The sequence below is a fragment of the Sphingobacterium sp. ML3W genome (genome assembly GCF_029542085.1).
Classification (GTDB): Bacteria; Bacteroidota; Bacteroidia; order Sphingobacteriales; family Sphingobacteriaceae; genus Sphingobacterium.
Map to the genome: position 1 here is coordinate 4,208,941 of NZ_CP107036.1, position 57,671 is coordinate 4,266,611.

General features: G+C 39.9%; 50 protein-coding genes and 1 riboswitch (2 of these 51 only partly in view). Of the genes, 26 read left to right on the top strand and 24 right to left on the bottom strand.

Annotation, left to right across the window (positions count from 1 at the left end):
• The 7 genes from OGI71_RS17870 to OGI71_RS17900 form a co-directional block, all read right to left on the bottom strand.
• Positions 1-370: the start of a serine hydrolase gene (locus OGI71_RS17870; RefSeq protein WP_282250740.1), read on the bottom strand. Its footprint begins 797 nt before the window's first position; the window shows 370 of its 1,167 coding nt (coding positions 1-370); the start codon lies at positions 368-370; the stop codon falls past the left edge of the window.
• A gap of 290 nt (positions 371-660) precedes the next feature.
• Entirely contained in the window at positions 661-2,292 is a 1,632-nt protein-coding gene (locus OGI71_RS17875; protein WP_282250741.1) for a pyruvate dehydrogenase complex dihydrolipoamide acetyltransferase, read from the bottom strand.
• A 29-nt stretch (positions 2,293-2,321) separates the two neighbouring features.
• On the bottom strand, positions 2,322-3,317 hold the full coding sequence (gene pdhA / locus OGI71_RS17880; RefSeq protein WP_259186816.1) for a pyruvate dehydrogenase (acetyl-transferring) E1 component subunit alpha: 996 nt from the start codon (positions 3,315-3,317) through the stop codon (positions 2,322-2,324).
• Between the two features lie 243 nt (positions 3,318-3,560).
• Entirely contained in the window at positions 3,561-4,943 is a 1,383-nt protein-coding gene (hisS, locus tag OGI71_RS17885; RefSeq protein WP_282250744.1) for a histidine--tRNA ligase, read from the bottom strand.
• A 55-nt stretch (positions 4,944-4,998) separates the two neighbouring features.
• Complete coding sequence (rnc, locus tag OGI71_RS17890) at positions 4,999-5,739, bottom strand: ribonuclease III (RefSeq protein WP_282250746.1); 741 nt, start codon at positions 5,737-5,739, stop codon at positions 4,999-5,001.
• Between the two features lie 84 nt (positions 5,740-5,823).
• Positions 5,824-7,077: a beta-ketoacyl-ACP synthase II gene (fabF, locus tag OGI71_RS17895; protein WP_120261763.1), complete on the bottom strand. Its 1,254-nt coding sequence runs from the start codon at positions 7,075-7,077 to the stop codon at positions 5,824-5,826.
• 27 nt (positions 7,078-7,104) lie between these two features.
• On the bottom strand, positions 7,105-7,341 hold the full coding sequence (locus tag OGI71_RS17900) for an acyl carrier protein (RefSeq protein WP_028070665.1): 237 nt from the start codon (positions 7,339-7,341) through the stop codon (positions 7,105-7,107).
• A 287-nt stretch (positions 7,342-7,628) separates the two neighbouring features.
• Here OGI71_RS17900 and OGI71_RS17905 point away from each other — a divergent pair, with 287 nt between their 5' ends.
• Positions 7,629-8,123 carry an IPExxxVDY family protein gene (locus OGI71_RS17905; RefSeq protein WP_282250756.1) on the top strand — a complete coding sequence of 165 codons (495 nt, stop codon included), beginning with the start codon at positions 7,629-7,631 and terminating at the stop codon, positions 8,121-8,123.
• A gap of 134 nt (positions 8,124-8,257) precedes the next feature.
• Positions 8,258-9,685 carry a pyruvate kinase gene (gene pyk / locus OGI71_RS17910; RefSeq protein ID WP_120261765.1) on the top strand — a complete coding sequence of 476 codons (1,428 nt, stop codon included), beginning with the start codon at positions 8,258-8,260 and terminating at the stop codon, positions 9,683-9,685.
• Positions 9,686-9,740: 55 nt separating this feature from the next.
• On the opposite strand, the gene OGI71_RS17915 is transcribed toward pyk, so the two are convergent.
• Positions 9,741-10,064 carry a hypothetical protein gene (locus OGI71_RS17915; protein ID WP_282250759.1) on the bottom strand — a complete coding sequence of 108 codons (324 nt, stop codon included), beginning with the start codon at positions 10,062-10,064 and terminating at the stop codon, positions 9,741-9,743.
• Between the two features lie 217 nt (positions 10,065-10,281).
• On the opposite strand from OGI71_RS17915, the gene OGI71_RS17920 reads away from it, so the two are divergent.
• The 3 genes from OGI71_RS17920 to metE all read left to right on the top strand — a co-directional run bounded on the left by OGI71_RS17920 (position 10,282) and on the right by metE (position 15,500).
• Entirely contained in the window at positions 10,282-12,111 is a 1,830-nt protein-coding gene (locus OGI71_RS17920) for an ATP-binding protein (RefSeq protein WP_282250761.1), read from the top strand.
• A 54-nt stretch (positions 12,112-12,165) separates the two neighbouring features.
• Positions 12,166-12,855 (top strand): response regulator transcription factor, encoded by a 690-nt coding sequence (locus tag OGI71_RS17925; RefSeq protein ID WP_120261768.1) that lies wholly within the window; start codon positions 12,166-12,168, stop codon positions 12,853-12,855.
• Between the two features lie 152 nt (positions 12,856-13,007).
• A riboswitch (SAM riboswitch) is annotated at positions 13,008-13,111 on the top strand.
• Between the two features lie 76 nt (positions 13,112-13,187).
• Positions 13,188-15,500 (top strand): 5-methyltetrahydropteroyltriglutamate--homocysteine S-methyltransferase, encoded by a 2,313-nt coding sequence (gene metE, locus OGI71_RS17930; RefSeq protein WP_335994494.1) that lies wholly within the window; start codon positions 13,188-13,190, stop codon positions 15,498-15,500.
• 91 nt (positions 15,501-15,591) lie between these two features.
• Here the strand turns inward: metE and OGI71_RS17935 are convergent, their stop codons facing one another.
• Positions 15,592-16,098 (bottom strand): hypothetical protein, encoded by a 507-nt coding sequence (locus OGI71_RS17935; protein WP_282250764.1) that lies wholly within the window; start codon positions 16,096-16,098, stop codon positions 15,592-15,594.
• 419 nt (positions 16,099-16,517) lie between these two features.
• Here OGI71_RS17935 and OGI71_RS17940 point away from each other — a divergent pair, with 419 nt between their 5' ends.
• The gene (locus tag OGI71_RS17940) at positions 16,518-17,099 is read left to right on the top strand and encodes a helix-turn-helix transcriptional regulator (protein ID WP_282250767.1); all 582 of its coding nucleotides are present in this window, start codon (positions 16,518-16,520) and stop codon (positions 17,097-17,099) included.
• Between the two features lie 155 nt (positions 17,100-17,254).
• Here OGI71_RS17940 and OGI71_RS17945 read toward each other — a convergent pair whose 3' ends face one another.
• Complete coding sequence (locus OGI71_RS17945) at positions 17,255-17,617, bottom strand: hypothetical protein (RefSeq protein ID WP_282250768.1); 363 nt, start codon at positions 17,615-17,617, stop codon at positions 17,255-17,257.
• Between the two features lie 185 nt (positions 17,618-17,802).
• Between OGI71_RS17945 and ssb the strand changes: the two genes are divergently transcribed.
• Positions 17,803-18,198, top strand: a complete 396-nt coding sequence (ssb, locus tag OGI71_RS17950; RefSeq protein ID WP_282250770.1) for a single-stranded DNA-binding protein — start codon at positions 17,803-17,805, stop codon at positions 18,196-18,198.
• Between the two features lie 64 nt (positions 18,199-18,262).
• Here ssb and OGI71_RS17955 read toward each other — a convergent pair whose 3' ends face one another.
• From OGI71_RS17955 to OGI71_RS17965, 3 genes are all read right to left on the bottom strand, one after another.
• Positions 18,263-18,670 (bottom strand): hypothetical protein, encoded by a 408-nt coding sequence (locus OGI71_RS17955; RefSeq protein WP_282250771.1) that lies wholly within the window; start codon positions 18,668-18,670, stop codon positions 18,263-18,265.
• Positions 18,671-18,862: 192 nt separating this feature from the next.
• On the bottom strand, positions 18,863-19,315 hold the full coding sequence (locus OGI71_RS17960; protein WP_282250773.1) for a hypothetical protein: 453 nt from the start codon (positions 19,313-19,315) through the stop codon (positions 18,863-18,865).
• 76 nt (positions 19,316-19,391) lie between these two features.
• Positions 19,392-20,051 (bottom strand): helix-turn-helix transcriptional regulator, encoded by a 660-nt coding sequence (locus OGI71_RS17965; RefSeq protein ID WP_282250775.1) that lies wholly within the window; start codon positions 20,049-20,051, stop codon positions 19,392-19,394.
• Positions 20,052-20,142: 91 nt separating this feature from the next.
• Between OGI71_RS17965 and OGI71_RS17970 the strand changes: the two genes are divergently transcribed.
• The 7 genes from OGI71_RS17970 to OGI71_RS18000 all read left to right on the top strand — a co-directional run bounded on the left by OGI71_RS17970 (position 20,143) and on the right by OGI71_RS18000 (position 30,756).
• Positions 20,143-20,532 (top strand): YbjN domain-containing protein, encoded by a 390-nt coding sequence (locus tag OGI71_RS17970; RefSeq protein ID WP_282250776.1) that lies wholly within the window; start codon positions 20,143-20,145, stop codon positions 20,530-20,532.
• A gap of 4 nt (positions 20,533-20,536) precedes the next feature.
• Positions 20,537-21,244: a PspA/IM30 family protein gene (locus OGI71_RS17975; protein ID WP_282250778.1), complete on the top strand. Its 708-nt coding sequence runs from the start codon at positions 20,537-20,539 to the stop codon at positions 21,242-21,244.
• Positions 21,231-21,425, top strand: a complete 195-nt coding sequence (locus OGI71_RS17980) for a DUF4177 domain-containing protein (protein ID WP_257094693.1) — start codon at positions 21,231-21,233, stop codon at positions 21,423-21,425. The genes OGI71_RS17975 and OGI71_RS17980 overlap by 14 nt, the downstream gene beginning before the upstream one ends.
• Before the next feature lie 9 nt (positions 21,426-21,434).
• Positions 21,435-22,157: an OB-fold-containig protein gene (locus OGI71_RS17985; protein ID WP_282250786.1), complete on the top strand. Its 723-nt coding sequence runs from the start codon at positions 21,435-21,437 to the stop codon at positions 22,155-22,157.
• A 102-nt stretch (positions 22,158-22,259) separates the two neighbouring features.
• Entirely contained in the window at positions 22,260-24,374 is a 2,115-nt protein-coding gene (locus OGI71_RS17990; protein WP_282250787.1) for a flotillin family protein, read from the top strand.
• 80 nt (positions 24,375-24,454) lie between these two features.
• On the top strand, positions 24,455-25,891 hold the full coding sequence (locus OGI71_RS17995; RefSeq protein ID WP_282250788.1) for a serine hydrolase domain-containing protein: 1,437 nt from the start codon (positions 24,455-24,457) through the stop codon (positions 25,889-25,891).
• A 20-nt stretch (positions 25,892-25,911) separates the two neighbouring features.
• Positions 25,912-30,756: a DNA repair ATPase gene (locus OGI71_RS18000; RefSeq protein WP_282250790.1), complete on the top strand. Its 4,845-nt coding sequence runs from the start codon at positions 25,912-25,914 to the stop codon at positions 30,754-30,756.
• Positions 30,757-30,866: 110 nt separating this feature from the next.
• Here OGI71_RS18000 and OGI71_RS18005 read toward each other — a convergent pair whose 3' ends face one another.
• The 11 genes from OGI71_RS18005 to OGI71_RS18055 form a co-directional block, all read right to left on the bottom strand.
• A complete protein-coding gene (locus OGI71_RS18005) occupies positions 30,867-32,567 on the bottom strand; it encodes a bifunctional alpha/beta hydrolase/class I SAM-dependent methyltransferase (protein WP_282250792.1) in 1,701 nt (566 codons plus the stop codon).
• A 97-nt stretch (positions 32,568-32,664) separates the two neighbouring features.
• On the bottom strand, positions 32,665-34,050 hold the full coding sequence (locus OGI71_RS18010) for a phosphatase PAP2 family protein (protein ID WP_282250794.1): 1,386 nt from the start codon (positions 34,048-34,050) through the stop codon (positions 32,665-32,667).
• Positions 34,032-34,787: an SDR family NAD(P)-dependent oxidoreductase gene (locus OGI71_RS18015; protein WP_282250795.1), complete on the bottom strand. Its 756-nt coding sequence runs from the start codon at positions 34,785-34,787 to the stop codon at positions 34,032-34,034. Before OGI71_RS18015 ends, OGI71_RS18010 begins: the two co-directional genes overlap by 19 nt.
• 26 nt (positions 34,788-34,813) lie before the next feature.
• Entirely contained in the window at positions 34,814-35,032 is a 219-nt protein-coding gene (locus tag OGI71_RS18020) for a hypothetical protein (RefSeq protein WP_282250796.1), read from the bottom strand.
• A gap of 3 nt (positions 35,033-35,035) precedes the next feature.
• Entirely contained in the window at positions 35,036-36,067 is a 1,032-nt protein-coding gene (locus OGI71_RS18025; RefSeq protein ID WP_282250797.1) for a patatin-like phospholipase family protein, read from the bottom strand.
• 182 nt (positions 36,068-36,249) lie between these two features.
• Positions 36,250-37,095 (bottom strand): phosphatidate cytidylyltransferase, encoded by an 846-nt coding sequence (locus tag OGI71_RS18030; RefSeq protein WP_282250798.1) that lies wholly within the window; start codon positions 37,093-37,095, stop codon positions 36,250-36,252.
• Complete coding sequence (locus OGI71_RS18035) at positions 37,088-37,693, bottom strand: CDP-alcohol phosphatidyltransferase family protein (RefSeq protein ID WP_282250799.1); 606 nt, start codon at positions 37,691-37,693, stop codon at positions 37,088-37,090. Before OGI71_RS18035 ends, OGI71_RS18030 begins: the two co-directional genes overlap by 8 nt.
• Before the next feature lie 162 nt (positions 37,694-37,855).
• Entirely contained in the window at positions 37,856-39,331 is a 1,476-nt protein-coding gene (locus OGI71_RS18040; protein ID WP_282250800.1) for a TPM domain-containing protein, read from the bottom strand.
• 179 nt (positions 39,332-39,510) lie between these two features.
• Complete coding sequence (locus tag OGI71_RS18045; RefSeq protein ID WP_282250801.1) at positions 39,511-40,833, bottom strand: gluconate:H+ symporter; 1,323 nt, start codon at positions 40,831-40,833, stop codon at positions 39,511-39,513.
• Between the two features lie 16 nt (positions 40,834-40,849).
• Positions 40,850-42,349 carry a gluconokinase gene (locus OGI71_RS18050; protein WP_282250802.1) on the bottom strand — a complete coding sequence of 500 codons (1,500 nt, stop codon included), beginning with the start codon at positions 42,347-42,349 and terminating at the stop codon, positions 40,850-40,852.
• Positions 42,350-42,763: 414 nt separating this feature from the next.
• On the bottom strand, positions 42,764-44,395 hold the full coding sequence (locus OGI71_RS18055; protein ID WP_282250804.1) for an ABC-F family ATP-binding cassette domain-containing protein: 1,632 nt from the start codon (positions 44,393-44,395) through the stop codon (positions 42,764-42,766).
• Between the two features lie 84 nt (positions 44,396-44,479).
• On the opposite strand from OGI71_RS18055, the gene trmD reads away from it, so the two are divergent.
• The 12 genes from trmD to OGI71_RS18115 form a co-directional block, all read left to right on the top strand.
• Positions 44,480-45,157 (top strand): tRNA (guanosine(37)-N1)-methyltransferase TrmD, encoded by a 678-nt coding sequence (trmD, locus tag OGI71_RS18060; protein ID WP_120261795.1) that lies wholly within the window; start codon positions 44,480-44,482, stop codon positions 45,155-45,157.
• Positions 45,158-45,413: 256 nt separating this feature from the next.
• The gene (locus OGI71_RS18065; protein ID WP_120261796.1) at positions 45,414-46,817 is read left to right on the top strand and encodes an anthranilate synthase component I family protein; all 1,404 of its coding nucleotides are present in this window, start codon (positions 45,414-45,416) and stop codon (positions 46,815-46,817) included.
• The gene (locus OGI71_RS18070; RefSeq protein ID WP_120261797.1) at positions 46,814-47,107 is read left to right on the top strand and encodes a chorismate mutase; all 294 of its coding nucleotides are present in this window, start codon (positions 46,814-46,816) and stop codon (positions 47,105-47,107) included. Before OGI71_RS18065 ends, OGI71_RS18070 begins: the two co-directional genes overlap by 4 nt.
• The gene (locus tag OGI71_RS18075; protein WP_282250808.1) at positions 47,094-47,666 is read left to right on the top strand and encodes an aminodeoxychorismate/anthranilate synthase component II; all 573 of its coding nucleotides are present in this window, start codon (positions 47,094-47,096) and stop codon (positions 47,664-47,666) included. Before OGI71_RS18070 ends, OGI71_RS18075 begins: the two co-directional genes overlap by 14 nt.
• Positions 47,667-47,681: 15 nt before the next feature.
• Complete coding sequence (gene trpC / locus OGI71_RS18080) at positions 47,682-48,464, top strand: indole-3-glycerol phosphate synthase TrpC (RefSeq protein WP_282250810.1); 783 nt, start codon at positions 47,682-47,684, stop codon at positions 48,462-48,464.
• 34 nt (positions 48,465-48,498) lie between these two features.
• The gene (locus tag OGI71_RS18085) at positions 48,499-49,044 is read left to right on the top strand and encodes an RNA polymerase sigma-70 factor (protein WP_282250812.1); all 546 of its coding nucleotides are present in this window, start codon (positions 48,499-48,501) and stop codon (positions 49,042-49,044) included.
• A 49-nt stretch (positions 49,045-49,093) separates the two neighbouring features.
• Positions 49,094-49,732, top strand: a complete 639-nt coding sequence (locus tag OGI71_RS18090) for a hypothetical protein (protein WP_282250814.1) — start codon at positions 49,094-49,096, stop codon at positions 49,730-49,732.
• Positions 49,733-49,877: 145 nt separating this feature from the next.
• Positions 49,878-50,978, top strand: coding sequence for a DUF4374 domain-containing protein (locus tag OGI71_RS18095; RefSeq protein ID WP_282250816.1), 1,101 nt, complete (start codon positions 49,878-49,880; stop codon positions 50,976-50,978).
• Positions 50,979-51,080: 102 nt separating this feature from the next.
• On the top strand, positions 51,081-53,471 hold the full coding sequence (locus OGI71_RS18100) for a TonB-dependent receptor (RefSeq protein WP_282250818.1): 2,391 nt from the start codon (positions 51,081-51,083) through the stop codon (positions 53,469-53,471).
• A 25-nt stretch (positions 53,472-53,496) separates the two neighbouring features.
• Complete coding sequence (locus tag OGI71_RS18105; protein WP_282250820.1) at positions 53,497-54,753, top strand: DUF4374 domain-containing protein; 1,257 nt, start codon at positions 53,497-53,499, stop codon at positions 54,751-54,753.
• Between the two features lie 67 nt (positions 54,754-54,820).
• Positions 54,821-55,954 carry a PepSY-associated TM helix domain-containing protein gene (locus OGI71_RS18110; RefSeq protein ID WP_282250822.1) on the top strand — a complete coding sequence of 378 codons (1,134 nt, stop codon included), beginning with the start codon at positions 54,821-54,823 and terminating at the stop codon, positions 55,952-55,954.
• A 10-nt stretch (positions 55,955-55,964) separates the two neighbouring features.
• Positions 55,965-57,671, top strand: the 5' portion of a protein-coding gene (locus tag OGI71_RS18115; protein ID WP_282250823.1) for an outer membrane beta-barrel family protein. The gene runs 735 nt beyond the window's last position; the window shows 1,707 of its 2,442 coding nt (coding positions 1-1,707); the start codon lies at positions 55,965-55,967; its stop codon lies off the right edge, out of view.

Sequence of the window (57,671 nt, forward strand, 5' to 3'; positions counted from 1 at the left end):
CATTGATCGTCTGATCCAGACGTAATTTTCCCGCTTCGACCAACTTCAATATACCTACAGCCGTTATTGGTTTGGTGACTGAAGCCAGTTCAAATTTATCATCAATTGCCAAGCTATCGCGCTTCAGGTAATTGGCCCAGCCAAAAGTATTTTGATATAGAATTTTTCCATCCTTAGCCACTAGCACGTTTCCATTGAATGCAGCCTTTGAATGTAAGTTTTTCATAAAGGCGTCAATCTTTGGATCTGCATCCTGGGGATTGTAAATAAGTCTTGTACTATCTATTTTTGCTTGTGCTATCGCCGCCTCTTTTTGTTTTTTCTCTTTTGAACTACAAGCGATTGTAGATACGAACAAAAGAGCTGCCATTCCCTTTAAAAAAAATAATTTCACGTAATGCTTCTCCTGGATTTTCTATATTGTGTTATGTTTGCCTATTTCACTAAGCCAATTCTGTACCTCATTTTTTACACGATACTTATATCACAATCATTCTATTCCTACTCTGATTAATGTGTATTCTTTTTGATTTTCAATAAAGAATCGCGTATAAAGATAATAATGCTAAAATGAAGATTTTAGTATAAAAAAACGAATTTTTAGAACAAAAAAAGCCACTTTAGTAATAAAGTGGCTAATATTTTATTGGCTTGCGGAATCTATGCTAGTAATCTAACTGGATTTTCTACCAATGCTTTTAAAGTCTGTAAAAATGCAGCACCTGTTGCGCCATCTACCACACGGTGGTCACAGCCCAAAGTTACTTTCATTACGTTACCAGGAACTACAGCACCATTTTTCACAACAGGAACAGCTTGGATAGCTCCTACTGAAAGAATAGCTCCATCAGGAGAGTTAATGATAGATGTAAATTCATCTATTCCAAACATTCCCAGGTTAGAAACTGTGAAAGTAGATCCTTCCCAATCTGCTGGTTGTAATTTTTTAGCTTTCGCTTTTTGAGCAAAATCTTTCACCTCAGCAGAGATGTGAGATAATGATTTACCATCCGCAAAACGTACTACAGGAACTAACAAACCATCTTCAACAGCCATAGCCACACCAATGTTGGTATGTTCGTTGAAACGGATTTTATCTCCTTGCCAAGACGAATTCACTGCTGGGTGTTTTTTCAACGCGACAGCAACGGCTTTCACCACGATATCATTGAATGATACTTTTACTGGAGCGATCTCATTGATTTGCGCACGAGCAACCATTGCATTATCCATATCGATAGAAACTGTCAAGTAAAAATGCGGTGCTGTAAACAATGACTCTGCCAAACGACGCGCGATTGTCTTACGCATTTGGTTGACAGGTTTCTCTGTATAACGTTCTTCACCAACATACGTAGGTAAAGTAATTGCTTTTGTCTCTGTAGCAGGAGCCGCTGTAGCTGCTGTTGCAGCAGGTTTCGCCGCAGCAGGAACAAAAGATTCAACATCTTTTTTCACGATACGACCACCATCTGCTGATCCTTTGATATCGCTCAAGTTGATACCTTTGTCTTTTGCAATCTTACGTGCTAATGGAGAAGCCTTTACACGAGCATCATCATTTGTAGCTGATGCTACTGGAGCCGCAGTTGCAGTAGGAGCTGAATCAGCCTTAGGTGCTTCTGCAGTTTCCGCTTTTGCAGGAGCAGATTTTTGATTCAATAAAGGTGTAATATCAGTTCCCGCAGGACCAACAATAGCAATAATATCATTTACTTTTGCTGCTTCTCCGGCTTCAAGACCAACGTACAACAATGTACCATCAGCATAAGCCGTAACTTCCATTGTAGCTTTATCTGTTTCTACATCAGCGATAGCGTCATCAGATTTGATCGTGTCACCAACTTTGAAATTCCATTGTGCAATAACACCTTCTTTCATGGTATCACTCAACAATGGCATTGTGATCACAGTACATCCCAATTCTTCAGCTGTAACTGTGCTAGCCGAAGATTCTGGACCAGAAACTTCTTCGGTTTTTTTTTCTTCAGTTTTTTCTGGCGCATTCTCAGCTGCCGGAGCATCACCGCTCAACAAAGCTTGGAAATCTTCACCGGGTTCACCCAAAACAGCAATAACAGCATCAATAGCTACTGCTTCACCTTCTTTAGGGCCAATATATAAAAGAGTACCTTCTTGGTAAGACTCAAAGTCCATTGTAGCTTTATCTGTTTCAATTTCAGCTACCAGATCACCAGAATTTACTTTATCACCAACATTTTTGTGCCATTTTGCGATGACCCCTTCGGTCATTGTGTCGCTCATTTTGGGCATTCTTACTACTTCAGCCATTCTGTATTATATTATCAAGTTAAAGAGTATTAATCTAAAATAAATGGATAGTCTTGTTGTACATAAACATCTTTGTACAATTCATCTGCAGTTGGATAAGGAGAATCCTCCGCAAATTTCACCGACTCATCAACTACTTTTTTCACATCAGCCTCAACCTCAGCAAACCAAGCATCATCTGCATATTTGTTTTCCAAAATAGCATGTTTCGTAGCCAATAATGGATCGCGATCTTTATACGCTTCCAATTCCTCTTTCGTACGATATTTAGCCGGGTCAGACATTGAGTGTCCTTTATAACGGTAAGTACGGATTTCTAAGAATGTAGGACCTTCGCCAGCACGAGCGCGTTGAACAGCTTCGTCCATTGCGTTGTGTACAGCAACAACATCCATTCCGTCTACAGGAGCAGAAGGCATATCAAAACCTAATCCCATTTTGTAAATGTCCTGCATGTTAGTTGTACGTTGTACAGAAGTACCCATCGCATAACCGTTGTTTTCACACACGAAGATAACTGGGAGTTTCCACAACATCGCCATGTTTAGTGTTTCGTTGAATGCACCTTGACGTACAGCTCCATCGCCCATATAACAGATATTTACATTATCTGTACCAAGATATTTCTCAGCAAATGCGATACCAGCACCTAAAGGAATCTGACCACCGACAATACCATGGCCACCCATGAATTTATGTTCTTTAGAAAAGAAGTGCATTGAGCCTCCTTTACCTTTTGAACAACCAGTGATCTTTCCATATAATTCAGCCATACAAGCATTTGCAGAAACGCCTTTAGCCAAAGCGTGGGCGTGATCACGATAAGCAGTGATTAAAGAATCCTCAGGTTTGATAACCGACATCGTTCCAGCGACTACTGCCTCTTGTCCTATGTACAAGTGACAGAAACCACGAATCTTTTGCTGTCCGTAAAGTTGACCTGCTTTTTCTTCAAACTTACGCATAAGTAACATAGACTTATACCACTCCAAATATGTCTCTTTTGTTATAGGTGTTGAACTCATTTCAAAGTTTTGATTTTCTTACAATTCTAGACTACAAATCTAATAATTTTGGATGAATTTCCTTGGTCAAAAATCAATTTTATTTATACTTTAAGACACTTCTAAGACATTTGATTTAAAGTATATAGCATTTTTCAGCAAATAAATGAACGGCACAATCAAATAAATCAAAAACTTATGAAAATAAAAAAGCCAAACGACTTAATAATCATTTGGCTTTATCTATTTTATATAAATTGTTTGTTAGCGCAGTTTTTGGATAAGTTCACTTTCGGTAACCTTCACCTGCTCCCCACTTTCCATGTCCTTGAGTGATAATTGACCGGATGAAACCTCTTCATCTCCAACTAATAACACATAAGGGATTCCTTTTCCATCGGCATACCCCATCTGCTTTTTCAACTTCACTGGAGCGGCATATAGTTCTACAGCAATATCTTCTTTACGAAGTTTATTGAGCAAACCTAGTGTATAGGTTTCAAGTTGTTTATCAAAATTGATAATCAATAGCTTGGTAGAATCCGCTTTATTTGCTGGGAATAAATTTAGTTCTTCCAATACATCGTATATACGATCAGCACCGAATGAGACGCCCACTCCTGTCAGATCCTTTAATCCGAACATTCCTGTAAGGTCGTCATAGCGGCCACCACCACCAATACTTCCCATAGCTACTTCATTTGTCTTTACCTCGAAAATACAGCCTGTATAATAATTGAGACCTCGCGCCAACGTAATATCCAGATCGATAATACGAGTCAATAGTTCCGTATCAACACTCAATTTGCTTATATAATCAAAGACCTCCTCTATTTCAGCAATACCTGTCAAACCAATTGAAGAGTCGGCCAAGATAGATTTTAACGACGCAAGTTTCTCCCCATTTGAACCTTCCAATAAGATGATCGGTTTCAACAGATTCAGATCAGCTTCGCTAAAACCTCTTTCCAACAGCTCTTTATTGACCCCATCCAATCCAATTTTATCCAGCTTATCAATGGCGACAGTCATATCGACAATAAGTTCTGGCTTTCCGATAATTTCGGCGATACCAGAAAGTATCTTCCGGTTGTTGATTTTAATATTAAAATCTTTCAATCCAAAACGTTCGAAAGCCTCTTGATAAATCAGAATAAATTCAGCTTCATTCAATAAACTAGTTGACCCCACCACATCGACATCACATTGGTAAAATTCGCGGTAACGGCCTCTTTGCGGTTTATCAGCCCGCCAAACCGGTTGTACCTGAAAACGCTTAAATGGTAAGGAGATCTCATTCTGATGCATCACAACATAACGCGCAAAAGGCACTGTCAGATCATATCTTAGCGCTTTTTCAGAAATATGAGGAATTAGCTTATTCGAATTTTTATCTTGTAGTAGGCTATCTGGAGCTTTTGTCAAATAGTCTCCGGAGTTAAGGATCTTAAAGATCAATTTATCACCTTCATCACCGTATTTACCTGTTAAGGTTGTTAAATTCTCAAATGAAGGCGTCTGTATTTCATTGTAACCATATTTTTTAAACACAGCTTTCAATGTGTCAAAAATATAATTACGTTTGATCATTTCGGAAGGCGAAAAATCACGGGTTCCTTTCGCCAAAGAAGGTTTTACTGTTGCCATATCCGGCAAAGTTAATATTTAGCGGGGACTAAATAAATTAAAGAATAAAAATCCTTTATTCTACTTCCAGGATCTTGAGAAATTCGCAGGCTTTTTCCGCCGCTAATTTCTCGGCTGACTTTTTATTAAAATCGCGCCCCAGGCCACACACAACACCATCTACAACAGCCTCAACACTAAACATCTTCGAAGATTCACCTTCCGGATTATCCGTTTGTTGAAATAGGATTTCTTTTCCGGTATGCTGACACCATTCGATCAACCGACTTTTGAAATTAGTTTCGGTCTGCTCCAGTAGTTGGATATCAACATGTGGTTTAATAATACGGTTTAGGAGAAAGCTTTTTGTGAACACATAGCCTTTGTCCAGATACACTGCACCAATCAGCGCTTCAAATGCATCACCTAACAACGATCCTTGTTTATTCGGGAAACTGATCATTCGGGCATCGAACTGTATCATTTCGTTGAATCCTAGTTTTCTGGAAAGTTGGTTCAGGTTTGCACGGCTCACGATTTTGGAACGCATCTCAGTTAGGAAACCTTCGTCTTTATACGGATATTTCTTGAACAATAATTCAGCAACGACAGAACCTAAAACAGCATCACCCAAGAACTCCAAGCGCTCATTACTGTTCTTAGCTCCTTCTTTGATTGTTACGGCAACAGACTTATGTCTAAATGCCATCTTGTACAAATGCACATTCCCGGGAATAAAACCTAATAGGTTTTTTAGCTTCTTAACATATTCCCGATCCGGCGAAATATATAACTTGTATATCCTTGAAAAAGGCATCTCATCTAAAAATAAGGCGACAAGTTCTAATTAAAGAACCTGTCGCTAGCTCATATTACCAAACCATGTTTGAAGGATCAAACATTAAGCTTTATATTTTTTTACAATCACGGTAGCATTGTGGCCACCGAATCCAAATGTATTACTCAACGCCGCATTCACTGTACGTTTTTGCGCTTTGTTGAATGTAAAATTCAATTTATTATCAATTTCCGGATCATCTGTGAAGTGATTGATTGTCGGTGGGACAATATCATTTTGCACAGCCAAGATAGAAGCGATAGTTTCTATAGCCCCTGCAGCCCCCAAAAGGTGTCCAGTCATTGATTTAGTTGAACTGATATTCAATTTATATGCGTGTTCACCAAACAGGTCAACAATAGCCTTTGTTTCACTGATATCGCCGACCGGCGTAGATGTTCCATGGACATTGATATAATCAATATCTGAAAAATCCATCTCCGCATCATTGACAGCCATTGTCATTGCCAGTTTGGCACCCAATCCTTCTGGATGCGAAGCTGTGATATGGTGTGCATCTGCACTCATTCCACCACCTGCAATCTCTGCATAGATTTTTGCACCACGTGCTAAGGCATGCTCTAAGCTTTCTAAGATCAAGGCACCTGAACCTTCACCCGAAACAAAACCATCTCTGTCTTTATCAAAAGGACGAGAAGCTGTTTTGGGATCATCATTTCTTGTTGACAAAGCATGCATAGCGTTGAATCCACCGATTCCAGCCTCATTAACTGTAGCTTCTGATCCACCGGTAACAATCACATCTGCTTTTCCCATACGAATATAGTTGAAAGCATCAATCATTGCATTGGTAGCAGAGGCACAGGCCGATACTGCTGAAAAGTTAGGACCGCGAAGGCCATGACGCATTGAAATATGTCCTGGAGCAATATCAACGAGCATCTTAGGAATAAAGAAAGGATTGAAACGTGGTGTTCCATCTCCCTTTGCAAAGTTGGCAACTTCTTCTGTAAAAGTTGTCAGACCTCCAATTCCTGAGCCCCATATTACTCCGATACGATTTGTATCTAATTTTTCAAAATCTAAGCCAGCATCTTTAATTGCCTCATCAGTAGACGCAATTGCATACTGTACAAAAGGATCGACTTTACGAGCTTCCTTACGATCCATGAAATCATGTGGATCAAACCCCTTTACCTCACACGCAAACTGAGTTTTGAATTTTGACGCATCAAAATGCGTAATAGGAGCAGCTCCGCTTACACCATTTATTAACGCCTCCCAGTATTCTGAGACGGTATTACCAATTGGTGTAAGGGCGCCTAATCCTGTTACTACTACTCTTTTAAGCTCCATTTATTACGATTAGCCTAATTAAATTAGTTAGTTAACGTTTTTTTCTAAATAAGCGATTGCTTGACCAACAGTACCAATAGTCTCTGCTTGATCATCAGGAATAGCAACGTTGAATTCTTTTTCAAACTCCATGATCAACTCAACAGTGTCAAGTGAATCAGCACCTAAATCATTAGTGAATGAAGCTTCTGGTGTTACTTCGTTTTCGTCTACACCTAATTTTTCAACGATAATTGCTTTTACTCTTGAAGCGATATCTGACATGATTTTATAGTTTAATTGTTTAATAAATCTGTGCAAAGAAAAATAAATTTCATCAAAATTCAAACCTAAATTGATATTTAGATGAAAGTCACCATGTTAGGCGACCGAACTTATTCGCGTCTTATACTAGCTAACCCACTCTATATTAACTTAGTTCAAGTATAACAAAAATTATTTTGTATTCCAAACGCTCAGCTAATTAACTCAAATTTTACACAAAAAGTATATTCCCACCTTAAAATTATTAGTACCTTCGTTAGCATAAGGATATATATTTTATAAAAAAAGTGGTCAATAAGTTAGTAGCAAGGTTAGACATGGATATGGATGAAGAGTTAGATTTCACCCTACTCGCCATCACCTGCCCGCTTAAAGATTACCGCCTCTGCCATTTTATCAATAAAGTGACAAACCTGGATTTTTCCAGAGGCAAAGAGAGCAAATACGACCATGATGGTCGCCCGAAAAATAAATCAGAAGAAGAGCTTGAATATCACATCATCTTTGACGTAAAGAAAAAAATAAGCTATCACTTCACTGCTTTTCATTATCTCAGTCCGGATTCCGATACAGAATATTTTCTTATTAACAATAAAAGTATTGAGGGAACCTTTTTAATCCCCGAAAACCCACATTTTGATTTCTTTGTCATCATCAAAAATTACATCTGCGAAGACGATGTTGAACATATAATCAAAAGGATCAGCAAATTACCGGAAGTGGTCATTGCAAAAGAAATATCACCAAAAATATTGAAATCTAAAGAAAATCTCATATTTTAGCAGACTGTAGGTTAGTGTAGCAAATACACCTAACTCTAAATCTAAATTAATTCGATTTAGTTTTGACAAAAGACAACAATACGGCTTGCCGTTTGTTGTCATAAATGAAGAACATTAAAAATACAAAATAACAGATGGAAAAAGTTCAAAAAAGGACTAAAATTGTCGCAACATTAGGCCCTGCTTCGGCAGACAAACAAGTTTTGACCAACATGATTGCCAAAGGGGTTGATGTGTGTCGGTTGAATTTCTCTCATGGCAGCCAGGCAGATCACCTTAAGGTAATCGAAACTATAAATGCAATAAATAATGAAACCGGATTCAATGTTGCCATCTTAGCTGACTTACAAGGTCCAAAGATTCGGATCGGAAAAATGAAAGAAGGTGGAGCTGTTCTCGTAAATGGTTCAAAAGTTGAAATTACCACACATGAACTCATTGGAGACGAAAACAGAATCTACATTACATACGAAAACTTTCCAAACGATGTTGAAGCCAACGAAATCATATTACTTGATGACGGAAAACTTCAACTTCGTGTTTTAGAAACCAACCATAAGGACACGGTTACTTGTGAAGTAGTGCATGGTGGTGTGCTTACTTCACGTAAAGGCGTAAACTTACCAAACACCAAAGTATCTATCCCTTCATTGACTGAAGAAGATTTAGATAACTTAAACTTTGCGTTGGATCACGGAGCTGACTGGATCGCGATGTCATTCGTTCGTTCGGCAGAAGATATTGCACAATGTAAAGAAATCATTGCCGCAAAAGGAAGCCATGCACGCGTAATCGCGAAAGTAGAAAAGCCTGAAGCAATCGAAAACATCGATGCAATCATCGAAGCTACCGACGCTGTCATGGTTGCTCGTGGCGACTTGGGTGTTGAACTTCCAATGGAAGAGGTACCAGGACTTCAGAAGATCATCGTCCAAAAATGTAGAGACCTTTCAAAACCTGTAATTATTGCTACGCAAATGCTAGAGAGCATGATTACGACACCTCGTCCTACTCGCGCTGAAGTAAACGATGTTGCCAATTCAGTATTGGATGGTGCAGATGCAGTGATGCTAAGTGGCGAGACTTCCGTGGGTGAATTCCCTGAGATTGTAATCGAAACAATGAGTAAGATTATTATCCACGTGGAACAAACTTCTTATCCTTATTATAATGAGAAAGTTAGTGAAATCCACGACGGAACACTTATTCCAGACGCGATTTGCGCTTCTTCAGTTTATCTTGCTCAAAAAACAAATGCCTCAGCAATCGCTGTCTTGACTTCTTCCGGAGCAACAGCATTTGAAATTACAAGCTACAGACCCAACGTAGACATCTTAGTATTTACTGGAACAGAAAAACTATTGAAACAATTGAGTTTGCTTTGGGGTGTGAAAACATTTATCTATGACAAATTTGAAAGTACGGACGGTTCTATCCATGATGTCAATAGATTTATCGTAAAAAACAACTATGTTAAACCGGGATCAATTATCATCAATACGGCATCAACTCCGTTAATTGAAAAAGGCAAAACAAATACAATCCGTGTTTCTCAGTTGTAAGAAATAGGATCATAAAAAGGAAAGGCATTCTCATGATGAGAATGCCTTTCCTTTTTTATTTCTTGGGATATAAAGAGTCAATCTTTAATTTGAAATCTTTCACTTTCAAACTATCTTCCAATAGTTTAAACGGCAATGTATCCTGTTGTGATTTCCTTCTCTTGGGTGATTTTTCTGTTCCCGGCATAGGTGCCAGACCATCCAGCTTTTTGAATTTCTGAACAGGCATATTATACTTAGCCGATGTGGTATCCAAGCCAAGGACTGGCATCTTGGATTGTTTATCCTGCAGTAACGGACGATGCTCTTTTAGCTTGATCTGACCGAAAGCAATCCCCACTGTAAAAGACAATGCCAATGATAATACATAAGTTTTCATAACATAATCTATTTTAACTTCTAATTTACAACAACATAACCAAGATTTAAAGCAATTGCTGTTAAACATTGTTAAAACAACTCCAAAACAAGTTAGCATCTTTATATTTGTAACAATTCAACTAAAGCAGCAGATGGGATGTGGGAATGGCTCAGAATCACAGCATGTAATGAGCTCATTATGCTATTGAAAATATATATTTGCAAAACATAATTTCATGAAGAAAAATAGTATTGTATTAATCATTGGACTAATGTCTTTGGCACTAATCGGGGTATTGGCTATGCAATTCTATTTTCTACGAGATTCCTACCGTCAAAAATCACAGCTCTTTGACGAGTCCGTCAATGCCGCCCTTACTGCTGTTGCCGGAAAGCTCGAGCGACGTGAAGTTGTAGATTTCGCAAAAGTACAACAGGAGCGTAATATCGAAAAATCCAAACAGGAGCAGGCAAAGCAACAACAGTTGACCGAACAGCTGCAACTGCAAACTCAGATTGAGGACCTGAGAGGCAAATTGGACCATATATATCAAAAATATAAATTAGAAGAAGATAGATTAAAAGCAACCTATCCAAATATTATTAATATTGAAAACTGGTTTTACGAAACCTATGTCAAACGAACACAATACCAAGATCTCGTTGAAATTAATATCGTTAAAACCCCAACAAGTGGACTATATTACCAAGAAGATATTCTTGTTTCCGCAACAAAAACGATTCCACGTGTAGAAGGGAAAGACGATAGTACTCGGTTTCTAGTTGTTCATATCGATGATTTCAAAAGGTTGCTTGCAAAAAGTATCATCGCTCTTCCCCCAAGGTCTAACCCAAAGCTGTCGAAACGAATTTTTGAGTTAGAAACCAAATTAAATAAACTGTCGAAAAAAAATGCAGGCTACGGTTTCAATGTTTACGATTCTGTTGCCATGCTTGGTGGTAAAAAAGCTGATTACATCGAAGATGTCGCTATCGGAATGGAATTGGCGAAAAGACCACTTAAGGATCGGTTGAACATTATTATTGTCCAAGAACTCCTAAAGGAAGAATTGATCCATCGTGACATCAAGGCACCGTTTAATATCGAGATATGGAGCACCAGCAATATTTTGCTAAATAATATTCTCAATGAGGCCGAACTAAACAATCCCATAAATACCACAAAGTATTCTACAGCTCTTTTTAAAGGCGATGTTGGCGCTGCTCCGGGCAAGCTGACCATATACTTCCCCAACAAAAAAGCAATCATAGCAGACAACATGAGCTACTTGCTACTTCCTATGCTCACCCTTTTGTTTCTATTGGTCGGATGTTTTGCTTATACTCTCATCATTATCTTTAGACAAAAGAAGGTATCTGAGATGAAAACTGACTTCATTAATAACATGACCCATGAGTTTAAAACTCCTGTGGCCACGATCATGATCGCCAGTGAATCACTCAAGGATCCGGACATCAATGCGGACCACAAACGTGTACAGAAATTGGCCAATATCATTTACGATGAGAATGTTCGCCTCGGAAATCATATTGAGCGGGTATTAGACTTAGCAAAACTGGAGAAAGAAACATTAAAACTTGATCGTGAAGATGTCCATATCAATGACCTTGTAGCCGCTGTCACAGACAGTATGCAGCTCCGGATGCAGAATATCGGCGGAAAATTCAGTATCGATCTCGCCGCGACAAAAGATATTGTTGTCGGAGATGAGCTGCATTTCTCCAATGTATTTTACAATCTAATGGACAATGCAATTAAGTACAGTAAAGGAGATCTACATGTAAATATCGGTTCTAAAAATATTGGCGATAACATTGTTATCACCATCGCAGACAACGGAATCGGCATGAGTAGGGATCACCTTCAAAAGATATTCGATCAATTTTATCGTATCCCCACCGGAAATGTCCACAACGTTAAAGGTTTTGGTCTGGGCTTAAGTTATGTTCAGGATATTTTGAGAAGACTCAATGGAAGAATCACCGTAAAAAGTGAGAAAGATAAGGGCACAACCTTTGAAGTAATTTTGCCCGTAAAAAAATAACACGTTCCTTTTTTGTATATTCAGGGAACATTAGTGAAAATTAATAGATTCATTATGCAAAAGATATTATTAGCAGAGGATGATCCCAATTTGGGGGATCTTTTAAAGGACTATCTCGAATTAAAGGGAAAATTTGACGTTACGCTCTGTATTGATGGAGACGAAGCCGTTTCCCAGTTCAAAAAAAATGATTATGATTTATGCATTTTCGATGTCATGATGCCTAAAAAAGACGGTTTTACCGTGGGCCGTGAGATCAGAAAAACAAATAGTACCGTACCGATTATCTTCGCCACTGCAAAAGGCATGATGGAGGACAAGACAGAAGCGTTTGAATTGGGTGGAGATGATTATATCACAAAACCTTTCCGTGTTGAGGAGTTACTTCTTCGGATTAATGCTTTATTGAAACGAAGTGTCAGAGATAAAGAGGATGAAGTAGTTGCAGATAAGTTTGAAATTGGAGATTACTTTTTCGACTATACAAGTCAGCAGATTTCTTACAAAGGTCAGATGCAAAAACTATCGACAAAAGAGGCTGAATTACTTCGCCTACTTTGTTTAAAAAAGAATGATGTTTTGACTAGGGAAGAAGCTTTATTAAAAATATGGCATGACGACAATTACTTCACAGGTAGAAGTATGGACGTATTCCTGAGCAAACTTCGTAAATACCTAAGAGAAGACAGCAAGGTTGAAATCGTCAATGTCCACGGAAAAGGTTACAAACTCCTGGTGAGCTAAAGGCATAGAGGGTGAGATACCAATGCGTGATTTCACCCTCCTTTCCAATGAAAAGAAAGAAATAAAACATTTCTATCCTTAGTAGAATATAAAAAATAGATGCACTTTTATAAAAAATTTGCATATCAAAAAGAAATGTTCTAACTTAGCATCGCTTATAGAGAAAGGCAGAGGGAATAGACCCGATGAAGCCTTAGCAACCTGTCCCTTGACAAGGTGCTAAATTCTACCCTACTTGATATGGGAATGATAAGCCGAAGTCACCAAATTCTAGTGTGTCCTTCTCTCTCTAGCAAGAAATATAGTTGAAAAGAAATATTAAAAACATTATTATGTTATTGACTAACAATTTAGGTTACCCTCGTGTGGGCGCGTTCCGCGAATTGAAAAAAGCCAATGAGGCCTATTGGGCTAAAAAATCTTCTGTTGAGGAATTATTGGACACAGCAAAAAAAATTCGTGAAGGCAATTGGAAAACACAAAAAGATGCTGGAATAGATTTGATCCCTTCCAACGACTTCTCTTTTTACGATCAAGTATTGGATTTAACCCTTACTGTTGGTGCAATTCCTGCTCGTTACCATTCTTTGTTGAATAAAGTAGACAACAACTACAGCTTAGACTTATATTTTGCAATGGCGCGCGGTTTCCAACAAGAGGGAATCGATGTGACCGCAATGGAAATGACCAAGTGGTTGGATACCAACTACCACTATATGGTTCCTGAATTCACAAAAGATCAAGAGTTCAAATTGACTTCTGAGAAATTCTTAAATGAATACAACGAAGCAAAATCATTGGGTATTGAGACAAAACCTGTTTTATTAGGCCCAATCACTTACCTTTTGATCGGTAAAGAAAAAGAAGCTGGTTTCGACCGTATCGACCTATTGGACAAATTAGTTCCTGTATATGAGCAAATCTTGTCTAAATTGGCGGAAGCTGGAGCACAATATGTTCAGATCGACGAGCCTTTCTTGGCTTTAGATTTAGATGCAAAAGTAAAAGCATTATACCAACCTACGTTTGAGAAATTGGCTGCTGCTGCCAAAAACATCAAATTGATCGCGACAACTTACTTCGAAGCTTTAAAAGACAACGAAGATATCGCGGTTAACTTACCTATCCATGCATTACACTTGGATTTAGTACGTGGAGAAAACCAATTGGATACAGTTTTAGCTAAAGTTCCAGCTTCATTGACATTATCATTAGGTATTGTTGAAGGCCGTAACATCTGGAAAAACGATTACGAAAAATCATTGGTTAAAATCAAACAAGCAGTTGATGCATTAGGCAAAGACCGCGTTTGGATTGCTCCTTCTTCCTCTTTATTGCACGTTCCTTTTGACTTAGATAATGAGCATAATGAGCAATCATTACCTGCTGAAGTTAAAAACTGGTTAGCATTCGCAAAACAAAAATTAGCAGAGGTAAAAGATCTAGCTGTTTTAGCAGAAGGTGAAGTTGATGCAGAAACAACAAAACGTTTCGAAGCCAACAAAACTGCTGCAGAAAGCCGCCGTACTTCTCCGTTGATCCACAAACCGGAAGTTAAAACACGGACAAGCAACATTACTGATGATGATGCAAAACGTACATCAGTTTTTGCTGACCGTAAAGCGGCACAACAAGCGAAATTCAACTTACCAGCATTCCCTACGACAACAATCGGTTCTTTCCCACAAACAAAAGATGTGCGTAAATGGAGAGCTGATCTGAAAAAGGGATCGATCACACAAGAAGAATACGATAAAGCGATTGCTGAAGAAACAGAAAATACAATCCGCCTTCAAGAGCAATTGGATATTGACGTATTGGTTCACGGTGAGTTCGAACGTAATGATATGGTTGAATACTTCGGTGAGCAATTAGCTGGATATGCATTTACACAAAACGGTTGGGTACAATCCTATGGTTCACGTTGTGTAAAACCTCCAATTATTTATGGAGATGTATACCGTCCAGAAGATATGACTGTACGTTGGTCTTCATACGCTCAATCATTGACAAACCGTCCGGTTAAAGGGATGTTGACTGGTCCTGTAACAATCTTACAATGGTCTTTCGTACGTAACGATCAACCACGTTCAACCACAACTTACCAAATCGCATTGGCGATCTTAGACGAAGTACAAGCTTTGGAAAAAGCAGGTATCAAAATCATTCAGATCGATGAGCCAGCGATCCGCGAGGGATTACCATTGCGCAAAGCAGATCAAAAAGATTACTTAAACTGGGCTGTACGTGCATTCCGTGTATCTTCATCTAATGTAGAGGATGATACGCAGATCCACACACACATGTGTTACTCTGAGTTCAACAATGTAATCGAAGATATCGCAGCAATGGATGCAGACGTAATTACAATTGAGACTTCCCGTTCACAAATGAAATTATTGAATGCTTTTGCTGGTGATTTCAAATACCCGAACGATATCGGTCCCGGTGTATACGATATCCACTCACCACGCGTACCAAGCAAAGATGAGATGGTAGACCTATTGCGCAAAGCAAAAGCGGTAGTTCCTTCGGAACAACTTTGGGTTAACCCTGACTGTGGTTTGAAAACTCGTGCTTGGCCTGAAACTAAAGCTGCTTTAGAATCTATGGTTGAAGCTGCGAAAATCTTAAGAGCAGAATAATTCTTAAACTATATTGATAAAAGCCCAAGATGAAATTTCATCTTGGGCTTTTTTTTTGAATACTTTATCCGGCATCAAGCGTCTTCGTCTGTTATTTACTTCTCTTTTTACCCGTCTTATTCATTTCCAATTTTCCTTGAATCCGATCCTCAATAGACTTTATGATCGTGGACAGATCGCTGTTCAGATTATCCAACTTGGCCATTTTGAGGATTTTTAAAGCCTTCTTGTATTTTTTTAATTTCTCAAGTAGCAGCACCTTCTTGATCCAGATTACAGCCAGAGACATCCCCGGCAATGTCAACACATATTTGATGGTTTTCTTGGCGGCTTCATAATCTTCCATGTCTATCAAGGTCTGTATAAAATAAGGATACACCTCCAAAGCATGCACATTATGGCTTAAAGCTTCCTGAAAATATTTCTTTGCCTGTTCATAATCAAACAGCTGCTCCGCATAGACCCGTCCCATTAGACACAATGCCATGGTATTGGATTCATCGTATGACAAGGCATAGGATAAGGATTCTAGGGTATCCTCCAGATAATATGGATAATTATCCAAGGCCTGGAGAACATATTTATTCACTGAATTCATCGTTTTTTTTAAACATTACATGAGTATTAAGCTTCTTGGCGCTACCTCTAGCCACACAGAAGCTATTTCCTTTTATCGGTCAGATCATCTCAAATGATCTCTTGGCGATACAGACACACAATCCGATGTCATATACAAGCGCCAAAATTGGTCCGGAAAAGAAGATTAGGAGAGTGCGGTATTACGGAGAATATGCCCAAGACTCTTCTTTGAGGACGAAGCTGGGTTTTTTAGTATAGCAAACATATTCTTCCGTTTTTTATTTTATATTAATACCTTATTATGCTGCAAAGATTCAAAATATTTATCATATTACAAAATATTTGATTATTAACAACTTACAAACCTATCATGGGATTGGCATATTATTGTCATATCGTTTTTTCTAAAATTATCAACCTTTTAGTCATTTTCGTTTTATGGAAAGTCAAACAGTAAATCAACTCATCAAACAATCTAGAAAGCTCAGAGGACTGACACAACAGGATCTCGCCAATCAAGCCGGTCTATCTTTAAGAACAGTACAACGAATCGAAAAGGGGACAGAAGAGATCAGTGGTTTCAGTTTAAGACAAATCAGTCAGATTTTAGAAATTCCTTTAGAACAATTAATTATGCCAAATGTAAATCAAATCAGTATCGACAAAAACCAAAGTGGAAGCATAAAGGCTCTTTACCTCGCTTCCCTAACATTTCTGGTCAACCCGCTATTAGGCCTATTGGTCCCAGCCATTATGGGCTATACCAAGCAAAATAAAGATGCCCAATACAGCATGCATCTAAAAAAGATCATCATCATACATGCCACCGGTCTTTTATTTCTCGGCGCCTTTATAGGTTATATTTTTGCAGCAGATTTTTTAAAAATTGGGTTGCCTTCATCTTTAAATTACATCTTTAACAGCTGGCTTTTTCTGCTCATCCCAATTTGCTATTATGCAGTGATTATCATCTTCACAGCAGTAAACTATTTTAGCATTAAAGGATCCGATGTAATTTAAGAATAACTGGTACTCAGCTTGCTCGAATCGAAATTCGTGATTTGAGCAAGCTGAAAACAAAATTACATGAATAGGTTTTAGAAAATCAGAAGGGCATTTCCTAGAAGAAATAAAGTGGAAAAGCGCTGACATTGAGGAGAAATTGTTGTTAAATATTATAACGGATTTTTTTGAACAACCAGTATCAAGTCTTTTTCTAAAGCTAGATATCCCATCTCATAAATAAAATTATAGGTCTGACCTTTGCTTGTAGTAATTGTATGTGTGTGAAATTTGAAATCAAATCCCAGTCTTTTTAACTTTTCCCGCTGTACCTTCAGCAAACCTTTCTCCTCGCCGTTCAGTACATCCATTAGAATACGTCGGTTTTTGCGCAAGATATTATTCACATTGCGCACTAGATTAGTTTGATCGCTATTCAGTTTATTGTTATATGTATTTCGGCAAGAGTCATCACAAAAGCGCTTATCCGACCTTCCTCTTATATTTTCTCCACATTCCAAACAGACTTTTTCCATAGTGTTTAATATGAAATTTAAACGACAACAAACGGTTACAACCGACTATAGTCGAATACAAATGGTAAACAGACGATTAATATCTCCTCTCCTTTTCATCTTTGCTCAAGGTCATTCCACATCCATTGAAGGTTATGGCCTGAACTAAAATAAGAATTATTAGAAACATTTAAAAATTAGACAAAATGAGCACATTACGTAACAAAGTACAATTAATTGGTCATTTGGGAAATGATCCTATCATCAGAACCACTTCAACAGGGACAAATTACTCTGTTTTACGACTTGCCACGAATGATCTTTTCAAAAACAAAGCGGGTGAATGGGTAGAAGAAGTACAATGGCATACGCTTGTTGTTTGGGGTAAGCAGAATAATACCATTGAAAAGAAATGTAGTCGCGGAACTAAACTGATGGTTGAAGGGAAACTTACCTATCGTAACTATGAAAATGCTGATGGAGCAAAAAGATATCTTACTGAAATCAAAGTTGACAGCTTTTTGATTCTATCAGATCAAACTTGCTCAAACGAGGATATTCCAGTACTACAAGAGGAGGATGAGGATGAACTTCCGTTCTAATTTGGGGATAAAAAGAAAGTAGGACATTTAACGTTGTCCTACTTTCCTATTTATATCAAAAAAATTATTTTGCTGCACTCGCAGTTAACTCTGTTGCTAGCTTTTGAGCATACTCTGTCCATAGCTTTGCATCTTCCGGAGTTAATTTAGTAAGAGCAGTAGCCGTCTTTGTGGCCCATTCCTGTTGCTTTCCAGCTAACTCTTGGATCTTAGTCGCATCTCCACTTTTAGCAGCAGCAACATATTCATTCACATATTTTGTGTAATCGTCTGCCAACTGTTGTGCTTCCGGGGAGCTAAACTTAGGCACTGCAGTAGTAGTAGTAGTTTCTGTTGTTGTTGTCTGTGCAACACCACCTTTAGTATCAGTTGTAGTGACTGTATCCTTTGTTTCTACTTTTTTGCTATCTGCATTATTACAAGAAGCAAAGAAAAGTGCAGCAATTGCCGCAGATAATATCATTTTTTTCATGAAACGAATAAGTTTATAATAAATTAAAATTATTTACCAACTTAAATTTGGATTATTTTAATTTATAATCCAAATATATTTTTTTCACAAAACAAATAAACATCAAAAAACCTCAGTTTTTCTCTTTCCCATGCATTTAAATTTAAATCTCCGATGATTGAAATAGTCTCCGATTGTAACAACACCATGGCGTTAATTATGATTCTGGCTCCTCCAGGTCTCCAAAGGAAGATATTCTCCAGAAACGATGTCCAGAATCTGGATATTCTTACAATCACTCTTGTTCAAATAGAAATGATAATAAGGTTCAAATCTTTCTTCACTATTATATCCGGCGGTAAGGGAATACAACTCCTTTTCATCTTGTTTCAAACTATCGATCATAAACGAGATATTGGCTTTGTGATCAGTCAAGCTATCCAAATTTCTTTTGCTTTCCTCAACCTCCTTGAGCGCTAGGATCAATTTCATCGCCTTTTCTGACGAACAACCAGCTTTCTCGTCCATTTTAGCTGAACTTTCAATTCTCTCAACAGCTGGTTTTTTAGGGGTTTGGTCACTTTTTGTTTTAGTGGATGTATCGCTTTGACAGCTGATAAAAGCAATGTATGATATCAAATGGACAAATAAGATTTGTACTTTCATCTGTATAAATTATTTATAAGTATTGGTCTCATCGGTATAAATGAGCTCGTGTTTGGTCCCACCCACCAATGCAAGTCTATATTCTTTCAAATTTACCATACAATTTCCAGAAGTTTCCCTTCTCTGCCAATACAAAGTCGACTTTTTTCCAAGCGTTTAACACCAGGCTTATTTCTGTTTCTGCCATTGTATATTTTCCAATAAAGAATTCCTCCGCCGAAAAACACAGGCCAAAGGCATTATTTAGTGTATGTAAGCTTTCAATATCAATTTCTTCGAAAAATAGAATCGACTGTGCTGTTACAGCAAAATCACCTGGCACCGATATAGCATCCATATACTCTATCGCAATAAAACGATTACGGCTCTGTAGCGGGAACTCAATCACAGGAAGTTCATTCAATTTTGACACATAAGTACAAGCATCTAATAACGTATCCCTTTCCAACAGCGGAACCTGCGACAGTCGTTTGCCACCTAATGTAGGAATATCGGGCTGAAAATAATCGTTAAAATTGAGGATCTCATTAACGGATAGATTTTTTTCAATCAGATGTTGCACAGGAATGCCAAAATAATTTGCAATTTTCAAGATAATCTCGATTTTTGGTTCAGCACGCATCTCCTCGTAAGATGAAATATTACCTCTAGTGAGATTAAAAACATCTCCAAAAGCCTGTTGACTCAATCCTTTCACCTTTCTCAGCTTCTTAATATTATTCCCGACGTTACTCATTTTAAAAAAAAATTAATTTTTTCTTGCAAAATATTTTTGCAATTTACTATCTTTATGCAAAGAATATGTGCAATATATAAAAAACTTGATTATGTACTTCTCAAAAATTGAAAATTATATCGCCAATATCGGTTATAACATCACTCATAAAGATGAAAAAGAAGGTGTTTTTGTTATCGAAAACGAAGATGATGGTATTCGCAATCTCATTGTGGGTATTGCGCAACCTATCATAATTTTCGAGCAGTACCTATTTACTCTAAACAACGAAAACATGGACATGTTCAAATCGTTGCTCATCAAAAATAGAGATATCATCCACGGCGGATTTGCCTTGACAGAGGATGGTAAAAAGGTCATATTCCGATATACGATGCAAATACATAATCTCGATCAAAATGAATTTGATGCTGCCATTAATTCGCTCAGTCTTTTGATCAGCGAATATTATAATCAGTTAATAAGTTTTTCAAAATTATAGAATAATGAATATTTTTAAGAGAATTTTCAGAATCGGTCAAGCAGAAATCCACGCTGTAGTGGATAAAATGGAGGACCCCATCAAAATGACGGAACAAGGTATCCGTGAGATGAAAGAAGACCTAGAGCAATCGTTGGAAGCTTACGCAAAAGTAAAAGCGCTAGCCATACGTACGCAAAATAATTGTGAGAAGAAAAAAGAAGAGGCCAATGAATTTGAAAACAAAGCCATTTTATTATTGCAAAAGGCCCAAAAAGGCGAACTTTCTACTGAAAAAGCAGAGAGCTTAGCCAAAGAAGCCCTATTACTAAAAAAGCAATTGTTGATCGAAGCCACCGAATTGGAAAAACAAGCGACAATCCATCAAAGCTCAGCCGAAGAATTGCGCAAGAATGTGGATATACTTAAATTCAATATATCCAAATGGGAGAGTGAGCTATCGACATTGAAAGCAAGAGTTAAAGTATCCAATGCAGCTAAAATGGTTAATCGACAACTTGCTAATATTGATTCAAACAGTACCATTTCGATGCTGGAACGCATGAAAGAAAAGGTCGAAGAGGATGAGGCTTTGGCCAAAGCCTATGGCGAAATCGCAACGGGCAACAAAAGTAGGATAGATGAGATCAATGAGAACATCAGTGGTTCGGACTCTGTCAACAATGAACTGGAAGAGTTAAAACGAAAATTAAATAACGATGCGGAGATTTGAGTATAAAACAGTCAAAATCGAACCCAAAGGTTTCTGGGGAACCAAATTGGATCCGGACAAAATCGACGAGATACTTAACGATCTAGGGAATCAGGGGTGGGAATTGGTCACAATGCAAGATCTTGAGGTCAATGGTCACTCTTGGTCGTTTCATTACACCTTCAAACGAGAAAAAATTTAAAAAAATACGATGACAGAATTAATCAATATCTTATTTAACCCATTATCAAATGGCATCATGACCGTCCTGACGGGCCTGTCTGTAGTGTATTGGTTTTTTATGTTTCTCATGGGGGATGGTGTACATCTATTTGATGCTGACGCCAACGTAGACTTACATCCTACTCCTGATGTCAGCGACGTAGATGGCTCGCATGATATGAACGCCGATGGATCAGATCACCCACACCATCATACGGACTCCGATACGCATACCGAACCGGGTTTCTTTGCCAAGGCAATGGATTATATCAATGTCGGAAAAGTCCCAATTATGCTTATTGTGACCATGTTTAAATTTATTGGCTGGGTGATCACCATTGTATCTTCATTGTATATTGACGTCGCATCCTGGGGAATAAAATCGGTATTGATCTTAATTCCTGTTTTTATCGTTACGTTTTTCTTAATGCATTTTCTGACCAAACCACTCGCAAGAATGTTTAAAAATATAGGCTATAATGGCGAAGAGAGCCATGACTTCCTAGGGCGCATGGGAAAAATGCGTGCTAGTATTGAAGGCAAAAAAATAGGTTCTGCTGAATTTATCATCCAACAAGACCCTATCCGTCTCAATGTCGTGAGCCATAATGGTGAAAAGATCGGCTATGGTGATGATGTCATTATCGTGGATGAATCGAAGGACAAAAAATATTATTATGTCACCAAGGAAATCACCATAGACAATATTTAAAATTGATGAGCAAGACAGAACCGCCTTGTCAGCTAAAAGCTTGCGCAAGTAAAATCTCAATACTCGTATCTAAATACTAAAATCTAAATAAATACTAATCATATGCTATATCAACCTCTTTTATTTTTAAGTGGCTTAAACGGAATTATATTGCTAATTGTCGGTTTAGCTGTCTTTTTAATTTTTGCATTCTTTGTTGTACTGAGTGCATTCTATAAAAAAATCCCGCAGGGAAAGGCGATTGTCCGGACGGGGGTCGGCGGGACAAAAGTTGCCTTCAATAAGGGTATGTATGTCGTCCCTGTTTTCCACAAGATGGAGATCATGGATATCTCAATCAAAAAAATTGAAATCGCCCGTATGCAGAGCGAAGGGTTGATCTGTAAAGACAATATCCGTGCAGATATCAAAGTAGCATTCTTTGTTCGTGTCAACAAAAATGTGGATGATGTGATCAACGTTGCCCAGAATTTGGGATGTGACCGTGCAAGTGAGCCCGAAACTTTAAAGAGCATCTTTGAATCTAAATTTTCTGAAGCCCTAAAGACCGTAGGTAAGAAGTTTGATTTTATCGAATTGTATGAAGCCCGTCGTGAGTTTCGTGATGAAATCCTCAATATCATTGGTACAGACCTGAACGGCTATATCCTTGATGACTGTGCCATCGACTACCTGGAACAAACAGATATCGAACACTTAAATCCCAGCAACATCCTGGATAGTGAAGGTATCAAGAAAATCACCGAGCTGACAGCAAAACAAAATATCAATGCCAATTTCATCCGTCGTGACGAAGAGAAATTGATCAAAAAACAAAACGTAGAAGCACGCGAGGCAATCTTAGAACTGGATCGTCAACTTGCCGAAAAAGAAGAAAAACAAAAACGTGAAATCGATAATATCAAAGCGCGTGAAGAAGCCGAAATAGCAAAAGTACGTGAGGAAGAACGCTTGAAATATGAGAGTGTCCGCATTTCGACCGAAGAGCAGTTGGCTGTACAGGAAGAAAATAAGCTGCGTCAGATAATCATCGCCGAGAAGAACAAGCAACGTACAGATGCTGTAGAAGCAGAACGTGTGGAAAAAGACCGTGCACTGGAACAGACAGAACGTGAGCGTATTGTTACCTTGGCTCAGATTGACAAAGAACGTTCGATTGAGACTGAAAAGAAAAGTATTCAGGGTGTGATCAAAGAACGCGTCCAATTGGAAAAAGGTGTTATTGAAGAACAACAAGGAGTCAAAGATATTGAAGTATTCCGTGAAGTAGAACGGAAGAAACAAGCGGGTGTTATTGCAGCATCACAAGAAGCCGAAGAAAAATTAATTACTACGGTAAAAGCTGCTGAAGCAGCGAAAATTGCTGCAGAACAAGAGGCTGAGAAAAAAGTGATTGACGCCGAAGCAGCGCGTAAAATCGCTGAAAAACGTGCACAGGAATTATTAATAGACGCCGAAGCGAAAAAAGAAGCGTCACTCAAAGAGGCCGAAAGCCGCAAGATCATAGCTGAAGCACAAGCGAAAGAAGAAGCCGCGATAGGTCTGTCGGAAGCTGAAGTAATGGTTGCAAAAGCCGAAGCCGAAGAGAAGCAAGGTACTGTACAGGCAAATGTTATTGAGAAGAAAGCCGAAGCCATGCGCAAAGAAGGTTTAGCACAGGCGGAAGTTGTCCGTGAAAAAGCACTTGCGGAGGCAAAAGGTATCGAAGAGAAAGCAGAGGCCATGAAAAAACTGGATGGTGTTGGTAAAGACCACGAAGAGTTCAAATTACAGTTACAGAAAGAACGTGACATCGAACTTGCGCAGATCAATATCCAAAAAGATATTGCACAAGCACAGGCGGGGGTATTGTCCGAGGCACTTAAAACAGCGAAGATTGACATCGTTGGTGGTGAAACCATGTTCTTCGAAAACATTGTACGTCAGGTATCCAATGCCAAAGGTTTTGACCATCTGATCGACAATTCTAAACATGCGACTGATATCAAAAATTCACTATTGGGCCCAGACGGAAAAGGTGATCTTGCTGAAAAAGTACGTGGATTAGCGGATAAATATGGGATCTCATCCAATGATATCAAGAACTTAACAGTGTCTGCGGCGTTGATCAAATTGCAGCAAGCGGCTACAGACGCTGAGAACGGTGAAGATGCAGGTTTTATCAATTCACTATTTGGGTTGGCAAAAAACTTAGGCATTTCCAATAAAAAGCTGTAAATACATTTATCATCTTGAGCCTTGTAAAGCATCAAATCTTAACAGGCTCAAGATAATATCCTAAAAACCAAAGCAATCACATGATACGTTTTGTCCTATTTTCTATTTTCCTGTGTTTAAATATCGTATTGGTAACTGCCCAGACAGTTCAGCAACGATTGGATTCACTATTCCAATCCTTGAATCAAGATGGTGAATTGAGCGGAGCTTTCTTAGTGGCCGACAGTGGTAAAGTTGTTTTTGAAAAATATCTGGGTTTTGAAAATTCAGAAAAAACAAAAAAGATAACTAGCAGCAGCCGTTTTGAATTGGCTTCGGTGAGCAAACAGTTTACGGCGATGGCCATTATGCAATTGGAAGAACAGGGCAAGCTCTCCTATGAAGATGATATTACCAAATATTTCCCACATATAAAATTCAGGAATATCCGTATCAAAAATCTATTGCGTCACACCTCTGGAATTCCAGATTTTTTTGGTTTCCCAGAAAAATGGTTTAACACTAAGAAAATAAATAACAATAGAGATATACTCAAAACACTTGAAGAACGAATAGATTCAGCCGAATTCATGGCTGGCGAACGATGTTCTTATTCAAATACAAATTACCTACTGTTAGCTCTGATTGTAGAAAAAGTATCAGGCCAATCTTTCGTAACATATATGCGACAACATATATTCAAGCCAGCTGGAATGAAAAATACAGATGTATTTTCGGCTCGCTCTCCCAAAGCAGATTTAAAAAACTATGCAAAGGGAATGACCTATAATATTCAGACGAAAAGCTTTATGGGCGTAGATGATTTTGAAACGTATAAGTATGCGACCTATTTTGATGGAGTCAGTGGGCCATATGGAATAAGTAGTACAACTGAAGATCTGCTAAAGTGGAACCGGGCCCTTCAGAATTTTACCCTATTAAAACGAAATAATTTCATAAAAGCCATTTCTAGCGACACACTTACGAATGGAAAACTAATTAGTAAACATCAGATGTATCAGGGATTTGGCTGGGAGTTTACAGATAGTACCAATAATGAAAATAAAATGCATTTTCATACAGGAAGCTATCCTGGATACCAAAGTATATTTGTAAGAGATCCAAAAAATCAGCGGTGTTTTATGGCGCTAATTAATAAGCCAAATACTATAGGTGTCTTTCCCCTAACTATGGCTATAGTGGCAATTCTCGAAAAAAACGATATTATTCCCTCGATAGAAAGGGAAAAACTTACCGGAAATATTACGCTCGTTGAATTCCAGTTAAATAAGCTATTAGGCACATATAGCTGTAACCAGCAGCCTGAATTAAAATTTAATATCATAATGGATAAAAATGAAGGCTTACAAGCTAAGTTATCGGGACAGTCAGCCATTGAAGTCTATCCGAAAAACGAGTTAGAGTTATTTTATACGGCTGTGCAAGCCGAGCTGAAATTCAGCAAAGAAAATGATCAGATCACAGCGCTGACGCTGTATCAAAATGGTCAGGAATTAAAATTCAATAAAGTTAAATAAGTCAAGAACTAGCGGAACTTATGCCAGAAGAAAACGTAATAAATCAGAACGATAGCCTTGATCAAGGTGCATATGAGATTATCCGAAAGCGACTTCTTACACAAAAAGAAGAACTAGCGACCAAGCTCCAGCGGTTGAATGAAGCCCGTAAAGAAGTCTTCAATTCAACGAGTTTTGTCCTCAAAGCTAATCAACGGATCACCACAGAAAACAACTGTGTTGCCCGCGGCATTCTGGCCTTGGATAATCAATGTATTTTTGGGTATAACGTGCATTTTGGACTGCGTACCGAGATCAAGCTGGAAGATGTTTTCAGTGTTTATGCATTTGAGAATAATCAATTTATTCCGCAGTCCCTAGACCTGATCAACGATCAAAATTTTATCTCAGATTATCAAAACCTATATAAATACTATAGGGACTCCATATTCTCCAAATTTCGTAGGACGGAGAACTATTTGTACATGATCTTTCAGACCAGCAAAAATCCCGCTGACCTCAAAGCATTCAAATGGTTAATCAAAGATGGTAAGCTCCAGTATCAGGATGACCGCAGCATTCATGAAGCCAAATTGCCCAACCAATTTGAATTTGACTGGACAAAAACAACGCTCGATGATCGCCGTCTGGGAAAATATCCCCATATATCCATTATGGATAAGATCTTTATTGAGGCAATCAACGGTGACATCACCTTCAAGATCGAAAACAATACAGACAGTGGCAAAGGGATCTATTCCGAAAAAGTGGTCAATGCAGACCAACAATTGGACGATGCCGATTATTACTATGCAGATCTCGGCAATCTTATTGCGGTACGCATCAAACCTTACCAGGAAGATTTTAGGGCCTTTGTCTATAACCAACGGACGAAGGAAGTAATCAACCTCAAATCACTGAATGAATCAGCAATATTGTTACCGGACAATCAAGGGATTATTTTTTCGAATGGATACTACTTACAAAATGGTACACACAAGGTTTTTGACGCCCAGTTTGAACATGTATCGTTCCTGCGTAGGATAGCCTCCCCCAATGGTGAAGATTTTCTGTATATATTCTGTCAGGAGGAAACCAATACCTATATCCTACTGTCATATAACATCATTCAGCAGCATGTCGAGACCCCGATTATCTGCAACGGATTTACCCTGTTCAAAGATGGTAGCTTAATTTATTTCCGCACCGAGGCAGAAGCCACCAGGCATCATCAGGTTCAGATCTGGGAAACACCCTATATGGCCATGTTCAAAGAAAATGAGCAGAAGAAAGATGATCCCCTCTATAAGGTAGGCAATAAACAGATCGTGCAAGCGATGGCCGAGGCTCAGGAGGTTATACAGCTTATCAACAAAGAGGACAGCTACGAAGGTTTATACGAAGATATCCTCAAAAAATCCACGGTTTTATTGGATTCCTATTTCTGGATAAAAGATGAGGCCTTATCAAATCTTGGCCAGCCATTAACACAGATCAAGGAAGTCGCCAATACCGCTATTGATGAGTTCGTCAAAGTACAGGCACAACGCAAACATGCCGCAGAATTAAATCTAGCAGCAGAAAAGAAGATGGAAGAACTCACCTTCTCCATCAATAGTACCGTTGTAGACAAACTCGATCAGCTCGTCCATCAATTGGCCGACTCCCGTCGTCTTCAGGGTGAAATCATCGACCTTAAAAATGTAAAATATATTGATACGGTCAGCATAGATAGTCTGTTGGAAAAACTGCAGGTTATCACCTCTGGCCTGGCCGAAAAAACCATTGCTTTTCTCCTACGTGATGAAGCCCTGCTTCCTTACGAACAAAAGGTAGAACAGCAGAAGAAAAATGTGGAGGCCATAGTTAAGGTCTACGATGCCAAGGCAATCGAGGAAGCCAATTCGGCCATTTCAAGCGAACTGGAACTATTGATTGATATCCTCAATAGTTTAAAAATTGACGACTCCACACAGACAACCAAAATCATTGAGAAGATTTCGGTTATTTTCTCTTCGCTAAATGAAGTGCGCGCACAGCTAACGCGAAAACTCAATTCATTAAAGAGTACAGAAGCGATAGCCGAGTTCTCTGCGCAGCTGACCCTGTTGGAGCAATCCGTGACCAACTACCTCGAACTGTCAACGACAACCGAAAAGGTAGACGAATATTACACAAAAGTCATCGTTCAGCTGGAAGAGCTCGAAAGTAAGTTTTCTGAATTTGAAGATTTTGCTTTAAAGATCGCGGACAAACGTGATGAAGTTATCAAGGCTTTTAATTCCCGCAGAGAACAAATCGTTGAACAGATCAACAAGCGTACTTCCTCGCTCGAACAGATCGGTCTTCGTGTATTAAAGAACATTGAAAACAAATCCAAGACATTTGCAACGCGGGAAGAGATCCTCAGCTTCTTTGCCTCGGATCTGATGATCGACAAGATCAGACAGTTGGTACAGGAGCTAAAAACACTGCAGGATGTCTCAAAAGCAGAAAACCTTGAAAATCTATTAAAGAAATCACAGGAAGACGCCTTACGGGTTTTACGGGACAAGAATGATCTGTTTGTAGATGGCGAAAATATCATTGCATTGGGCAAGCATAAGTTTGCGGTCAATAGTCAATCCCTTAGCCTTACCTTGCTGCGCAGAAATGATGAACTGTATTTCCACCTGACGGGGACAAGTTTCTATCAAAAAGTGCAGGCCGAGGAAATCAACACTTTTCAGGATATCTGGGATCAGGAACTTGTTTCTGAAAATAAAGAAGTCTATCGTGCAGAATACCTCGCATACAAAGCATTCCTGGCTTCGAAAGGACAACAAGATTTTGATGCTGCATTATTCATCACACAGACTGTGGAGCAAAGTTATTCAGAAGGTTATGTCAAAGGAGTTCACAATGTGGATGCGCTATTGATCTATGATACGGTCAAACAGTTGGATACCAAATTGGATCTGCTTCACTATGATCCCCTATTGCGTACGATGGCTCAGTTATTTTGGCAATCCCTTTCGGATGATCAACGGACAAAGCAGCTGGCACTAATACATTCTACCTACACGATATTAAAAACGTTTTCAAATTCAAATCGTTACCAGTCTGTCATTGATGAACTGACCAAGTTATTCAATGCATGGGAGACACATTTGGATCGCTCCACCATTCATGGCCGTGACCTGGCAACGTACCTTTTTCAGACGTTTACGAGCTACAATACCTTTGTCGTCAGCGAACAGTCCGATGAACTGAAAAAAGCGTTTATTCGATTGCTGGAATCCAAGAAAAGTTACAAGCTATTTGAAGCGGATATTCAGAACGAACAATTTAGCTTGGTAGATCGCTTTTACCTGACCTTAAACTGGCTCAACTCCTTCGTTGATGAGCATCCGGAATATCTTACGCTACGCAAATATATTGAGGAAGCAGCGATCATGTTGCTTTATCCGACCCATGAGTATCACCTGATCATAGCAAAGGACCAGGCACATATCAGCGGATTAAAAGGCAATCATGCGATCCTGAACAATGGAGAAGAACATATCCAATATCATGAGTTTTTAGCACGTTTGGCGCAATTCAGTGATTATAATGTACCGCGTTTTGTGGCTTTCTCCACATTGAAAGAACAGCTTGCGAAGTCTTATGCTAAAGAACTAAAGATCGGTGAGTTTGAGCCCAAAGTACTGACCTCCTTTGTACGTAATAAGCTGATCAACGAAGTTTACTTCCCATTGATCGGAAATAACCTCGCCAAACAGCTGGGAGCCGCTGGCGACAACAAGCGTACGGCCCGTATGGGAATGCTTCTGTTGATCTCGCCGCCGGGTTACGGAAAGACCACCTTAATGGAATATCTAGCCAAGACAATGGGCTTACATTTTGTTAAAATCAATGGCCCGACCATTGGTCATTCGATTACATCCATTGACCCGATTGAAGCGAAAACATCCGGAGAACGGGAAGAGCTCAAAAAGATCAATCTTGCATTTGAGATGGCTGACAATGTCATGCTGTATCTGGATGATATCCAACACTTAAATCCGGAGTTTTTACAGAAATTCATCTCCCTTGCCGATGGTCAACGTAAGATTGATGGCATCTTTGAGGGCGAGAGTAAGACCTATGACCTACGTGGCAAGCGCTTCTGCATCGTGATGGCCGGAAATCCATATACAGAGAGCGGCTCTAAGTTTCAGATTCCCGACATGCTTGCCAACCGGGCCGATGTGTACAATCTCGGTGATGTGATCGGTGATACCGAAGCATTATTCAACCTCAGTTTGATTGAAAATGCGGCTATTGAAAACAGTTACCTCGAAAAAATTGCAAGCAAGTCTTTTAACGACTTCTACGCCCTAGTCAATTATGCACAGTCTGTTATGGATCAATTGCCGGATTTAGAGGGCAACTACCTGAAACAGGATATCGATGACTTTATCTCGGTACTGCGCCATGTACTAAAAATCAGAAATGTCGTGATCAAAGTAAATCAGAATTATATTCAGAGTGCAGCAATGCAGGATAATTACCGTACCGAACCACCATTCAAAATGCAGGGATCCTATCGGAATATGAGCAAGCTGGTTGCACAGGTCGTACCGATGATGAATGAACAGGAAATTGATCAGGTTCTTCTGGCGCACTATGAAAGCGAATCGCAGACACTGACCGCGGATACCGAAAGTAACCTCTTAAAACTAAAAGAGCTTGCCGAGCTGCTAAACCCTGTTGAACTGGAACGTTGGGAAACCATCAAGGAAATCTTCCGCAAGAACAATAAACACGGTGGACTGGCCAAAGACGATAAAGTATTCGGTCAGCTGCTGGACTTCAATGAAAATCTGGAAGGTATTATTCAGGCGATCCGCGAGTATAAGAACTAAAACCATAAACTTAATTTTTCTCCATTGGCCTATCCGAACCAATGGAGAAAAATAATTTATCAGATGATTTAGCTAAGATCGCATCACAGTCATTCCGAATCACGATTACCCTATTTTACAGCTCCCGAAGAAACGGTAAATATTCCATAATCGTCAATAAGCATCCGCTCCTTGTAAACCCCATTGTAAGCCATAATCCGATCCAGTTCTTTCTGCGAACGTCGGCGCATGACCCAATCTTTCTTCTGATGACTGTTCAGCACATAAGCAATCATTTTCAATTGTGGATGCCATGGCTGTCCGGTATAGACCAAATGGCTGTTTTCCTCACAAATGGAAGTCGCGCCATATACCGCCCTGCTCGCCATTTCATTGTCGCCAAACAATTCGAAAATACCGGAGATCACCACAATATTAGGTGCAAAATCCAGTTTGCTGTAAGTCTCCTGATCAAAACAGTCGTAATTGCTGAAACGTATTCCTTGGAGCCCTTTCTTCTTGATGATTTTCTCACCCACTGCAATATTTGACAACATAAACTCATTGATCACGATCTCCACTTCCGGATATTTTTCTTTGATGTCAAACAAATAATTTCCGGTACCGCCAGCGATATCCAATATTTTCACAGGCCGGCCTGTAGACTTGACCTGCTCAATATTCTCTTCTAATAGACGTAATAAATGCTGTTTGCGTATACGGATTCCTTTCCAGCCGATCGCTTCCAAGTACCCTTTATCGATAATTTTACCTAGCCCCAACCTACCCTTTGGCTCGTTGCGGTATACGTAATCCAATGAAATTCCCGAATCAAAACCAAACTGAAGCCCTAGGTTCATCCCATGACTCAATGATCCGATCTTGCCTAAAGTCCATTTCTGAAAAGCATAGTTTAGTTTCTCAGCCGCAGGCATCACCTTATGGTACAATTTCTCATATTCCTTTACCGAAAACTCATCAGGCTCCAGCCCCTGCTCAGCCCTTTGCCTTGCATAGGCTTTCGTAATAAAATCTTTTAAATAGGTATAGACTTTCTGTCTGTTGGATTCAAACAGGATACCATGATAAAAATTGCGTAAGGTAATAAATGTCTTCAGCTTGGAAGCGATGGACACGAAGAATTGCTTTTGCACCGAGTTTTTAACCACATAGTCCTTTTCGGCAGATAGCACAATCACGGGAATATCTATGGTGGCTGCATCCTCGACGATACGCACACCAGCTTTCAATAGGTCGACCAATAGGGCGCCGTTAATGGATTTTGAGATCAATGGATCAGCATCATAAGCCTGCTGTTGTTCAACATCATGCGTCAATACCTTCGCTTTAACATAACTTTGGATAACAAGATCCTTTTTCAATTTTGTCCCTAGTGCAATCATCTGATTGGCCAAGGGCACATACAGTTTGATTTCAAATGCGGGCGCCAATAAAGCCATACCTGCAATCGGAGGGGCAAAATCATGTACCCAAGCACTCACAATGACCCCGGCAATACTATTGGCGATGACAAAGACATCCTTTGTGTCAACCCCATATCCGGAGCGGATATAGGACACAAAACTATCTAGATCGCGCACATTATCCATGAATACCGGTGATACGGGCACTTTGGTATGGCCATGTCCCCGCAGATCAAATGCAAAGATGGAATAATCGGCAAACTGTGGATCGGTAGCCATCTCCTGCAAGCGTTCTGAATGTTCATGTCCACGGTGCAATACAACTAAAGCCTTTTGTCCCTGTTGATAATTCCAAACACGATATAGCAGTTCCCCTTGATCGAAACTCTTAAAATAACCTGATTTCATCTTTTTATAATTTATTCCATCAATACAATGGCGTATGTAATTTTAGTATCTATTCAGCCATGGTCGTTAAAAACAAAGACCAAGCCACCCTTCTTGATCATGATCTGCTCGCGATGATAATTTTCATCAGCTGGATCGCATGATCCTGTAACACCATATGCCTATTGATCGACTTCACCTGATCAATAGCTTTATTTAAATCTAAAGATAATAATTCCTGCGTCATCAGAACAGCAAAAATCATGCTCCTACTATAACCCATTGTACAATGAATGACCATATTTTCATGTTCATCCAATGTGCTATAACCGGATACTATTGCCTCTATGATCACCTGGGCATCATGCACATCGGTCTCCGCAATATCCAGCAAAGGGAAAGAATAATACTTTTCCATGGCACCTAAGAGTTTTACCTCCTCCAGCTCAGCGGCGAGGTCAAAAACAACCAGATTGCGATCCAATCCCAAGGCTACAAACTCCCATGCGTTCAACCTTGACCCCACATAACAACGAGGCAATAACTCCATCAGCGGCGGATTATTTTTCTTTCTAAAAAAACGCCACATCAACCGGTACGCAAATTGGTAAGGAGCATAAAATACTTTCTTTATCAGCGGTATTCGACCCCGATGATCCTTTAAAAACCTCGTATTACCGCGCAGGTAATTGTAACCAACCGCAAAGCAGACGAAGGCTACCCAGGCAAAAACAATCAGCGGCAATACGTATCCTTCACAGAGCAGCGCCAGTAGCATGAATATCCACCCAATAAGGTAATAACTATTCGCTAGTTGTTGGTTTCTGACTGCCGGAAGACGATCATCAAGTTTTTGGGAATCAACACCTGATTTCTGCCGTAGCTTATGTCTCTGTTCAATAGCATTCGGAAAGAGGATAAAACTGACCTGAACCAGTAGGCAAGCTGTCAATAGATCGATCACATGGTGCTGATATACGGCCAATGTTCCTAAGCCCATCAACAGAAGCCAGATGCCCAAGATTATTTTCTTCCATCCGTTGAACTTCCAACGCAGCACTGACCAAAAAAGACAGGCATAAGCGACATGCAGGGAGGGTGCCTGATTAAAAGGCGAATCATATTCCTTTAAGAAGGAAAAGAAAATAGTAAACAAAGGATATTCAACCGACGGTCTGTCAAAAGAAAACCGCAACGGAAAAAGGAGAAAGCACAATGCCGCAATCAGGGTAACAAACGTAAATCGCTTTGCATAGCACAGGAGCTCCCCTTTTAGTCGACAGTAAAATGGCACGAGGAAAAAAAACAGTCCACTACTCATATAGGGCAGGATCATCCATGGAACGAACGGAATGTACTGTTCAAAATCGAATACAAAAGAAGGTACCGCAGCTAAACTGGAGGCGTAGGCCGCTGTATAGGAATAGGTAAGTTGAAAAAATAACAGGCAATAGATGGCAACAAGGAGCTGCCCGCCTACCTTCTTTAATTGTTTTTCATCCATTTGGCTTTCCTAAACATGATTTTGCTTAATAATACATGGGGGAGCAGGCCTAAAAATCCCATCAGCCATTTCATACGCTTCGGAAAAATCACGATTTCTTTCTTTTGCTGTATTGCTTTTAGGATACGCTGCGTGGCATCGTCTACGCTGATCAAAAAGGGCTTTTTGGAGAGATCCTGCTGATTAAGTTGACGGAGCTTGGTTGTATCTACATACCCCGGTGCGATGACTGTCACCGCAATCCCATACGGAAGCAATGCCCTTCTGTAGGCATCAGCCACTTGAATTGCGGCCCGCTTTGTTTTGCTGTACAAACTTGAATTCGGAAAATCTAAAGTCCCCGAGACGGATGCTATTGTTGCGATTTGCCCCTTTGATTGTCCACGCATGGCTTCGCGGGCGACTTCAAAACAGTTCACGGTTCCCAGCATATTGACGCGGAGCATCGCACTTGCCTCTTCATAACTGATGCCCTGTGCCACATCATCGGCATAACTTCCGGTACAATTGATAAAAAGATCCAATGTCCCATAATGACAGAAACGATCAACGACATCAGCCAAAGCATCCCGATTACATACATCCACTTCAAACTTGATGAGCGCATCGTATGTCGCTTGATTGGTCAACTTTGAAAGGTCTCGACCACATACAGCAACTTCAGCCCCTTGCTGGAGGTAGCATTGTGCTAGTTCTAGACCTATTCCGCTTGTTCCGCCTGCGATAAATACCTTCATTTTATACAAAAAAAATAACGATTATATTACCCGCTTGATCGGGCTATCCTGTCAAACAAATAAACCTTCGGTATGCCACCTAAACTCTCCAATAGATCCCGTATTACACGATAAATACTTCCAACAACCATTACCCAGATACATCGTGTAGCGTCAATGTCGTCCAAGCTCAATAATTTCCCTGTATCAAGCCGATCCCCTATCTCGCGCCATCTCTCCCAACGACCATTATTCCGATACATCATGTACTATGCCATACGCAGTTCCAGCGTCTTGCTATATCCATAATTCCACTGTGCTTCCATAGCGGTCGCAAATTCATCCAGACTTGCCGGAAGAGACAATGTTATTTCAAATCTACGCCAATCTATGCCTTTTCTGCAATAGTTTCCGGCTAACTGTTCCGCAGCGTCCATTGTATCGATCCATCGGAGGCTCTGAAATTGCTGATCAATATCCCGCAAGCGTTGATTCCCGCTGAATCCCAATACCGCTCTTACCAATCCCTCTTCCTGCAATTTATATGGCTGCTTCCGCTCACAGATAACTTCTGCTGCCAAAGACTGCGCCAGTTCTACAGGTACCAGATCAATGGCTCCACCGGCATAATATTCTCCATTCCGCTCTATCGGCTCGATATAAAACATATCGGACATGGAAATACGAACAGCCTCCAATAATGTAGCCGCTGAATTTATCGCTATCGTTGGGGCAACAGCACTTTGTCCATAATTTTCACCTTGAATTTGGATGCTATCCAGATTTACTCTCGATAGTACAGCTGTATTCCCCATCAAGACTTTTTGATAAAGCTTACGTTCGCCACGTCTCTCCCCAACTTCAGAACGGTCAAAAAGCATTCTCGAACCAATAATAATCGACGGTATTTCCTCCGAAAATGGGCTGTTCAAAGTTGGTAATAAGGGCAAAAGATCATGTTCCATATCGACCAGATAACGATCAAAGACATCTTCCAGATAAGGAGCAGATCGTTTATCCCACTGCTTTTTTAGCACATACCAACCCAGTTTGCCCAGATGATGTTGTTCCGTAAGCTGATGTCCACAGAAGAAGCGATAAAACTCTTCGGATTGGAGATAAGATTTCCGTTCGGCCCCCGTTGCAAAAGACTGAATAATCGCAGCAGCCAACGATCCGCCGCAGCTAGCAATCAGTAGATCTGGTTTTAACCCCAGTTCGTCCAACGCGGCATACATTCCCAGGTACAAGCCAAAACGCGTACCACCTCCTGAAAATAAAACTGCCCGTTGATAATTCATTTAGCGATATATTAGATATGAGATTATTTTTTCACAAGGCCGAGACCTAATTAAAGTTTTAATCTTTGATAGATCAGCCTCATTTTACCCTAGGCTTGAACACGCTATCAGATCACCTGATCGCAGAATAACTAAGTACAAATTCTATCAATTCGGTGATGACCATTCGCTTGATAAAATTATTACAAATTCGTCATTTCTATCAAACAAATCAAACCATAGAAAACAGGTGCATTAAACACCAAGCTATCTATCCGATCCAGTAATCCACCATGTCCGGGGATTAATGTACCCGTATCCTTGACTCCAGTCTTGCGTTTCAAAAAGGAGAAAAGCACATCACCGCAAAATCCTAAAGAACCAAAGAGCAGACCGAGCAACGAAAAGCAGATAAAATCCCCAAATGGCAACAACAGGTAACCCAAGATATTACTCAAAATTACCGTCAGCCCGATACCACCGATACATCCGGCAACAGTTTTGTTCGGGCTGATACGCGGAACGATCTTTCGTTTACCAAAGAATTTACCCATTAGGTATTGGAATACATCGTTCAGTTCCGTTAAAACGATGATATAGGCTACAAGTCGTAATCCCATCAGCTCATCCTGATTGATTTCTACTGCCCGGATAAAGGCCAGCTGACTAAAAGCAAGTAGACAGGCAGCCGATCCAAAGGTCATTCCGATAGCAACACCCAGCGCTGTTTTCTGTCCTAGCCGGAAAAACAGCCCAACCCCTATACACAAAAGTGTCGCCCAACATAGATAGGCGCTGTATGAACAGTAGATTAAAAGGATCAGCTGCAATAGACCCGTTACAATAGCAAAGGGCAGTGCAAGACTAAAATTGGGCACAAACATCTTCATAAATTCGCGCATGCCCTGAAACGTCAGCCAAGAAACAAACAGCAATGCTATTGTTTGCGGAACGAAAGCAATCGCCAGTACCAGTACGATATAACCCCAGCTTCTGACCCGTACAGGTACGTCAGCAAACTTGTCCTTCGAATTGGATACTTCACTCATGTACCACCAATGCCTTTCTCAATCGCGTTATCGAACTCAAGACCAATAACAAACATAGCACAGCAAAAATATAGACTGAAATAGTCGTTATCGAGATCTGTAACAGGCTCAAAATACCATATACCCCCAGCAATAGCGCACGATCGCTTTTCCCCATAGGCCCATCGTAACGACGATCATTGGCAACAACTTTTCCAATCAGACCACAGAATTCATTGATGACGCTCAAAATAATAAAGCATACCACTAGATATAAACTCTCAGGATGAAATTTCAGCAACGGAAAAAAGATCAGGACATCGGAGACAATATCGCCCACCTCATTTAGGACCTCCCCCTTTTTACTCGTCTGACTGAAAAGACGGGCCATCATGCCATCCAATGCATTGAAGGCCATCCGCAATAATAAACCGATCGGTAATGCCAAGAACAAAATTGGCATCCGGTCAGCATACCAAAACAATATTGCAATAACCAAAGACAAAACGATCGAGCCAATAGTAATCTGATTGGCTGTTACCTTTTTCCGATGCAAGAAAGTCAGAATCGGCATCAATAGCTGTTGAAACTTTGGTTTTAATTTATAAACAGAAATCATATATGTGCTATGTAGCTTACTTTTTTATTTTTTTTTAAAAAAACTTTTGATAGTGTAAAAAATACACTATATTTGTGTCATCATAATTTAGGTTTATAATTGGTTATTTAAGGTTTTCATTCTCCCCGATTGAAAACCTTTTTTTTGCCCCTAAATAACGAACTACCATCGTCCACCTGCACCGCCGCCACCCGAAGAGCCACCGCCAAAACTTCCACCACCGCTACTACTAGAACCACCACCACCGGAGCTGCTCGATGAAGACCGCACTTTAACAGGTATGGTATGCTCACCATGGGAGACGCGATGTCCACAGTTCTTGCATTTATCAAAACGTTCCTCAAGTCCTTGCGAACTATAAGTTGCGGATCGGATCGTCCGTGAAAGACCTGTCTCAAATGTACGGTAATGACATTGCGGACAATCAATGTACCCTGCATTTTCATCCCAGGGAACCAACTTGGTTTCATTGCTATTCTGATCTACCCAGATCTCATAAGACCGACTGCCAATTTTTTCTTCCAAAAGCTGTCCTTTATCCAGGTATGCACTTTCCCGCGTAGAATCATCATCTTTGTTCATACGCAACCAACGTCCCGAACCATCCGGTGGAGTCAATCGAAGTTCATTTTTTCGAATCCGTTTATTTATTCCAAAGAGATCAAACAGTGCCAATGGACTTAACAGTAAGGGAACGAGTCCCCAAACACGAAATTTACGCAGAGCTTGCTGGATATTCTCCTCATCACGATAGGAATTGACAATCTGCGTACGGCTCGCATTATATTTCATCGCCAATGTGATACTGCCAAATATAAAAATAAAGTAAGGAAGGTTCTTCCATTGATAAACGACTTCAAAGTTGTTCAATGCAAAAGCACATATAAACACACTCGCAAACATCAACATCCCCATACAACCACAGCCGCTGACCAGTGGTGGGAAATACTTACTTTTCTTGGTCAGTTGTCCCTTTATCGCGCGGGTCACCTCCCCCAGCCAGATATAACAGATGGCAAATAAAGCCAGTACCAAAAGTGAATTTCGCAGGATAGGACTTCTGAAGCTCCAGATCGGAGTTGCTTCAGGCATCAGGCGCTCCAATTCAGCCTTGCTATCAGGTGACATCAGGATCGTTTTGATAAACTGTGAAGCCTCAAGAACGCCCTGATCATAATTTCCATTTCGAAAATTAGGTACCAGATACTTCTCACCGATCCGCTTTAAATAGGAATCAGGCAAGGTACTTTCCATCCCATAACCCGTAATAAAACGATATTCCCTTCGGTCTTTCGCGATAAATAATAATAAACCATTGTTACTTTCTTTCTTACCTATACCCCAGGTATTAAATAATTTGAGTGCAAATTCAAAATCGCTGTCACCGACATAGTCATTGACCAATACAATGGCAAATTCACTTTTAGTAGCTGCCTCGATCTGTGTGGACAGACCATCCAGTTCAGCGACCGTGCCTGATGACAAGATCCCATCGGGATTGGACACAAAATAGTCTTGCCCTTTCTGCTTCGGACTAGGTATATTATCTACAGTATACTGTGCCAATACCGGAACAGCATTTAAACAGCAGCTTAGCCAAAATAAAAGGAAGATATAGAGTTGATGTGATCTATGCATATTTTTTTAGAATAACTCAAACAACAAAATTTGGTTCATTGTCACGATATTAAGAAAAAAAAATCAAACAAAGGTTTCCTTCAAAAAAAAGCCCATAATCAACCGATTATGGGCCTGTATAATTCAATATTCGTTTGAGCAATTCATGTAATGGCAATAGGATACTTTCTCATTCGCTGTCAATGACCAAGCCCGTGTAAAATCAAGACACCGATCAATCCAATAACAGAAACGAGCGTTTCCATCACCGTCCATGAGCGAAATGTGTCCTTCATGCTCACTCCAAAATAAGATTTAAACATCCAAAAACCCGGATCATTGACGTGTGAGAACATGAGACTGCCCGCTCCAGTCGCTAGCACCATTAATTCAGGAGTAACATCTCCTGCTTGCACAATGGGGAGCATAATGCCCGCTGCCGTGAGCCCAGCAACGCTTGCCGAACCGATAACTAAGCGAATGATACCGGCTATCAACCATGCAAGCACAAGAGGCGACAAGCTAAGGTCTGCGGTTAGGTCAGCGATGTAGTTGGCTACACCACTATCTACCAAAATTTGCTTGAAGGCGCCTGATGCTGCAATGATAAAAAGGATCATCATTATCCCACGAATTGCTTCTTCCACACTTGCTGACTGCTCCCGCAAACTTTTGCCTTGGCGGATACCCATCGTGTACATCGCCACTAGCGATGCAATCATTAAAGCCACCACCGGATCACCCAAGAAACGTAGTGCCGTCAGCCAAGAGGAGCCTTCTGGGAATAGTAGATGTGCAAATGAACCAAAAGCAATTAAAATTATTGGAAACAGCCCTGTAAATATACTAATTGCAAATCCGGGAAGCTCTTCCCTATCTGCTTGATTTTGCTCAGGAAAAAACTCGGCCGGTGGGTTGGTCGGAATACGCTTAAGCATCCTGCCAAAGAGTGGCCCACCGATAATTATGGCAGGAATTGCCACAACAACGCCATAGGCCATTGTTAAACCTATGTCCGCATTGTAGGCAAGCGCTATGGCCGTAGCTCCCGGATGTGGTGGCAAATAACCGTGCGTCACGGACAGCGCTGCCAACAATGGCATAGCTACGTAAAGCAAGGGCATTTTATTGGAAGCACATACCATGAAAACAAACGGTACTAAGACAATAAAACCGACATTGTAAAATAAGGGAATTCCTACTAAAAAGCCTGTGAGAACCATTGCCCAAGGTAAGTTCTTTCTGCCAAATACAGCCGTGAGTACTGTTGTAATCTTTTCTGCAGCACCACCCTCTGCCATCAACTTACCCAGTAAAGACCCGAAGGCCAACAAAAGTGCCAACTGGCCCATGGTACTGCTCACTCCGGTTTCAACAGATTTAAGGATATCCATAGCGTTCATATTCATAGCAAAACCGACCGCAATAGAAGTTATCAGTAATGAAAAGATCGTGTTTAACCTGACAACAGTGACTAAAAGAAGTAGTAAAGCTACTCCCAAAATAACGATGATTAGAGGCATAATAATTTACATCTAGTTAAAACTCACCTTCCAATATATGGTACAGGTGTTCAAATTTCTGGAAGTTCTTCATATATACCGCATGATTCTCTTCACTCGGTTTGTAATAGTGCTCGGTATCTTGTTTTCCCTCCGCTTGCTTGTTGTTTACGGTAGGATCACCCCTCTGTATACCCAATGCTTCCAAGCCTATCAATGCTGCTCCCCATGCAGAGCTTTCTACCGTATTTTTGGTGAATACAGGTTTATTGAAAATGTCTGCAAGCATTTGCACCCACAACGATGAACGCGCTAAGCCGCCGCTTGCAAAGATCGTATGAATGGGACCGGTATTCTCCTCTAATGCGATTCCTACACTGTAAATTGCAAACAACATTCCTTCCATCATTGCCCGTGCGAAGTGCGCCCTGCCATGATGCAGCTGTATTCCAAAATAAACGCCTTTTGCATTGGAATTCCAATGTGGTGCCCGTTCACCAGTTAAATAGGGCAAGAATATCAAGCCCTCTGCCCCGGGAACGACGGAGTCGACCAAAGCATTTAACGAGGCAGAAGAATCTCCATCCGTTTCCATTTGGGTAAAATTATCTCGAAACCAGTTGCGTAATACACCTCCATTGTTAACCGCGCCACCAATTATATATTCATTTGGTCTCAGTAAGTAGGTAAATAGCCTTTGTTTTTTTTCTTGATTTGCCTGCGAACTTGCTACGCGAATAGCGCCACTGGTACCGACAGTTACCGAAGCCACCCCAGGACTTATAGCCCCTACCCCGAGATTAGCCAAACAACCATCGCTACCACCTATAACAAAAGGGGTATCTTCAGGGATGTGCATCAAGGCCGCAATTTCTCGGTTAGGCATATTTAAAATATAATCGACCGGAACTGGTGATGCTAGTTGCTCTTCCGATATGCCCGTCAATCTTAACGCCTGATCAGACCATGTTAGCTGATGTATGTCGAAAAGCCCTGTTGCCGATGCAATGGAATGATCGACCACATAAACTCCAAAGAGCCGGTAAAAAAGAAATTCTTTGATACCGATAAACTTGTGCGACTGAGCAAATAATTTTTGATCGTTAGACTTTATCCACATTAATTTGCAAAGCAAAGACATGGGATGTATTGGTGTGCCCGTATGTTGATAAAGCTGCCTGCCCGCCTCACTTGCCTCCAAGGCAACCGCAATATCCTCGCTTCTGCGATCTGCCCATATCATGCAATTGCTAAGTAGCTTTCCCGCCGAGTCAACAGCGATCAGTCCGTGCATAGCACTGCTCACCGAAATGCATACGGGTTTCAGTATCTCGGCGCTAGATTGCTTTAAGCTAATCATTACATACCTAATAGACTCAATACATGCAGCATAAACAATCTCCGGATCTTGCTCGTACCAGCCTTCCGACGGGTTTAATATGGGATAAGGTATACTATGCTGCGACAAGATGCTACCTTCGTCGTCAAATGCAACAGCTTTCGCAGATGATGTCCCAATGTCTAATCCAATGATCATAAATAAAATTGATGTTTAGGAGAACTCAATATACGGATTATCTGTTGGTTTACCCGGTCTGGAGAAAATTATTTCCCCTAATGCACATCGTCCTATTGATCAGGAAGGTATCTTTCACACACTTTGGGATTAAGGAAAAAAAGCTTGAAGATTCGATTTAATCTTCATTTAAAATGCAAAAAAGCGGCTTTTTTATATAAAGCCGCTTTTTATAACTGAGCCTCCTATCAGGATGAGCAACTGACTTACTGATTAACAAGTCAGTTGCTCTACCAGCTAAGCTCAGGAGGCTTAGTTTACAGATAAAGTTTCTGATTTCTGTACTGCAAATATCGGGATTTGAACAAAAACTTGTAGCGTATGATTATATGAGATAGACTAACAGAATACGTTTACACTCTGTTGATTTAGATGCTATCGCTCAATATCCTTCAAACTGCTCATTTTCTTATATTCCAGGAATCCTTTTATATCTTCAAAATGCTCACGCACGCGCTTATTTCCAAACTCAAATACCTTTTCTGCTAAGCCGTCCAAGAAGTCTCGGTCGTGTGAAACAAGGATCAATGTACCATCAAAATCCTTTAAGGCATCTTTGATAATATCCTTGGTCTTCATGTCCAAATGGTTGGTAGGCTCATCGAGGATCAATACATTCACTGGCTCCAAAAGAAGTTTTATCATGGCCAGACGAGTTCGCTCTCCACCAGATAATACCTTAACCTTTTTTGTCGTGTCATCACCACTAAACATAAAAGCACCCAAAAGATCTTTCATTTTAACACGCACATCACCTATTGCAATTTGATCGATCGTATCAAAAACAGTCAATTCACCATCGAGCAATGCTGCTTGATTTTGAGCAAAGTAACCGATCTTGGCATTATGCCCCACCTTCAATGTACCCTCAAAATCTATTTCACCCATAATCGCTTTGATCATGGTCGATTTACCCTCTCCATTTTTACCGACAAATGCAACTTTTTCGCCGCGTTCAATCACCATATTGGCTTTATGGAATACCACATGCTCATCATAGGCCTTGGTAAGCTCCTCCACAATGACAGGGTATTGACCTGACCGAGGTGAGGGGGGAAATTTCAGGCGCAAGGCCGAAGTATCTACTTCGTCAATTTCGATAACTTCCAATTTTTCCAACATCTTTACACGCGACTGCACTTGTAAAGTCTTGGAGTAAGTACCTCTGAAACGATCAATGAATTCCTGATTGTCAGCAATAAAACGTTGTTGCTCCTCATAAGCTTTCAATTGATGCTGACGTCTTTCCTGACGCAACTCCAAATAGTGGCTATACTTAGCTCGATAGTCATAAATACGACCCATCGTTACCTCGATGGTACGGTTGGTGATATTATCGACAAAGGCTCTATCGTGTGAAATAACAATAACCGCCTTGGCAGAATTGACAAGGAAATCCTCCAGCCATTGGATACTATCGATATCCATGTGGTTGGTTGGCTCATCCAACAAAATTAGATCCGGCTTCTTCAAGAGTATTTTAGCAAGCTCGATACGCATACGCCATCCCCCGGAAAACTCCGACGTCTGTCTAGTAAAGTCAGAACGCTCAAAACCAAGCCCCTTCAACACCTTTTCTACTTCTGCATCGTAATTGACCTCTTCGATCGAATAAAACTTCTCGCTCAGTTCCGACACCCGCTCGATCAATTGCATATAATCATCAGACTCGTAATCTGTACGGATATTCAATTGCTCGTTCAGCTGCTCTAATTCATCCCGCATCCCATAGACCTCCTCAAAAGCCTTCGAGGTCTCCTCAAAGACTGTCACATGATCCTGCGTCAGTAAATGTTGCGGTAGATAAGCAATGACGGCATCTTTTGGCCCCGCCACATTACCTGTCGTAGGTTTACCCACTCCAGCGATAATTTTCAACAGGGTAGATTTGCCAGCGCCATTCTTACCCATCAATGCAATCTTATCATTCTCATTGATCGAGAAAGATACATCCGAAAAAAGAGTCGTTCCCCCAAAGGAAACAGAAATATTATTTACGTCAATCACTTTATGTACACTTAAATTTGTCACAAAGATAAGCGAATCAATCTTATAAATAGACAATGGATCATTTTTGTGTATCTTTGCGCCATGCGTTTTGATATTATTACGGTTCTACCAGATCTTTTGGAAAGTCCATTTGCGCACTCTATTTTGCAACGTGCAAAGAATAAGGGCCTCGCGGAGATATATGTACACAATTTAAGAGATTACTCAACAAATAAGCACAAAAGTGTGGACGATTACCCTTATGGAGGTGGCTCTGGCATGGTACTACAGATCGAACCCTTCGCTAAATGTATTGAACAATTACAGGCCGAACGGACATACGATGAAATCATCTATATGACTCCCGATGGAGAAACCTTCAATCAGGATATTGCAAACGGACTCTCGACAAAAGGTAACATGATGATTCTCTGTGGTCACTACAAAGGTATAGACCAACGCATCAGAGATATTTATGTGACAAAGGAAATCTCAATAGGTGATTATGTGCTGTCCGGAGGTGAACTTCCAGCGGCAATTGTTACAGACGCGATCATCCGCTTGATCCCCGGAGTTTTATCGGACGAAACCTCTGCGCTTTCAGATTCTTTTCAGGACGGATTGTTGGATGCACCAATCTATACACGCCCTGCAGAGTGGAAAGGGCACAAAGTACCCGATATTTTACTCAGTGGACATGAAGCAAAAATTGCTGCATGGAAGGACGAACAACAGCTAAAAAGAACACAGGAACGACGCCCTGATTTATTAAATGATTAAGAAATAAGGGGATTTTTTGTTTTTTTATCACAAAAAGTTTGGTTATTTATTTTTTTTTATAAATTTGTGTAATAATGACACGAAGATATACAAATACAAATTGGTGGTGGCCTGAAGCAATAAGCATCGGGAATCAATTGGTATTGTCATAATATTTCATAATCAACCAAAACCATTTGTGGAAATTCCAAACCCGATGCTAACCAGTATCGGGTTTTTTTTGTATAAAATTTATCATAACGAAGAAAAGAATAAAATGAAGTATAAATTCAAAACACAGAGCAGAAAGTTGCTTGCCGACACAACAACACCGGTGAGTATTTATCTTCGATTAAGGGATATCTTTCCAAATTCATTGTTATTGGAAAGCTCCGACTACCATAGTCGTGACAACAATATCAGCTATATCTGTTGCCAGCCTATAGCAGGGATTCAACTAGATGAGCGAGAGTTAACATTAACCTATCCCGGAAAAGAAAGGATTGTAAAAAATGCACAAGAAATAGAATTACGTCAGGAGGTATCCGATTTCAGGAATTCTTTTGAAGATTCTACGATAGCCGAACTGAACTTAATCTCCAACGGTCTATTTGGCTACTTTACATTTGATTGCATCGAACATTTTGAGGATATCAAACTGACAACACCTGTTGATCCGGCACGGAAAATACCGTTTATGCAGTATCATGTTTATAAGTATGTGATTGCCATAGACCATTTCCGTAATCAGCTTTATATCTTCGAACATCTTTTGGAAGATGAAGAGTCAGAACTGGAACGCATGCAATTCCTGATCCAGAACAAAAACTTCCCAGAGTATACGTTCAAATTGGCCGGAGAGGAAAGTTCCAACCGTACCGATGAAGAGCATCGCCAATTGGTCAAAAAGATGAAGGAACATATCCAACGTGGTGATGTCTTTCAAATCGTTCCATCCCGTGGCTTCCGAACACCATTCTCAGGTGATGAATTTAACGTCTACCGTGCATTACGTTCCATTAACCCCTCACCTTACCTATTCTATTTTGATTATGGTGACTTTAAACTGTTCGGTTCATCGCCTGAGGCACAATTGCGCATCCATGGCAAGCAGGCTACGATCTTCCCGATTGCCGGAACTTTCAAAAGAACCGGGAACATGGAGGAAGACCAGAAGATTGCCTCTAGACTAAAACAGGATCCGAAAGAAACCTCAGAACATGTGATGTTGGTAGACCTTGCCCGTAATGATCTGAGCAGACACTGTACTCAGGTTAAAGTGGAGTCCTATATGGAACCACAATACTACTCGCATATCATCCACTTGGTATCAAAAGTGACAGGGGTATTAAAAGATAACATCAATCCATTCGACATTGTAGGAGATACCTACCCTGCCGGGACGCTCTCTGGAGCTCCAAAACACATGGCATTGACACTCATTGACCGTTACGAGGGATTGCAACGTTCGTTCTACTCCGGAGCGATTGGCTTTATGGGTTTCAATGGCGATTTCAATCATGCCATCATGATTCGTTCATTCCTCAGTAAACAAAACACCTTGCACTATCAAGCTGGTGGTGGAATTGTACTGGACTCTGACCCTGAAATGGAACTTCAGGAAGTCAACAATAAAATAGCTGCTTTGCGAAAAGCATTACAATTAGCAGAAACGTTATGATCAGACCATTAGAATACTGTGTCAATACCCAACATATCAATGTTTCGATAGACACCATCGACAACCGCATCGTTGAATTGCTGGCTTTGCGAAAGACCTATCTCAATAAGGCAAAAGTATTGGATGATCATACCGATGCCGGGCAGCATATTATTAAAAATATCAGCAGCAATCAGGCGACACTGGCAAAAAAATTCGACCTGCCAGTGGAATTTGTTCAAGCGATATTTCAGGAAATAGATAATTACTTTAATCAGGACTATACAACAAGAGGCTATGAGCAACAATAAAATCGTCGTCATTGACAATTACGATTCATTCACCTATAATTTGGTTCATTTGCTACAGGAGTTGGGACAGGACTATGTGGTGTTGAGAAATGATAAATTCAAACTGGAAGATTTGGAAGCATTCGATAAAATACTTCTTTCCCCCGGTCCCGGGATTCCGGAAGAGGCGGGTCTATTGCTTGACGTGATCCGCACCTATGCTCCGCACAAAAGTATATTGGGCATCTGCCTGGGGCAACAGGCAATCGCCGAAGTATTCGGCGGCACACTATTTAATATGGAAAAGCCGCTGCATGGGGTCGCAACCAGCATTATTGTCACTGATGAATCCGAAAAGCTATTTCAGGACTTCCCGAAAGATTCCAAAATAGGACGCTACCATTCATGGGCTGTAAACAAAGAGACATTGCCAAGCACACTTAAAGTGACAGCCGTAGACGAGAATGGCATCATCATGGCACTGACACATACGGAGTATGATGTGCGAGGCATGCAGTTCCATCCGGAATCAGTATTGACAACAAATGGAAAAAAATTAATTGAAAACTGGTTATCTTAATACTCAACACAAAAAATGACTATACTCGATAAAATCATTGAACGAAAAAGAATAGAAGTAGAAAAGGCGAAGGCCTTAGTTCCATTCGAAGAGCTGTTGAACTATCCCTATTTCAATGTAGCCTGTCTTTCTTTACGGGAATCTATATTAGATCCTGAAAAAACAGGGATTATAGCTGAATATAAACGAGCATCACCTTCAAAAGGAGATATCAACAGTACGGCAAAGGTCGAAGATGTTGTCAAGGCGTATGAAGAAGCCGGTGCCTCGGCGGTTTCTGTGCTAACCGATGGGGAGTTTTTCAAGGGCAATCTTGAAGATCTTTCCAAAGCAAGGGAAGCAATTAACATCCCTATTTTGCGTAAAGAATTCATCGTCGATAAATATCAGATTACTGAGGCCAAGGCATATGGTGCCGATGTCATCCTTTTAATAGCAGCCTGCCTCAAAAAGGAAGAAGTTCAGGAGTTTGCCGCATATGCACATCAGATCGGACTCAATGTATTGCTTGAAGTACACAATGAACAGGAACTTTTGGATAATCTTTTCGACGATATTGATGCCATTGGTGTCAATAATAGAAACTTAAAAGATTTTTCCGTAGATCTAAACCATTCGTACGAGCTGTTGGATAAAATTCCATCCAAATATATTAAAGTTTCTGAAAGTGGTATCTCTAATCCCACAACTATCAAATCATTGAAAAAGGCTGGTTTCCAAAGTTTTCTAATCGGTGAAAATTTTATGAAAACCACAGATCCGGGGAAAGCGATCAAGGATTTCGTAAAAGAAATTTAGAAATTATTTAAAACGAATCTAAATAAGCCTATCTTTGCGTCAGAACAAGCAGAGAACTGGTATTTTGGAAAAAGATTTTTTTATTATAGATAAAGCAGGTTTTGAGCAAATATATCTTCAACACTGGGAAGGTATGTTTGCCTTTTGCCTGAGCAGTATCAAAGATGAAGAGCATTCCAAGGAAATCGTACAGGATGTTTTCAAATCACTTTGGGAGCGACGTGAAGAGCTTCGTCTCATAGAGGTGGAACGGTATCTGATCAGATCAGTAAAGCTCAAAACATTTGAATACATCCGCAATAAAGTATCACGACAACAACACCTGGACAATATTTCAAATACAAGAGAAGAATATTACGTAGATAATTCGCTGATCGCTGATGAACTAGCCAAGAAGATATCAAATCTGATCGATAGTTTGCCCAAACAATGTAAAAATGTATTTCGCATGAGCAGAGAACAGGGGCTCACCAACAAGGAAATTGCACATAAGCTCTATATTTCTGAACGAGCGGTAGAATATCATATTTCACGAGCATTGAAAACATTAAAAACAGAACTAATGGAATATATATCCTAAATTTAGCTATACAAAAGAAATCCTGTACTTTTGTCAGGAAGTATATCATATGAAAATAGACCATAAACTCATAGAGAAATATCATTTAGGCCAATGCTCTCCCGCAGAACAACTTCTTGTGGAGGAATGGTTATTGGATGATACCCTCGATTCGGAGCCCTTGTCTATTTCCATCACTAAAAAAACAAAATTAGAAACGGATATCTGGGCCGAGCTGAACAGCCATATTGATCAGTCCGAAGCCCCAACAATAGTGCCTCCTAAAAAATATAGCTTTAAATATATTGGAATAGCAGCCAGTATTGTATTTTTACTCTGTTTTGGTTTTTATCAATTCAGCAAGGATGCCGAAAAAGCTGCCGCCATCTTTGATAACAGAACTAGTGCTGGACTGAAGTATATTAACCAGAATAGTTATAATATCATCTTGGGTAAAAATGCACGGGCTGAGATCAATACGGATACCGGGGAATTCAAAACCTCAGGCAATATGATGTTCATTCCCAAAAAAAACTTTGCATTTAGCTTTTCTGGAACAGATAAAAAGAGGGAGCTCAAACATGGGGAAACATATTTTGTATTAAAACCACAAAAAAATGGCAAGCAGGTAATAATCTCCAAATCGGAACTTACCTTTTTAGCCCCTACCATCCAACACGAACTGAAAATACAATTTAATATCATCTAAATAAGAAGAACTTCAATTAGTCCATACACTCATGCTATCCAACCGCTTCACGCTATTCTTATCCTTGCTATTACTCCATTTAGTAATAAGCTGTAGAACGGAGGATGGGGGCAGAAATATCGACGGGAAGTACAGTCTCTATACGATGAATAAAGATCTCGGAAACACGATCATCACCTCAAATACCGTTGATAGTGGAAATCTAACCATTTCAAAAAATGGCATCGACATTCCGACACAACAATTCGATCGAAGCATCATCGTTAAGGACAAGCATTTTTATTTTTTAAGAGCGGGAAAATTCAAAAAATATACACTTGAATCAAATGGATTAAAGGAAATTGCACAGGTGGCTATGCAAGATCAGCATATTGAAAATATAAACTGGCTTGATCGAGACACATTACTCCTATTTACTTCGGACAACAAAACAAACCGTCGGCTATGGATCTATAAAATTACTGTCAACGATTTCAAAATCAACCAACAGCAAGAAGTAAAACTACCTTCGGCCTCAGCGGATTTTAAGATTCTTTCCGTCGGATTTGGTACCATACACCAACAACGGTTATTGATTGGCTATACCTTTAATAAAGTGATTAACGAGACTGACTTTACCACAATAGATACAATGTATATTGCGACACTGGATAAGACGACTTTACAATTAGAAAATATACAAAAAGATACTCGTTCTTCTTACCCCGGAGGAGTCAATACTGTTCAATCTTATAGCTTTCATGACGAAAATGGCAATTTCTATTTTATGTCCTGCCCCGGTATTGCACTAGGCAACAGCCCATCAAAACCTACCGCAATTTTCAGAATTGATAGCAATTCCACCCACATTAACCCTACTTATTTTCTCAATCTAACAGCCAAAACGCACAATCATGCTTATGGCATGTGGTATTTGGGCAACAATCAGGCTATCGTCCGTAGTGAACGTAGAGACCGATACACCGACTTTAGCGATCATCATTCCACCTATCAATTTGAGTACTATGTGGTCGATCTTATCAGCCAAACCACAACAAAATTAAACCTACCTTTCGACAAGGGGACACGCAAAGAATCCGTTCTCGTCGAAAATGGGAAAGCCTATATCACCATAGACGACGCAAAGGATCAGCATCAAGTTTGGATCTATAATATCAAATCAAAAAATATTCAGGTTGGTCTTACCCTAGATCAAGCGACCGATTTTATTGTCAGAATAGACCGACTACATCAAATTTCCAACTGATATTCAGCACATTAAAAAATAATAATTTTTATTTACTTATTTGACCTTCGGTAGATTTAGAGTTACGCAACTTCTCTATGTGTAATTAATCTAAATAAAGTAATGTCAAAATTTAAAGTAGTATGGTTATTCTTTTTCCTAATCATATCATTTCCTTCACATTCCCAACAACTAGCCGAAGTCAAAGGTAGTGTTACCAATACATCAAACGAGCCTATTCATGGGGCAACAATTGTCCTATCAGGTACAAATAAAGGAGCCAAAGCAGACAAAAATGGTTTTTTCAAAATAAGCGGAATCTCTTTCGGTAATCATCAGGTTACAATTTCCGCTGTCGGATATCAGACTATAAATCGGTCAGTAACCTGTAGTAAAAATGTTATTGATCTATCTGGAATACAAATGACCCCAGATCAAAAAATCATGACGGAAGTTGAAGTTATAGGTCGATCCACGACAAGTGAAGTAACACGACAACCTTACAATGTCTCTGCAATAGATGCAAAAAAACTGTACAATACGACTTTAGATATCGGGCAGGCACTTAATAGAGTTTCGGGTGTACGCTTGAGAGAGTCTGGCGGTGTTGGATCAAATATGTCTTTTAGTATTAATGGATTTTCCGGCAATCAGGTCAAATTATTTCTGGATGGTATTCCGATGGACAATTTTGGTTCATCATTTCAATTGAATAATATCCCGATCAATTTTGCCGAGCGTGTAGAAGTGTATAAAGGCGTTGTTCCAGTATGGCTGGGTGGCGATGCCTTAGGTGGTGCTGTGAATATTGTCACGAAAAATACCCCTGGTAAGTACATTGATGCTTCTTATTCTTATGGTTCCTTCAACACACATAAAACTGCGGTAAATGCAGGATACATCTCGAATAAGGGATTAACGATGACCTTGTCGGCCTTCCAAAACTATTCGGACAACAATTACTGGGTGAATGTGCGGACGGCTGATTTTGAAACCGGAAAATATACCAAAGGAAGAAAAAGGCGTTTCCACGACACCTACCGAAATGAAACAATGATTTATAATATCGGAGTCTCCAACAAGAAATATGCAGATCAGCTACTTTTTGGAATCACACTGGGTGAAAACAAAAAAGAAATCCAGACCGGAAACCACATGGACGATGTTTATGGAGGCAGAGAAGCTCTGGGAAATATCATCCAACCCAGTGTAAAATACATCAAAAAAGATCTATTTGTAAAGGGACTAGATGTCAACATATTTGGTCGATACAATCTCGGTAAAGAACGCAGTCTGGATACAGTGAATAGAAGATTTACCTGGTCCGGAGAAAGTGAACCCAAAGATAAAAATAACCCTAATGCTCCCGGAGGTGAAAACGAACTACGCGATTATCGTTTTAACAATAACAATGGCAACTTCATTGCCAACCTCTCCTATGCGATCAATGAAAAACACCATTTTATGGTCAATCACCTATTAACAACGTTTGACCGCAAAGGAAAAGACATATATTACCCAGATCTCGAAATCAACAAGTTGCCGCGAAAAACGACAAAAAATATTACTGCACTAGGTTATCGTACGAATATAGCCGATCAATGGGATTTAAATGTATTTGTAAAAAATTACAACCAAAAAGGTAAATACTTTGAAGAAGTCAAGAAAAATGAAATCTACAAAAATGTAGAAACGACGGTCAATAAATTAGGTTATGGCTTTGCCGCTTCCTACTTTGTCAATCCAACCCTACAATTGAAAGCTTCCTATGAGAAAGCTTCCAGATTACCTGAAAACAACGAATTATTTGGCGATGCGCAAGACCTGAGTGCAAATCCAACACTTAAACCAGAGAATAGCCATAATATCAACGTCGGCCTCTCCTACACAAAAAAATGGAATGAGAACAACCATATCATCATAGATGCTAACTATACCTATAGAAATGCAACTGATTTTATAAGACTCTACATCAGCCCATTAAGCTCAAACAATAAAAGAGAGAGTAAATACCTCAATTTAAGGAGTGTACTCAATAATGGAGTAGATCTTAATCTAAAATATTTCTATAAAAATCAGTTTTCAATCGGTGGTAATCTAACCTACCAAAATATAATCAATAACACGAAATATGAGCCCGGTCAACTCGTAGAAAGCAGCGTTTACAAAGATCGCATGCCTAATATCCCATATTTATATGGTAATGCAGATGCTGCCTATTATTTGCACCACTTCGGAGGTAAACATAATACATTGACGATCGGTTACAACCTCCAATATATCCATGCCTTCTTTTTGGATTTTCCAAGTTTGGGCACACCAGCACAGCGTTTCATTATTCCCAAACAACTATCCCATGATGTCAACATTGTCTATGCGATGGCTTCGGGAAAATACAATGTTGCGCTGGAATGTAATAACCTAACCGACGCAACACGATACGACAATTTTGAAATGCAGAAACCTAGTCGGTCTTTCAATGTCAAATTCAGATACTTTATACGCAAAAAATAACACACAATTTATTAAATAACTCAAAATGAAAAAGTCAAATTACTTAAGATTGCTTACAGTAGCCTGTGGCGTATTAACAATTACCGCTTGTTCAAAAGACAAGCCTGTTGAAGGAGGAGAAGATTCAGGAAACTCGAAAAAGAAGGAAAAATTTGTCTTTATCGTAACTGGTCAAGGGAGTTCGGAGTCAGGTTCATCAGGTACTTATATTGTTACTACGGATGATGTTAGCCAAGGTAATTTAAGTATTGTAGGTAACGGTATGCCAGCAACAGAATTTTCTTTTATCAATCAAAACAACCATGTTTTTGGTCTGACATACGGTGGACAAGGGCCTATCACTCCTTATGCTATTGATGCCAAAGGCGATCTGCAAAGACTTAAAGATGATCAGGTCAACGCTGAAACCGCGGGTATCTATGGTAATTTCGGTGATAAAAATGTGATTTTAGGGACAACCAACAGAAGTATGGTAAACCCTGTCGCGACGCTAAGAAACTATGATGCACAAAATTTCTCTATTGCCAACAAAAACACGGTCGATCTTTCCAAAGTATTGGGTGGTAAACGCATGGCGATCTGGACAGGTGTATTTCAAGTAGGTAATAAAGTCTATATTCCTTTCCAATCTGGAGATGGTTCAAATAACTGGGGCGGAGATTTTACGACGACAGATACTACCTATATCGGTATCTTCTCTTATCCTGAACTTAAATTTGAAAAAACAATCCGTGATGGAAGAGGTTCCCATATCGGAAACTGGTTTGCTCAACAAGGTTTAGCAGTAGACGATAAGGGCGATGCATATGTATGGTTCTCGGCAAATGAAGCATCATTGGCTACAAAAAACAAATCTGGATTCCTGAGAATCAAAAAAGGAACGGATGAATTTGATAAAGATTACTATTTCGATATCGAATCTCTTGGAAAGGGTAAAATAGCAAGAGGTAGTTATCTCAAAGACAATAAATTTTTAATGACGATCTACAACAAGGGTGAACAGTCCGAAGGTGTAGGCGGTGGTCTTGTCAAATTATATATCGTAGATATACAAACCAAAAAAATGACGGAAATCATTGAGATTCCTTCACATGAACAACAAGGTTATAAAGATGTCGTATATGTTGACAAAGGTGGCGCTAAGGCTTACTATACCTGTCAGGATAAAGACGACAAACAATATTACACATACATCATTGATATCAACACCGCTACAGCAAAAAGAGGGTTGAAATTTACTGGGATATCCCAAGTATCATCAATGAGCAAAATCAGTTATTAATCATCTGCAATGATCCGATCTGCCGACCAACATGTGCAGATCGGATTATAAAAAACCGTTTCCCATTATGCTCAGTAAAATTAATGCCTGGCTACACCTTTGGTTAGGAATCGCAGCGGGTATACCCGTTATTATCTTAGGAATTACAGGCTGCGTACTTGTCTTTGAACATGATATCAAAGAATTGACCACAAACTATATTCAGGTCGCACCGCAAAAATCAGAAGAACAGCTTCCACCCTCTGCGATCTATAAATCTGTTAAGGCTGTACTTCCCGATCATGAAATTGGGAGCTCCTGGTATTACGGACTGGATAAGTCGGTCAAAGTAAGCATAGACCATTCCGATAGCCTGGTCTATGTAAACCCCTATACAGCCGAAGTCATGGCCATTGTTGATCACGAGGATTTTTTCCATTTCATGGATGAAGGCCACCGTCATCTTTGGATGCCAGTAAAAATAGGCCGGCAAGTCGTTGGCTGGAGCACCTTCATCTTTTTCATACTACTGATAACAGGCATGGTATTATGGTGGCCAAAGAAATGGAACCGTAGATCAAGAGAACAGAGTTTTACGGTTAAATGGAAAGCTAAATTTAAACGTGTCAATTATGATCTCCACAACGTATTGGGTTTCTATGCGCTAACAATCGCATTCGTCATGTGTTTTACAGGGCTAATCATGAGTTTCCCCTGGATCCGTAGTTCTGTGGTCTGGATGACCGGAGGCTATCCCAACAGACCAAAAACGGAAAAGAATAATAAACCTGAGCTTCAGGATCAACCGTTAAATGATGCGTTGGTAGTGGCGGATCAAATCTGGTATAAAGTGCGTCATGAATATGCAAAATTCAACAAAGAAGCTGTTATTGTCCACTATCCCGAAAAAGAAGATAAAGCGGTGTATGCCTGCACAGACATGGTCAACGGAAGCTGGAGAGACCTTAATTTTGACCGCAATACACTGGAACTTACCGGCCGCAAACAGGGACCAATTGATGAAGCCAATACCACGGAATGGCTCATGCGTTCCAATTACGCCCTGCATACCGGTTTTATCGGCGGAATGACCACCAAAATAATTTACTTCATCGCATCGCTTATCTGTGCGACTTTGCCTATAACAGGATTCTACATCTGGTGGGGAAAGAAAAAAAAGTCAACCAAAAAAACAAGACGTCCGCAATTAGCAACAACTTAATTATATAATCATGCCTTATATCCTCCGTTATCTCTTAAGTCTCCTTTGGATCTGTACCCTATTTACAAGCCAAGCTCAAAAAGCAAATCATATCAAGGGACAGACTGTGGGTGAAGATAAACAGGCCATTCCTTATGTAAGTATTTCGCTTTATCACGTCAATGGCGGTATACTGGCCAGTACGGCACACTCAGATAGTACAGGAAATTTCAGGTTTACCAATACAAAAGCGGGTAGCTATTTTATTAAAGTCAAAAGCCTTACCCATCAGGATACTTTCAGTCCCCATTTCAGGTTGGACGAACATTTTGACGAGTATGATCTTGGCAAGATCCTATTATTGCAAAACAATGCTTATCTCGCTGAGGTCGTCGTCGAAAGAAAAAAACAATTTATCGAACAGCAGCAGGACAAGCTGGTCTTCAATATTGAAAACTCAATGCTCGCAGACGGCAACAACGGACTGGAATTACTCAGCAAGATTCCAGGTGTCGCTGTCGACGAAAATGGTACGCTAAGTATTAAAGGTAAATCTGGAGCGACGGTCATGATCAATGGGAAAATTACATACCTGTCCGCCGATCAATTGGCCAATCTCCTACGGAGTACCTCCTCAATGGATATCAATAAAATCGAGGTCATGTCCAATCCAAATGCAAAACAGGATGCTGCCGGATCCGCAGGTATCATTAACATTGTATTAAAGAAAGGACTCAAACAAGGGTTTAATGGTTCCGTATCGGCTAATGCCGGTGCCGGTAGAGGAGCACATCTTGGTGGGAGTCTAAACCTTAATTATCGTACAGAAAAAATCAATGTATTCGGGATTTATAATCAGTATTTCCAGAATCTGAAGTATTATAACTCACTTACACGCTATTTTTACACTGATCAGGGATCAGTCCCTGAATCCTATTCACAGCAGGAGAACAGCATACAGCCCAAACTCCGATCTAATAATTTTAGAGTCGGCATAGATTACAGCATAAACCCCAAACAGACGATAGGTTTCTTAATTAATGGAGGATTCGGAAAATATCCAAAGTACGAGCCCACCACGAATAGCTTCCGAAACTTTAATACCGACAATTTAGTATGGTCATCCACGACCATCACGGAGGGCAAGGAGCGTTGGCGAGATCTGTTGTACAATGTCAATTATAATTTAAAGCTCAATGATAAAGGTCATGAATTAAAAATAGATCTTGACCTTGTTGACCACTATTCAAGAATGGATCAGCAGCTGAATACGGTATATAACAATGTGGGAGCTTCAACTCCGCCTGCAAGCTCCTCAAGAATAGGTGATATCCCCTCCGACAATAAGGTATATGTTGCCAAGCTAGATTATACACTTCCGCTTCCAAAGGAATATAACCTGGAAGCTGGCTGGAAGAGCAGTTACGTACGCACTGAAAACGATCTACATTATGATACATTACAAAATGATCAGTATGTTCCTGATCTGGGTACAAGTAATCACTTTATCTACAAAGAGACTATTCATGCGGGTTATCTAAATCTATCAAAGAGCTGGCATAAGTTTTCAACCCAAATAGGCGTTCGCGGAGAACACACCCGAACACGTAGTCATCAAATTACATTGAATGAACAATTTGAAAGATCCTATTTCAAACTATTCCCAGCAGCATTTTTCACTTATACCGCCAATGACAATCATAAGGTACAGACCAGCTACAGCTATCGCGTACAACGG

What these genes read in the sequence shown, in the direction of transcription:
- OGI71_RS17875 (WP_282250741.1), bottom strand. Translation starts at nt 2,292, where the DNA reads ATGGCTGAAGTAGTAAGAATGCCCAAAATGAGCGACACAATGACCGAA.
- pdhA (WP_259186816.1), bottom strand. Translation starts at nt 3,317, where the DNA reads ATGAGTTCAACACCTATAACAAAAGAGACATATTTGGAGTGGTATAAG.
- hisS (WP_282250744.1), bottom strand. Translation starts at nt 4,943, where the DNA reads ATGGCAACAGTAAAACCTTCTTTGGCGAAAGGAACCCGTGATTTTTCG.
- rnc (WP_282250746.1), bottom strand. Translation starts at nt 5,739, where the DNA reads ATGCCTTTTTCAAGGATATACAAGTTATATATTTCGCCGGATCGGGAA.
- fabF (WP_120261763.1), bottom strand. Translation starts at nt 7,077, where the DNA reads ATGGAGCTTAAAAGAGTAGTAGTAACAGGATTAGGCGCCCTTACACCA.
- OGI71_RS17900 (WP_028070665.1), bottom strand. Translation starts at nt 7,341, where the DNA reads ATGTCAGATATCGCTTCAAGAGTAAAAGCAATTATCGTTGAAAAATTA.
- pyk (WP_120261765.1), top strand. Translation starts at nt 8,258, where the DNA reads ATGGAAAAAGTTCAAAAAAGGACTAAAATTGTCGCAACATTAGGCCCT.
- OGI71_RS17915 (WP_282250759.1), bottom strand. Translation starts at nt 10,064, where the DNA reads ATGAAAACTTATGTATTATCATTGGCATTGTCTTTTACAGTGGGGATT.
- OGI71_RS17920 (WP_282250761.1), top strand. Translation starts at nt 10,282, where the DNA reads ATGAAGAAAAATAGTATTGTATTAATCATTGGACTAATGTCTTTGGCA.
- OGI71_RS17925 (WP_120261768.1), top strand. Translation starts at nt 12,166, where the DNA reads ATGCAAAAGATATTATTAGCAGAGGATGATCCCAATTTGGGGGATCTT.
- metE (WP_335994494.1), top strand. Translation starts at nt 13,188, where the DNA reads ATGTTATTGACTAACAATTTAGGTTACCCTCGTGTGGGCGCGTTCCGC.
- OGI71_RS17935 (WP_282250764.1), bottom strand. Translation starts at nt 16,098, where the DNA reads ATGAATTCAGTGAATAAATATGTTCTCCAGGCCTTGGATAATTATCCA.
- OGI71_RS17940 (WP_282250767.1), top strand. Translation starts at nt 16,518, where the DNA reads ATGGAAAGTCAAACAGTAAATCAACTCATCAAACAATCTAGAAAGCTC.
- OGI71_RS17945 (WP_282250768.1), bottom strand. Translation starts at nt 17,617, where the DNA reads ATGGAAAAAGTCTGTTTGGAATGTGGAGAAAATATAAGAGGAAGGTCG.
- ssb (WP_282250770.1), top strand. Translation starts at nt 17,803, where the DNA reads ATGAGCACATTACGTAACAAAGTACAATTAATTGGTCATTTGGGAAAT.
- OGI71_RS17955 (WP_282250771.1), bottom strand. Translation starts at nt 18,670, where the DNA reads ATGAAAAAAATGATATTATCTGCGGCAATTGCTGCACTTTTCTTTGCT.
- OGI71_RS17960 (WP_282250773.1), bottom strand. Translation starts at nt 19,315, where the DNA reads ATGAAAGTACAAATCTTATTTGTCCATTTGATATCATACATTGCTTTT.
- OGI71_RS17965 (WP_282250775.1), bottom strand. Translation starts at nt 20,051, where the DNA reads ATGAGTAACGTCGGGAATAATATTAAGAAGCTGAGAAAGGTGAAAGGA.
- OGI71_RS17970 (WP_282250776.1), top strand. Translation starts at nt 20,143, where the DNA reads ATGTACTTCTCAAAAATTGAAAATTATATCGCCAATATCGGTTATAAC.
- OGI71_RS17975 (WP_282250778.1), top strand. Translation starts at nt 20,537, where the DNA reads ATGAATATTTTTAAGAGAATTTTCAGAATCGGTCAAGCAGAAATCCAC.
- OGI71_RS17980 (WP_257094693.1), top strand. Translation starts at nt 21,231, where the DNA reads ATGCGGAGATTTGAGTATAAAACAGTCAAAATCGAACCCAAAGGTTTC.
- OGI71_RS17985 (WP_282250786.1), top strand. Translation starts at nt 21,435, where the DNA reads ATGACAGAATTAATCAATATCTTATTTAACCCATTATCAAATGGCATC.
- OGI71_RS17990 (WP_282250787.1), top strand. Translation starts at nt 22,260, where the DNA reads ATGCTATATCAACCTCTTTTATTTTTAAGTGGCTTAAACGGAATTATA.
- OGI71_RS17995 (WP_282250788.1), top strand. Translation starts at nt 24,455, where the DNA reads ATGATACGTTTTGTCCTATTTTCTATTTTCCTGTGTTTAAATATCGTA.
- OGI71_RS18000 (WP_282250790.1), top strand. Translation starts at nt 25,912, where the DNA reads ATGCCAGAAGAAAACGTAATAAATCAGAACGATAGCCTTGATCAAGGT.
- OGI71_RS18005 (WP_282250792.1), bottom strand. Translation starts at nt 32,567, where the DNA reads ATGAAATCAGGTTATTTTAAGAGTTTCGATCAAGGGGAACTGCTATAT.
- OGI71_RS18010 (WP_282250794.1), bottom strand. Translation starts at nt 34,050, where the DNA reads ATGGATGAAAAACAATTAAAGAAGGTAGGCGGGCAGCTCCTTGTTGCC.
- OGI71_RS18015 (WP_282250795.1), bottom strand. Translation starts at nt 34,787, where the DNA reads ATGAAGGTATTTATCGCAGGCGGAACAAGCGGAATAGGTCTAGAACTA.
- OGI71_RS18020 (WP_282250796.1), bottom strand. Translation starts at nt 35,032, where the DNA reads ATGATGTATCGGAATAATGGTCGTTGGGAGAGATGGCGCGAGATAGGG.
- OGI71_RS18025 (WP_282250797.1), bottom strand. Translation starts at nt 36,067, where the DNA reads ATGAATTATCAACGGGCAGTTTTATTTTCAGGAGGTGGTACGCGTTTT.
- OGI71_RS18030 (WP_282250798.1), bottom strand. Translation starts at nt 37,095, where the DNA reads ATGAGTGAAGTATCCAATTCGAAGGACAAGTTTGCTGACGTACCTGTA.
- OGI71_RS18035 (WP_282250799.1), bottom strand. Translation starts at nt 37,693, where the DNA reads ATGATTTCTGTTTATAAATTAAAACCAAAGTTTCAACAGCTATTGATG.
- OGI71_RS18040 (WP_282250800.1), bottom strand. Translation starts at nt 39,331, where the DNA reads ATGCATAGATCACATCAACTCTATATCTTCCTTTTATTTTGGCTAAGC.
- OGI71_RS18045 (WP_282250801.1), bottom strand. Translation starts at nt 40,833, where the DNA reads ATGCCTCTAATCATCGTTATTTTGGGAGTAGCTTTACTACTTCTTTTA.
- OGI71_RS18050 (WP_282250802.1), bottom strand. Translation starts at nt 42,349, where the DNA reads ATGATCATTGGATTAGACATTGGGACATCATCTGCGAAAGCTGTTGCA.
- trmD (WP_120261795.1), top strand. Translation starts at nt 44,480, where the DNA reads ATGCGTTTTGATATTATTACGGTTCTACCAGATCTTTTGGAAAGTCCA.
- OGI71_RS18065 (WP_120261796.1), top strand. Translation starts at nt 45,414, where the DNA reads ATGAAGTATAAATTCAAAACACAGAGCAGAAAGTTGCTTGCCGACACA.
- OGI71_RS18070 (WP_120261797.1), top strand. Translation starts at nt 46,814, where the DNA reads ATGATCAGACCATTAGAATACTGTGTCAATACCCAACATATCAATGTT.
- OGI71_RS18075 (WP_282250808.1), top strand. Translation starts at nt 47,094, where the DNA reads ATGAGCAACAATAAAATCGTCGTCATTGACAATTACGATTCATTCACC.
- trpC (WP_282250810.1), top strand. Translation starts at nt 47,682, where the DNA reads ATGACTATACTCGATAAAATCATTGAACGAAAAAGAATAGAAGTAGAA.
- OGI71_RS18090 (WP_282250814.1), top strand. Translation starts at nt 49,094, where the DNA reads ATGAAAATAGACCATAAACTCATAGAGAAATATCATTTAGGCCAATGC.
- OGI71_RS18095 (WP_282250816.1), top strand. Translation starts at nt 49,878, where the DNA reads ATGAATAAAGATCTCGGAAACACGATCATCACCTCAAATACCGTTGAT.
- OGI71_RS18100 (WP_282250818.1), top strand. Translation starts at nt 51,081, where the DNA reads ATGTCAAAATTTAAAGTAGTATGGTTATTCTTTTTCCTAATCATATCA.
- OGI71_RS18105 (WP_282250820.1), top strand. Translation starts at nt 53,497, where the DNA reads ATGAAAAAGTCAAATTACTTAAGATTGCTTACAGTAGCCTGTGGCGTA.
- OGI71_RS18110 (WP_282250822.1), top strand. Translation starts at nt 54,821, where the DNA reads ATGCTCAGTAAAATTAATGCCTGGCTACACCTTTGGTTAGGAATCGCA.